Here is a 57,671-nt window from a genome sequence, read left to right as displayed (position 1 = left end):
TGTAATAGTAAATTTGACCAGCCTTACACCGGAAAATCAAAAATCGTGTTTAACAAATATTGAAGATAACGTGAAAATTCTAAAGTCGTATATGGAAGAAAACATTAGTATGAAAGAAAATATGCCAGAGATTCCCGAAACAGGAATGGCTGTCTTACAACAACAGTTTATATTGGCTCAAGCAATCGAAACATGGATTGCTTCACTGAAAGAAGGTTTTGAAAACCATTAATTAAAGTGCCAGCCTCTAATTAATAATGCGAAACAACTGAATATGTTAGTTATCAAAGAGCCAGACGCAAAGACCAGAGCCGATAATTTGTGAGAGATACCACTCACGATTATCGGCTCTTTTAATTTTATAAAACACATAAATTAGAGCGCGGCGCGTTAAGGATGCTGCGCCCTACGAAATTTGTAAAATGAGAAATTCAGGACATGACAAGTCATCTCCATATTGACAACACTCTAAATATGGTATTAAACTGCCGTAGATATTAAATGTACTACTATCAAAACACTAAATAAATATGGAGGGACGATATTTAAAACGCTTTGCAGACAGAGAAGAAATGGTTGTTGTGGACATCTATGAAGATGCCGGAAAATCAGGAAAATCTATCGAAGGTAGACCAGCTTTTAAACAAATGCTATCTGATATTGAAAATGGCTTACAGATAGAATACATATTAGTATTAATTGAGGCAATCAGAGAATTGGTCAGCAACGAGACATTTGCAAAGGAAGTCAAATCGAGAATAGGCACCTCAGATTGATACAACAACAATTGATTATCTTTGTGGATGCTAGACACTCGGTAGATTGGCATGTGGGGCGCTTTACTGAGATGTGCGAGAGGCTTCACGCATACACAGAACGGTGTGTTTTTAGTTTTGTTGACGCATATAAGAGCATAAGCGATAGATACCGGGCCATGTCGCATAATGAGATGATTGCCATAGCATCCCATTTTTCAAGAATTGCCCAAAAACATAACATTGCCCTTTTATCTTACAACAAACACACAGACTTGATTGAAATAATATGAGTGGAGATTATTATGGAACCAATTTTAAATGAATCAAGGCAAATCTACATTTCTAAAATAAATGCTGTACAGGACTATATTGAAAACCATCTGGATGACGAAGTCAGTATTCAGCAACTTGCAGAGGTGGCCTCCTTTTCTGAATATCATTTTCAAAGAATTTTTAAGCAAATCACAGGTGAAAGCTTATACAGCTTTGTTAAGAGACTTCGCTTGGAAAAAACAATTTTTCTTCTAAGAAGTAGTAATCTGCTTACGATACAGGATATTGCACTTGCAGTGGGCTTTTCGAATCAGGCATCCTTTGCAAAAGCATTAAAGGAAAGATATGGAATGAGCGCAAGTAAAATCCGAAAAATGGATGATTGGGAAATGAAGCATTTGATCAATGAACTTCGCACGAATGGAAAAGTATCAAAGAAAGAAATGTATTACAATATCCCTATAGAACTCGCAATACAATCAATTGAACCGATTAAAGTGCTGTATACCAGATATACAGGTGCGTATAAAGGTAATTCTGATTTGTTCATGAAGCTTTTTACCAAGCTATATAGCTTTGCGAGCAGAAAAAAATTGGTTAATCAGGAGACAAGATGGTTTGCTGTATATCATGATTATGGTGATTTAACGGAGGAAGAAAAACTTAGGGTGAGTGTATGCATGTCTATTGAAAATGATGTGGTAAGTCAAGGCCAGTTTGGTTGTATGGAGCTTGCGGGTGGGAAATATGCTATTGGCAGATTTTTGCTGGAAACTGATGAGTATCAAGGCGCTTGGGACTATATGGTTTCAAAATGGCTGCCGGAGAGCGGCTTTGTTCCCGATGACAGATTGTGTTTTGAGTATTATCCGCCACAGAACTATGAAAATGATAGCCTGAGGAGGATGGTTGAGATATTCATTCCCATAACTCCTCTATAGGAAGGGTGGATATCAGGTGAAGAAAATTGAATTTCAAGCAATAGGAGATTATGAGTTAATTTCAAAGAATGAAAAAGCAAGCAAGCTAATTAAGGTTACCATAAAAAGGGAATTAAAAAATGCTTTGCTAAAATTAGGGCATTTTAGCCATTGCGTTTTATTTACAAGGGAAGATAGTGAAATTTACTCTTACGTTTTAAAAATTATAGAAATCAAGGAAAGAATCGGAGAAATGTTTCTTGAAGCCGATGAAAAGCTTAAAGCTATTAAGGGTGACCTGATAGATATTAAACCCTACTTTCCTTGTGAAGAGATTGCAGAAGGTTATAAAAAGGAGAATCGCCAAGAAAATGAAGTTTTTACTTCATTCTTATTCAAAGGAAATCCAATTGGACAATATCTGTTTGTAAATAATTATGGGATGATTAGTTTCAAGAATCAGAAAATATAGCAGCAAGAGAAATAACTGAGTCAATAGAGAGAATACAAACAGGTGATTTTTTGAGAGTAATATGGTGGTTTCATAAGTTTGATGACCAAAGGTACCGTCGTCATTTAATGTGTAATCCGCCCTATGAAAATGCTCCGAGGTGTGGGGTGTTTGCCACAAGGTCGCCTGTAAGACCAAATCCCTTAGCGTCCACTATCGTAAAAGTCAAATCTACTGATCCTTATAATCAGTGTATATCAGTTTTAGGCTTTGATGGCTTTGAGCATTCAGTGATTTTGCAAGTTATGCCATACCAAGAGAAAGCTTTCAGTGAGATAAAAGTACCGGAATGGGTTGGACATTGGACAAATTATAAAGTGTTTCCTGATATTCCGGAAATAAATAACATCTCAGATAAAACCAAAAAGCTCACATGTGATAATGAAGTAGACTATTGTGAAGAACTTGAAAGCGAAGAATATTTCGAACATGAATATATGGGTTCTAATGAGATCATTGTTGAAAACGTATCTATTCACAACTTGAAAGATATTACTGTAAGGATTCCAAAGGAAAAAATAACCGTCATAACCGGGGTTAGTGGAAGCGGAAAGTCAAGTCTTGCTTTTGATACCATTTATCATGAAAGTCAAAAGCAGTTTATGGATTTGATTGCGTCAAATTCTCTCCTAGGAACTGATTTGAAAGATTCTATGGTTAAGAGAATTGCGGGTCTTCAACCGTCAATAGCAATTGAACAGAAAAATTTAGGGACAAATCCCAGATCAACCGTTGCTTCAGTAACGAGAATTGGAGAGTATTTACGGTTGCTATTTTCTACAATCGGGGAGAGGGTTTGCCCTAATTGTAAGGCAATTGTTGCGGAGAATAATGTATGCAATAACTGTGGCACGATTTTCTTTACACTTACGCCGGCATTGTTTAATTACAATCACCCTGAGTATATGTGTCCCGTTTGTAAAGGATTTGGCGAGGAGCTTCAAGTTGATATTGATTTGATTGTTACTAATTCGGAATTATCCATTTTAGACGGTGCATCTGTTTGGTGGGGAAACCTTAGAAAACATCGAGAGAAGCCGAATGCTAACTGGATGAAAGGAGCAGTATTGGCACTGGCGGCAGATATGAACGAAGACTTGGAAGTGCCGTTTAAAGATTTGTCAGAATCATTCAAGCAGCAGATATTCTATGGAAGCAATAGAAGAAAAGTGACTTTGAGGTATGAGAATACTAATGGAAGGAATGGTACAATATCAAGACCTGTCGAAGGCGTGGTCAACATACTGCAGCGACTATTGGTTGACAATAATGCACCAAAATCAATGGACCATATTGAACGATTTGTTGTAAATAAAAAATGCAGTAGGTGTAAAGGTGAGAGGTTGCTTGAGGAAGGTCGGCTAGTAAGGATTAGTAATACAAGGTATCCCGAAGCTACTATGATGAACATTACTGAGCTAAAAAAGTGGTGCCATTCTACCTACAGCAACTTGGATAAGATTAAAAGGGAAAAATGTAGAGTTATTTTAACCAAGATTATTAGCAGACTGAAAAAGCTTGAGCAAGTGGGACTTGGGTACATCAATCTGGATAGGAGCATTCCTTCATTGTCAGGAGGAGAAGCGCAAAGACTGAAAATAGCAACCCAACTTGGCTTAGGTCTCTCGAATATTCTATATATCATGGACGAGCCTTCCAAAGGATTGCATCCAAAGGATTTTCAATTTTTGATTGAAACCATCAAAGATTTGAAAAAGCAAAAAAATACAATCATTATAGTAGAACATAAAAAAGAGTTTATTCAGATGGCGGATTATCTGGTAGAAATCGGACCGGGGGCTGGACATTATGGTGGTCGGTTATTGCGTGCAGAATCGGTTGAAAATAATAAGCCCTGGGTTTTTAATAATTTTGATTATGTCATTAAGTGTGATGCCGTTGAAGTAGATGAAAAACTTATACTTAAAGGTGTTAGAACAAACAATTTGAAAAATGTTGATGTATCCTTACCTCTTACAAAATTCATTGGTGTTATAGGTGTGAGCGGATCAGGAAAGAGCAGTTTGATTTCAAAAACACTTTATCCTGCTATGATGAAGGAACTTGGTAAGAGCGCAGAAGCAATTGGACAATATGATAGTTTGATTGGAGTGAATCATATTTCTGGCATATACTATGTCAGTCAAAGGGCTATTGGAAAGAATTCAAGATCAACCCCTGGTACATATACCGGAGTATTCGATTTAATAAGAGATTATTATGCAAAAATAAGTGATGCCAAACAAGCAAAGCTTACGAAAGAACACTTTAGCTTTAATAGTGCAAAAGGACAGTGCGACGAGTGTAAAGGAGCTGGTGAAATAGCTATACCGATGCATTTTATGCCTGATATTTATATTACCTGCAATAAATGCAATGGAAAAAGATATCAAGAACCGGTACTGAAAATTGAATATAAGGGGCACTCCATTGCAGACTTGCTTGATATGGAAATTGGTGAAGTTAAAGAAATATTCAAAAATGAATCAAGCATATATAGAATACTGGATATGCTTTGCAAGGTGGGACTTTCATACATCAAATTAGGGCAAAGTGCTGCAACCTTATCCGGTGGTGAAGCTCAGAGGATCAAGCTTGCGAAAGAGCTTTGTGACGGCAAAGCAAAAGATACGATTTACATTCTGGATGAGCCTACTACGGGGCTTCATGATGATGATGTCGATAAGCTGTGCTATATTATTCGTGAACTTACCTCAAAAGGTGCGACAGTTGTTGTTATAGAACACAATCCGAGGATCATCAGTCAAGCCGATTATATCATCGAAATGGGTCCCAAAGGTGGAGACCTTGGGGGATATGTAGTGAGGGAAGGCTGGTTGATGACGTAGTCTATTCAGCACATTGCTTTTCCCGAAACTCATAAGGCAATTGCTTAGGACAATGATTATTAATAGTATTGCAACTGGTTGTATAGAGATAGCCATTATTCACCTCAAGCAAAGATTAGTGTTTTAAGGGTTGATAGATAAGATCCCTTTAGCATTCCTCTAAAGCACTCTACAATAGACCGTTGCGCCATCTGTTTTTTTCATGGGGGGTCTCCTTTATTGGATTATGCAGCAAGACTAAGGCAGGCGGGAGTACCTACGGAATTTCATTTGTGTAAGCCCATGCGGCAGGAGCATAAGAGGCTATGTTTTTTCTTTTCAAAGGGCTGTGTGAAACAAAAGTTTCGACACAGCCCCATCCAAGAGTGAGAGGGCATTATTCTTCCGGTTCTTCCACTAACTCCGTACTATCACGCAAAATCACGGTATTGAGCGGCTTTTCCGAAAGACCGAATAGGGCGGCAGCAACCTCGTGGAGGGATCCATGATCAGCATCGGGCCTCACGTAGTTTAAGCTCTTTTGCTTGATTTGGGGACCGCCGGCAGGTGTCAACCCGTCTTCATATTTCAGCACTAAGGTTGAAGTTAACGGCTTATCCATGATAGGCATCTCTTTTCCCTCCCCTCTTGATCCAGAGGCCGATGGATTCGGCATGGTTGTATATAATATGGATATGCTTGTACTATGGTTACTGTAGGGAAGCATCTTTGTCCAAACCGAATTTTTTTTGGCGCTATAGTCCTCACGCTTGTCTGGGGGCTCGGCATATCCTATAGCGGTATCTGAAAAGACATTCCGCAAAAGGATAGGACGCCGGTATGAGGATGGAAATTTGTAAGCTGCGAATTTAATAATATTTTTTGTGGCGCGGAAATATATTTCTTTGTAATGCTAGATCGTCTTTTTTGGGACGGTCTAACCCTTTTTCTTTTGACAAACACAAAGATTTGAAGGTTTCTCTAACCAAAAGAGACAGGCGGTAAAAGCATTTCCTTGAGATTGCTTGAGTTTTCTCAAAGTCTTTAGAATTTATTTATAAGCCACTTAAATAACGGCGTTTTGGAGCAGAACATCATCCTTGTTTATAACTTCGTCGGGGCGCTGGATTAATCACCGCCTTTAATGCAAGGCTTGATTGGAGTATCCTTGGTATGTGATGAAATTCATTGGCTATGATGAGTTGCCGGAAAGGTTCGGCTTTAAGGAGATTGCACTCAAGTCGCCAGAGCAGTAAAACAGTCAAACCATGAATTTATAGCACACCAGGACAGTCATAAGGCTGCCTGGTGTGCTGAACAAGCAAATATCCTAGGCTTTTTTACAAATGACGCCTAGCGCAGGTGAAGCTTCATTGAATTTCTCACCGCGTAGATTTGATAGTACTGCCTCTACCTGAAACCCATTTTCTTCGAGTTCTGAACGGATGGACTCTGGGGAAAAGAAAGACTGATAGATATGATATGCCTTTACACCGGAATCACATACAACTACAGAGTCGCACAGTGTGGGCATATCCGGATAAATAATCGTTTTCTCCAGAACAAAGTGTTTATGGGGTCTCCAGAATCCCGCCCCGGACGCATACCATTTGGAGGCTGTGCCATTTGTCCTATTCTGAAAAGCAGTCATACTGGAAACATCAAAAGCAAAATATCCGTTCGGCTTAAGGGCATTGCGGATGTTGCTAAGTAATATTTTCCTGTTTTCTGGGCTAAGAACGCCGTAGTCCTGTGAAATCATCAAAGCTGCGTCAAATTGGTTTGAGCCAAACGGATTCAGGTAACTTGCCAGAATATAATTTGCATGTTTATCGTGATTTTGATTTCTGGCATAACAGATTGAGCTTTCCGACCTATCTATTCCGGTCAGGTAAAAGCCCTTTTGAACAAGCCGCGAACAGTAAAGCCCAGGGCCGCATCCAAGGTCTACAATCGAGTCTCCGCTTTTAAGAACCATTGTCCGAGCTAAAAATTCACAGATTTCTTGAATTTTTTCCGGCATATAGCTTGCGGCATCGGTATCGGTTGAAAGGTGTGCCTCAAGCATCATTTTTGAAATATGAGGATCGTTCCAAAGCTCCTCGCCTGGCTCATACGGTGCCGGGCACCGGTCGGCGTTTATTAAATCATCTAAAGTAAGCATAATATTTTCCTTTCTAAATTAATTTGATAGCAGACTGAAAAGGGGGATACTGTTTTATAACGGTATCCCCTGAAAGTCAAAAAGGGATACCGCCGAAAGATGAACGGACACAGCAAAAAACGCCTTAGAAAAAGGCACCTTAAGTCTGTATCCGCTCAATCTTTCTTTTCCGGTTGGCGCAGATTACTGCCCCGACCGGACGGTATCCCTCCAATAATCAATTTCAGTCTACTATCTCTTTCATCATAGATTGCAGAGCTTTTAATGTCAACAACTGAAGACAAGGAGGAGAAGCCCATGAAAAAAACGGAAAACACGCAAGCCGCCGCACCGGAAAGTACGGCGCAGGTCCCTATGAAAGTGGATGTTTAGATCGGCTCCATCCGTCCGGAGGGCAGCGTAAAAGCCTTTGCTATCCGCAAAGTCAAGGTGGTGGACAGCAGCAAGGGGCTGTTCGTGGCCATGCCCAGCTATACAAAAAGGATATCGCAGAGCTGGAAACGGCGCTGTCCAGCATAACCACAGCCTACCTGCGAAACGAGGACATTGTGACCGGCGTGGAGGAAAACCTGCAATACTTAAACCCGCCGGTGCGCAATGTCTTTGCCAGGTTTCTGACCCAGGTGAGGCTCATTGACCCCGATTTGGACGCGGCACGTTGAGAGTATAGTTCTGATGGCGAATTGTGGTCAGAAGGACATATAAGGCATGCCAACCACTATATGTAGTGGTTTTGGAGCAAAAATTGGACAAAAACAGGCCGAAAAAGTGCATTTTTCGGCCCGATTTTTTAGGGGTTTTTATAGATGACATCGGGCTTTTTTATAAATATGGGGGTGTTGAACACGCGTTCGGATTCATAATTATTGACTTATATTTCTCAAATGGCATATAATTTATATGCTGAATAAATTTAAAACGATTAATTATGAGGTGGCTAGTTAAAATGATCATATAATCTTATTCAATTTTCAGGATTTACAGTAGTATCGTTAAGTTCGGAACTATCTCTACCGCGGAGATGTGTTATTTGAGCTAGTTTAAACTACTATAAATTTTGGATAAGATTATATTTGTATCATATTAGAGTACGACTCAGTACGGCCAAACTATTTTCATTTAAAATAGTTGTTTAATGCTAAATATGATACTTATAACCTTTCCGAAACATTATAGTTAGGGAAGGTTTTGTTTATATAAATTATGAAAGGGTGATTACGATATGTATCGACAGAAAGCAAATAATCTGGCAACTATATTGCCGCTTGTTTCTGCTGATTTAGTTGAGGGAAAGGCGGATATGGATATAAAGAATATCGGAACGATTGTAAATTTATAAGGAGAATTGATTATGAAAGTAAACGTATATACATTAAATTCATTTGCTAAAACGAAAGAAGGTGGAAATGCAGCAGGTGTTGTGACTAATGCAGATTCATTATCGGAAAAGGAAATGAGAAAAATTGCTGCAATTCTAGGAATTAGCGAAACCGCTTTTATATTGCGATCAAACGTAGCAGACTTTAACGTGAGATTCTTTACGCCAAATGAAGAGGTTGATTTATGCGGTCATGCAACGATTGCAACCTTCTATACAATGGCAAGTCTGGGATTGTTAAAACCAGGTACGTATAAACAGGAGACCAAAGCCGGAATCTTGGGAATTGAAATTAAAGAAGATAACTCCATTATGATGAATCAGCCGGTTCCTGTGTTTTCGGAAATCATAGATAAAGATGAACTTGCCGATTCATTAAATATCAAAGCTTCGCAAATGCCGGAAGATTTGTCGGTCCAAGTCGTATCAACAGGACTTCGGGATATTATGGTTCCCGTAAAAAGCATTAAGATTTTAAATGCAATAAAACCGGATATGGAAAAAATTAAAAAAATTAGCCAAAAATACAATGCAGTTGGGTATCATGTTTTTGCCTTAGAATCCTTACATGGTGCTTACGCTAATTGCAGAAACTTTGCTCCGTTATATGATATCCCAGAAGAATCGGCAACAGGAACCTCAAATGGTGCACTTGGCTGCTACCTGTATCACTATGGAAAAATCAATAACGAGCAGGCATCGAACATTGTATTTGAACAAGGTTATTCCATGAAAAAGCCATCTGAAATCCTAGTATCGTTAACAGTAAAGGAAAATGAAATTCTCGAAGTCAAGGTTGGGGGGAATGCAATGAATTTAGCTTTATCAGAAGTTGAAATATAGAAATAGAGCAAATGGGATATAATTACATTCGATTTTATAAGGGCTGGAAAGTTATTGTGTGATCTGTAAAGTAAGCTCAACTGACAAAACAGAAATCGGAATAGACAAAAAGTTCAAAATTAAAAAGGGCAGTCATGAATCCTTATGTAATCCTGTTTTGCAAGCAAAGTTACTTAATAAAGAAAAGACAGACTTAAATGTGATAGTCGGGCTATGTGTTGGTCATGACTCAATATTTATTAAGTACTCAGAGGCACCTGTGACAACGCTTATTACTAAGGATCGTGTACTTGCTCATAATCCTGCAGGAGCATTATATACAAGTGGATTTTACTATACGAGATTGTTTGAGGAAAACGATAGCGAATAAAAGAACATAGCCCCTTAATTCAGGGGGATGTGAAGGTTATTGAATTGGCAGTCGGACCAGGCATTATGTCGTCCCAGATAGCTTTAGCCAGTGAATCATTAGAAATAACCGACTTTTCTCCTGCAATGCTAGAGCAGGCAAATTTCTTTTTCAGAGTAGAGTAGAAAAAGCGATTTGTCTGGACTGGTAGACCAGCTAATCGCTTGTATCGTTATGTACAATAAAAAGATGTCATCCAAAAAGTTATGACCGGAAGTACAATCAGATTAATTAAGTGAAGATGAGACTGCCGACAAATATGACTTTGTCAGCGCTTTTTTATCATCACGCCTTATGAAAATAATTCCCCAAGGGACCATATGGAAATATAAATGAAGAAGAAGCAGAAGCAGAACTGGTTCGAGGGTATTCCGTGAATGCCTGGAGGGTGAATATTACGGTCCCAGAGAACTGCTTTAATGGCTCTATGAAACTGAAATATTCATACAGTCGGTTTGATGCTTACTTCCTTGCGATTTATTCTCATCGGTTATAGCTGGAACCCTCCATAATAAAAGCAGTTCAAAACAAACCCTACACATTAACACCAGACTTTGTTCTGGTGTTATTCTTTTTATACAAAGAAAAGAATAAGGAGGGTTTGATTAGCGTGGAAACAACAATCAAGGTAAATCAATTGAGTAAGTCCATGCCACTGTTAAAGCAGTCGATAATGTCGACATTTCCGTCTGCCGTGGTGAGGTATTCGAAAATAGCAAGAATGATTAAAACAAGTTCTGCTTGCTTTGGTATACTATTTATGGAGAGGAGGGGCATTATGAGAAGTCTCAAAACTGTTATTTCGGCAATTGCTTATATTGAGAACCATCTAAATGTGAACCTTGATTTGGATATTGTTGCAAAGGCGGTTCATTATTCAAAATATCATCTGCACCGCATGTTTTCGGATGCAGTTGGTTTGACCATACATGATTATGTGCAGCGCAGGCAAATAACCGAAGCCGCAAAACTGCTGGTTTTTTCAGAAAAGTCAATATTGGATATTGCGCTATTGGCCGGATATGAAAGCCAACAGGCATTTACAACGATCTTCAAGGCATTGTATAAACAATCTCCTAATCAATTTAGAGAAAACGAGGAGTTTTATCCGTTGCAATTAGAATTTATATTTAACGAAAAAACTGACATCCGGGATAAAACAGATAACCATATTGGCAGGGAAATACTATTTTCCACGGAGGAAGATATACCTCTCTGGATGGACTTGGTTCGGCTTGTAATTGATGGTTTCCCCAATCTTATTGAGCATGAGCACATCAAAATACTGAAACAGTATATTTCCGAAAAGCGCGCGTTGATGATGAAAGAGAACAATCTTGCCATTGGAATTATGCTGATTTCTTATCAAACGGGGAGCATTGATTTTTTAGGGGTTCATCCACTTTATAGAAAACAAGGGATTGCAAAGCTATTTTTGCACAAAGCAACAACAGAGCTTTTGAAAAACAAGGAAATCAGTATAACTACATTTCGCGAGGGTGACAAAGCGGATACCGGATATCGGAAGGCGCTGAAGGAACTGGGATTCGCGGAGGCGGAGCTGCTGACTGAATTCGGATATCCAACTCAGAGAATGGTCTTGCCCAAGGAGGATTCGCATGAATAAGGCACAGCAGATCAGCGGGCGCACACAAACTGCGCCTGCCCAGATAAACGAAAAAACGAAGAGAGACGCGGAAGCGCCTCCTGCTTTCCCCGATGAAATCGCCCACCTGGCTGACATTTCAGCCAAAATAGAAGATGCTCTGCAGCAGGCGATAGATTCAGTTGAGGGATATGATAAAGAGTATAGGGATTCCAAGCGCTACATGGTGCAGCATAAGGGCGAAATTGACCCGCACGAGATGTTCCAAAATGAGCTCGCTTTACGGCAAATCGATCATCAAGGGGTTATTGCGGTAGAGACCCGGGACAAGCTGGCTAAACTTAAGGAATCCCCTTACTTTGCTCGGATCGACTTCCGCGAGGAAGCCAAGAAAGAACCCGCCATCTTTTATGTTGGCAGATTCGCTTTCAGCCATGACAGCGAGCTCCTGATCTCCGACTGGCGCTCCCCGGTTGCAAGCATGTTCTACGACTGCGAGGTTGGGCCGGCGGGATATGACGCGCCGATTGGCAGGATCAATGGAGATTTGACCCGGAAGCGTCAATTTAAAATTAAGAACGGCGAGATGGAATATACGTTGGAAAGCTCGGTCAACATCCAAGACGACATTCTGCAGCGCGAATTGAGTCATACCTCGGAAGAAAAGATGAAATCCATCATTACAACCATCCAGAAGGAGCAGAACCAGATTATCCGAAACGAGAAGGCCGGGACGCTTATCATTCAAGGGGTCGCGGGCTCAGGCAAGACATCCATTGCGCTGCACAGAATCGCTTACCTCCTCTACCGCTTCAAGGATAGATTAGCGGCCAAGAATGTGACCATCCTTTCGCCCAACAAGGTATTCGGGGACTATATTTCCAGTGTTCTGCCTGAATTGGGAGAAGAGCCGATCTATGGGATGAGCTTCGCGGACATCGCGGAGGTTCAACTTGAAGGCATCATCGATTTCGAGCCCGACAAGGACCCGCTCGAAACAAACGATTCGAAATGGGCCAAGCGGGTGCGCCTCAAATCCACACTCGATTTTGTTGAGCTGGTGGATAAATACCTAGAGGAGATGTCAAATAGCATTTTCGAGCCTAGGGATTACACTTTTGGCCGCTTCACGGCCAAGTGCGAATGGACAAAACAACGCTTTGATGCCTATAGCAAGCATCCAGTAAAGCGGCGGCTTCAGATGATTGCGGATGATATCTTTGATCGCTTCGAGACGGAGAATTACAGGGAAGATACTTTACCAAGGGTAAAAGTCATCTTCAAAAGCCTGACCTCGATGCTCAAGGTAAAGAACACGCTGGAGCTCTATAAGGATTTTTATAAACAGATGAACATGCCCGATATGTTTGTGATGCCAGCAAAGAAAACACTGGAATGGGCGGACGTTTTTCCATTCATGTATTTCCAGGCCGCTTTCGAGGGTTTGCAGGAAAGCCAAGTGATCCGGCATCTGGTCATCGACGAAATGCAGGATTACACGCCGATTCAATATGCGGTGATGAACATCCTCTTCAAATGCCAAAAGACTATTCTGGGAGATTTCGGGCAATTCATCAACCCGAACCACCTGCACAACTTCGAAGATCTGCGCGCGCTTTATGGGGGCGCAGAGGTGGTGGAGCTGAATAAGAGTTACCGCTCTACCTACGAGATCATCACCTTTGCCAAGCGAATCCGGAATGTCGCGGCTCTGGAAGCCGTCGAGCGCCACGGGGATGAACCGGCGCTCATCCAATGCCGCAATAAAGAGGAAGAGCTGGCCCGGATAAAGGAGATGATTGAGGCTTTTGAAGAAGGCGACAAGGTGACATTGGGCATTATCGTGAAAACCAACAGCGAAGCTAAAGCCCTTTACGATCGACTTTCTCAGGATTATGAGGTGCAGTTGATTTCACTCGAAAGCTCCGCGTTTATAAACGGGATATCCATCACCTCCATCCAAATGTCGAAGGGACTGGAATTTGACGAGGTCATCATTCCTGCGGCCAACAGCAAGACTTACACCAGCGACTATGACCGCAGCCTTCTTTACATTGCCTGCACGCGGGCGATGCATCGGCTGGCGTTGACCTGCTCCGGCGAGCTGACCCGGCTGATCGACGGAGATACTGAGGAGGTGCGGCGGGGTGCATAACGAGTTGCGGCGGCATCCTTTATTCGGAGGACTGGCCATGAATAAAGCTACATTTCTTTCTGGTATTTATTCAGATAGTAAATGTTTGAGAAAACAATAAACAGATAGGCGGCCACAAAGGTTAGGATCATAGACATATCCACCTGCATTAAAGCAAAGGCCAGCATCAGTGCTGCAAATACCATCAGCATCAAGTCATAAGATTTTGCTTTTGCTTTATTGCTTATGGCTATATTCCGTTCGTCGTTTGCCTCTACTTCAATTTGCTTTGCGGCTTGCGGTTCCTTCTTTAGTGCGGCGTTTTTCAGTATTTCGCCTAAGTTTTGCCCAAATAAGCCAGTTCCGATCCCTACACAAAGATATGGTAATACACGCACCATACCCTGTGCGTCCGGTATTGATTTTATCAGTACAAGGCCTGTTATAAAAATTATAAAGCCAATTACTGAAAACACTGCATACTTATCGAATTTACTTTTGTTCATTGTTTGCCTCCTCCTCGTAGATGAAAATGTCTTCAATACTCATGTTGAAATAACGGGCAATTTTAAAGGCTAAGAGAATTGAGGGATTGTATCTACCGTTTTCCAAGGAGCCGATGGTTTGCCTGGATACCTCCAAAGCTGCTGCCAGCTCTTCCTGTTTGATTCCGTGTAATTTGCGTATTTCCTCGAGCCTGTTTTTCAAATGACCACCTCTTATACTCATTATGGAAAGTAAGCTTTCCGTAGACATAAAATAGCATAGAAACGCACTTATGTCAAGTAAACTTTCCATGACGAGGGATACTTTGAACAGTAGAGTGGGAATTCGCCGTTCAGCTTTTCACGCAGGAGGAAGCGGACAGATTCCCATTCCCTGAATCCTGTGTGAGTGCCCCAGCTTTATGACCTGGGGTACGACACACTATACTGAAAAAAGGAAGAGTGTTTGTTTTTTTACATAGGAGTGAGAACCGGGGGACAGGCTTTAACAGAGGATGAACGAGAACAACTCCTTATCCTTACGGAGAAATTGTGCGCAAATTTGGAAGCGGCAGAGGATTCTCATGGAGGGGGGATGCACCGCGGACATGGCTCAGGGCATCATGGTTCGTGCCGGAAAAAAGGTATGCACCAAGGTCATGGGCACCACAAACATCAACATCATCATTGTTATCCCGCCGAAGGTGAGTAAGCGGAGGGTTTAGAATGATAGCCATGAAACTGAAAAGACAGTAATAGAAAGAGTTCGCCGTTGCAACCCACATTTAGCAAAAGAAAAGTACGTTGAAGCTTTCCAACTGATCGTGGAGAATGTACCCTGCTGCCTTGTAACTGATGTGAGCGGATTCTCTATAGTGATACTTATGACCTTTCCGAACTTTATTGTTTGGGAAGGTTTTTGTTTTGTATGATTCCTACAGCTAAAATCAGCCAACGAGCCGAAAAGGATTGATAATTATCGTTCGATATAATATGATTATCGTGCGAGGTGATTAGAATTATGAACGATATAGACAATCAAGGTCATCGAAAATCGAACAATATAATTACAGCCACGGAGCTTAAAAGCAATCTCGGGACATATTTGGATTATGTAATCGATAATAATGAAGTGGTAATTACCAAAAACGGTAAAAAAGCGGTGAGGCTCACACCTTACCTCACAGATAGCGATCGCTATTTTCTCATGAAGGAGAAGGCTTTGGACTACCAGTACGGAGGAAAAAAGGTCTCCTATGAGGAATTTAGGGAAATCTACGAAAAAAGCGATATGCGCATGGAATTCATCAACGGTGAAATTGTGCTGTTAAGCTCGCCAAGCATTATCCATCAAGAAATCTCGGGAAACTTATATGTTGGATGCAAGGAGTATCTCAAAGGGAAAGGATGTAAGGTATTTTATGCCCCTTTCGATGTACATTTCCGGAAAGAAGGTTTCAAAGACCCTGATGTAATGCAGCCCGACCTGCTTGTTGCTTGTGATGTGGCTGAGACCACCGATGAAAAAGGCCGATATATGGGCACGCCGGTTTTGGTTGTTGAGATCTTATCGCCAAGCACCAGGTCTAAAGATATGGTGGATAAGCTGAATACCTATATGATTTCCGGGGTCAGGGAGTTTTGGATTGTTGATCCTGATCAGGAGATTATAGTGGTTTACGGGTTTAAGGACCTGGATATTGATCATTTTCGGACCTACAGGAAACAGGAAACAGTTCGGTCGTATTGGTTTCCTGATTTAGAAGTTTCAGGGACTCTGATTTTCCCTTAAATCCTCATGGGAGGTACACGGGAAATACAATAAGTATGATATTTCTGTCAGAAGCAGTAGAGTAGAAGGCAATAAAGAAAGATTTAAAACAGAATAGGAGGAAGACCAAATATATGAAATTTTTTTTTGGAAAACTCCAATATAATTCACCGGTAACCCTGACGTTTGCTTTAGTTTCCTTGGTTATATTGCTGTTAGGACAGATAACAGACGGACTGTCTACAAATTTGCTTTTTAGTGCATACCGATCATCTTGGACAGATCCATTGACTTACTTCAGATTGTTGGGTCATGTTCTTGGCCATGTGAATTGGAGCCATTACTCCAGCAATATGGTTCTATTTCTGGTATTGGGCCCTATTCTTGAAGAAAAATATAAATCACAATCCTTCTTAATAATGATTGCCATCACTGCCTTTGTCTCTGGATTATTGCATGTTGTTTTATTTCCCAATACTGTACTACTGGGGGCAAGTGGTATCGTATTTATGATGATCGTCTTATCATCAGTAGCCGGCATGAAGGATGGGAAAATCCCACTCACCCTGATATTGGTCATAATTGTCTATCTTGGAGGAGAGATATTAAGTATTGGCTCCAAAGATGGAATAGCTCATATAGCTCATATTTTAGGAGGAATCTGCGGTGCAGGCTTTGGCCTTGTAGGCAGACGTCCATGAGTGTCAACGCACGAACTAAAATCCAAGCAGCTGGCTCGCAACGTGTGAAGGCAGTCAGCCTCGTGTGCGCAGTATGCTGTTGTGGTTTGCCGATGAGACCGGTATGAGAAATATGCTTATAGGTAATTTCCAGGATTAAAAGGGTAATACGACTGAAATTCCAGAATTCGTGTGGCTTTTTATTGAATATTATTACATGACCACGAATACTCACATGTTTTATAAATACAGCAACGTCGAATGGCTAAAAAATTATAACATCAACAAATAAAGGCCGGCACACATAAGCCCCCCTTTTTAGGGAAGACTTAGTTTTTTATGTGTATAAAATTAATTTCTATCATATGTCGTTTTTGATGGTTTCCAGATATTTACCTGCAGGGCGCAAGGGATTGGGTCCGTGTTCTGAAAAAAGCTGGGACACAAAATATTGGAGTAAAAATTTAGCAGTATTAAGTTTTTATCAAAAATGACGATATATAATAAAAGGATATATGTGAGAATAGGGGGGATTATTATGGCAATTAATCCAGTATCAACTTCGACACAAAGTGGGATCACCAACGCAGTAAAAGTTATTGATAGTTGATTCATTGTTAATTAATGAGCGATTAATTCCAGGACCGGAAGGTAATCCAGATGTAATAACCTTCCCGATCCAAATGTGTTAGCTACAGAGATACTAGAAAACTGCGAAACCGCAATGGACAGCTTAAGGGAGATACTATTGGCATTGGGTAGTGATGAATAGAAAGAATCGCAAATGATATCTCTTTTGTCTTTGTATTGGAATAGTGGGATGAGCTTTCCCCTTCAAGGTGGTATGTTGCTTTTGACTAAGGAGATCAATATAATATGTATGGAACGTAAAAACACGATCCGGTAGGTAGTCCGGATGCATTAGTTGTCTTGCTAATGTCAGTAACCTTCCCCCTCGGGATGTCCATCGTTCTCTAATTATTAATTAGAGGGGGGATCAAGATGAAATTGACAATCTATCATAATGGGCAATTTTGGATTGGTGTCATTGAAGAATGTCTAGATTCTAAGCTAATTGCGATGAGGTTTGTTTTCGGTACGGAACCCCATGACGCAGACGTACTTGATTTTTTAGATCGCACAATATTGAGGTTATTAATAAACCCTCCTAAGGCAGTAACGGTCAAAACAGTTGTCGAACGTGCCGTAAATCCTAAACGTTTAGCTAGAATCGCAGCAAAGGAAATCAACACTCATGGTATCTCTACAAAAGCTCAAGAAGCGCTTAGAGTCCAATTGGAAGAGAACAAGCAAGAACGGCAGATCACCAGTCGCCAGATGAAAGAAGCGGCTCAAGCCAAGAAGCGTGAAATTGCTATTCGAAAAGCGAAGCAGAAACACAGAGGAAAATAAGGATGCCAACCTTCCCGGGTAATCCCGGGTCTTTTTTCGCGCTCTTTGAATTTTTTCGTCCTATAAAGGGATGGTTATGTCCATAGTACCATCGTTTAAGGTTTTGTATTCCCGCACCGTCTTCAACATTCACATTACAAGTTGTACGTTTACGAGATCGGCCAGGTCTACTGTGGAAAAACTCATCTTCCTATAGTCCTCTATCAATCGAAAACGATGGAGGACTTTTAATATTGATTTGTTTCCAAGATTTTTACAAGAGTTTTGCAAAACCTTTCAATAGTTTCTTGCTCAATAGTCAGGGGAGGGTAGAGGCGGAGAAACTTTTAAAGAGCACAAAGGCGCTCGGAACAACGTTGCACGGAAGCCCTTGTGTCATTTTTTTTGACAGCCCGACCAGATCGAGAATTCCCTGTTGAACGTTTCCTTTTCCGCATATAAGCATAATGTGCTGCTCAAATTGAAATATGAGCAGCACATTATGCTTATAGTCGCGTTCTAAAAACGTGAATAACATCTTACTACGCTCAGATTAGGATTCCGTCGCAGTGATCGATCTCATGCTGAATGATCTGCGCAGCAAGGCCCGTAAAGTTCTGCTTCTGCTGCTTGAAGTTCCGGTCGAAGAACTCTACCTCAATGGACTGATAACGGGTAGTTTTTCGTACGCCCTCCAGTGACAGGCAGCCCTCCTCAGTTTCATACGGGCTGGCACGCTTTGTGATGACCGGATTGATCATGGGTATGTTCAGCGGCCCGATGCTGAACGCGATGATGCGCTTATTGACACCGATCATGTTAGCCGCCATGCCAACACACCGATCCGCATTTGCTCGTAACGTATCCAGGAGGTCATCTAACACCGGCATATCCGCCTTGGTTGCCGGAACCGATTTTTGGCTTAAAATAATGATATCTTTACAAATTGGCCTGATCATACTAACTCTCCTTGAGTGCTTTATTTATATGAATTCTGATTATGGTACTTAAGTAGATACTGCATTAACTTTATTAAGATAATTACTTTGCAACTTGAGGACAGAAGAAGAATTAAGGCAATGGACGCACTCGGAAATGAGTGCGTTTTTGATATGCTTGATGGGTACATATGCCAATGGATTATATTATTGGCATTCATTCCCGTTAAATTTATTAAGCAACTTAATAAACTTTTCAAGTTCAGAATTCTCCCACTTTGAAATGCGTTTATAGAATGTGGATTCTTTTTCTATTAAAGCATCCATCGTCTGTTGACGTCCAAGTTCAGTTAAAGATAAAAGTACTCCTCGACGATCATCAGGAGATGTTTCACTTTTAACATAACCCAAGCGCTTGAGTTGATTGACAAGGCGGCTGACAGAGCTACGATCCATCGCAGTTGATTCAGCTAAAACTGTAGCATTTGTTGGGCCAAATGAAAAGAGCCATCGAATAATGAGAAAAGCTGCAGGCTGTAATGTTGAATCGAAACGTGCTGCAGTTCTGACATTGAGTGCATGTGATGCACTGATAAGTGCATTTAGCTGTTCGCCGAGCTTCAGTTCTAACTGTTCTCTTGTAGTATTTTTAGTATATTCCTCCATAGTTCACCTCAATTCAACGTGTTTGCAACAATATAGTTGACATATATCAAATATATTATATACTTGATATATGTCAACTATATAAATTTGTCTCTAACATGTCAAGTATATAAATAGCAGCATTAACCCAATCTGGAGTGTAGCCATCTAATATGAAATACCAATAATGATACTAATTTATAGGAGGATTAATACAATGATTTATCCAATTGTAGTAATAACAGGTGCTACTAGTGGCCTTGGACAACTTGTGGCAATCGAATTAGCAAAGCGAGGTGCTCATCTTGTACTGACAGCTAGAAGCAAGGAGAGGGCTGAAACTACCAAAAGAATGTTAAAAGATATTGAGCCAAAGACAGAGTTAGACTTTTTTTTCGGAGACCTGTCATTAATGGAAGATGTCAGGCGGATTGGAAAAGAGATTAAAGCAGCATATCCAAAGATTGATGCACTGGTTAATAATGCAGGACTGCATGCTTTTGAGCAACGAATAACCTCAGAAGGCTTTGCAGAAATGATAGCAGTGAACTATTTGGCACCATGGCTATTGACACATACATTACAGCAATCGTTAATGAAGTCAGGAAACGCTAGGATTGTCAACGTTGCTTCTGAAGCATCGCGCAACCATGGTGAACTTAAGCTTCCAGAGGATCTGACAGATACATCTGCTTTTACTACTAGAGGTTCCTCTGCGCTTTACGGGAAAACCAAACTTCTTAATATTATGTTTACTGGAGAACTGGCACTTCAATTATCTGGAACTGGAGTCACTGTTAATGCACTAAATCCAGGGTTTAATGTGACTGGTCTCGGGCGTGAGCTCTGGTTTTCTTCTGCGCTTGAACGCATTTTGAAATATTTGCATATTGGAGATCCCCGTAAAGGAGCTGACATTATTACTCGTTTAATTTTAGGGTCGCAATATCAAGGAGTGACTGGTGGCTATTTTAACGTTGGAACCGGCAAGTCTATTATTCCTGCATACCCTGGCGGAGATATTACTATGCAAAATAAACTTTGGAATGAAACTAAAGAATTGTTGCAACGTAGAGGTTTTGTAGAACGAATAAATATATATAAGGAAGAGTAAATTTTCGGCCTAATCTTTATTGCGATATAGTTCTGATGTGTGATTATTTCATCAGTCTCAAATTGGAGTACCCTGAACAAATTGATTGGTAGCATTTTAGTTGGTTTTGAATGAGTATTAAAGCATCTGCAAAATAAAGCAGGTGCTTTTTTCTCTTTAGACAGTTTTACAGCATATTATATTTTCCATTAAACTCATACAGGAAACGCTAATAAACATTACAGCTTTAGTTTGTCTCAAATTGGGAAAAAACATATTGACAAGAATAAAAACCTAGTGGTAATATTTACTTGCTAATGAAATTGATAATCATACTCAATTACTTTACATAACTGTTTTCATTAAAAGGCCCCTAGCCGTCTGCAAAAGAATCAACGTGGACAGTATTTCAGGCAATTGGGACGATTGGAAGGAGACAAGAGAATGGAAAAAGAGTTCACTTGCTGGAATAACATTGTCACTTAGAAAGGTATAGGCGCCTGCAGGGCGGCTTTCTAGTATTGGAGTGCAGATAAGGAGTCGTGGCATGAGTTTAAGTAAAAAAATTATTATCCCCGTGGTTCTCGTAATGGCTGTAGCGGTTTTTCTTTTGGGATACAGCATTCATGGGAGCATCAATGAAAACCTTTCCGGGTTTTATCAGGAGAATTTAAACAAAAAAGCAGATGCTTTTCAGTCAGAAACAGACATGATGAAAGCAAAGGCCTTGAATGCAGCAGGCTGGTTTGAAAGTTCCGCCAATCTGCTCCAGGCCTATCAGGTGGGCGACCGCAAGACGGCTATTGAACTCGGACGATTGGCAATGGAGTCTTTCGGAGTGGACTATTTTCTGATTACGGACTTAGAAGGCAAGGTTTTTGTCAGGGCCCATGAACCGGAGAAATTCGGGGACAGTATTGCCGGTCAAATCGATATTCAGAAAGCCCTTCGGGGAGAAAAAAGTGTTGGGATCGAAGAAGGAAAAGAAGCCGGGCTTTCTATCCGCGCGGGTTCTCCTCTTAGAAATGCCAATGGTGACATTATCGGAGTTATTTCTACAGGCTATTCATTTGGCAGCGAAGCCTTTGTCGACAGGTTTAAGAAATTGTTTGATTCGGAAATTACTGTTTTCATTGGCGAGGAGAGGGTAATGACTACATTTCTGGATGAAGAAGGGGAGCGGATTATTGGAACTAAACTGCAAAACCAGCAAATAACCGAGGATGTGTTAAAGAAAGGACAAATATATTATGGTCAATCCAATATTAGTGGCACCGAATACAGCGCTGTTTACTCGCCCATTGTTGATGTAGACAATAAAATTGTCGGTATGATGTTCATCGGAGATGATACCGGACTGATCAACAGCCTGATTGGGGAAACAACAAAAAGAATAGGGCTGGTTTCTGTAGTCTTAGCTGTCTTTCTTATTCTTGCCATGGCTTTGATTGTCAGGAGATTGGTCATCAAGCCCCTTGGTGGGGTATTGGCTATTCTGAAAGGGGCAGCCGAAGGGAAAGGAGATCTTACCATAAGAGTTCAGGAGCAATCTAAAGACGAACTTGGTGAATTGGGCAAGTACTTTAACCTATTTGTAGAAGAAATGCAAGGATTGGTTAAGAGTGTTGGGAACTCGACAGGCCAAGTAAGCGCTTTTTCAGAGCAGATGGCGGCTAATGCTGATGAAACCAGTAAGGCTGCTGAAGAGATTGCCATAACCATCTCTAGTTTGGCCGAAGGTGCCAATACCCAGGCTTTGTCCGTAAAACAAGGAACAGATATGATTGAAGCAATCAATAAGGCAATAACAGCGATAAAAAATAGTACGGGACATCTGGCTAAGGTCAGCGGGGAAACCCATAAAACAATGGAAACAGGATTCCGGGCCATTGCTACCCAATTTGATGCCATGGAAAAAAATAAAAAGGCTTCAACGGGCGTGGTCAATAAAATTAATGCTTTGGCCAATAAATCGGATGAAATCGGACAGATCGTCAATGTTATCAACGATATTGCCTCTCGAACCAATCTGTTGGCCTTGAATGCGGCCATTGAGGCGGCCAGAGCAGGGGAGCAGGGAAAGGGTTTCTCAGTCGTCGCCGAAGAAGTGCGCAAACTGGCGGAAAAGTCTACGGTTGCTACCCGGGAAATTGCCGGTCTGATCCAGGAAATCTTGAAAGGGATTTTTGAAACCGAGGAGGAGGTACTGCTGGCAAGCGAAGCCGTGAGCGCTCAGGAATCAGCAGTCAATGAAACACAAGATTCCCTTCGTGATATCCAAGGAGCCGTCGAGCAGGTTATGACGGAAACGGGCAGTATCTCCTTCGCTGCGCTTGGGCTTGGCCGGGAGGTCAAAAACATGGTAGAGACTATGAATAGCATTGCTGAAGTAGCGGAAGAGAGCGCTGCTTCTACCCAAGAAGCTTCAGCAGCTACGGAAGAGCAAACCTCCTCGATGGAAGAAATGGCCGTTAACGCTCGGCAGATGAATGATGCAGCGAAAGATCTTCAAAATATGGTGAAGAAATTTATCATCGTCGGTTATGAGTAGAACCCTCCAGAATAACACCAGACTTTGCTCTGGTGTTATTCTTTTTATACAAAGAAAAGATTAAGAAGGGTTCGATAGCGTGGAAACAACAATCAAGGTAAATCAATTGAGTAAGTCCTATGCCACTGTTAAAGCAGTCAATAATGTCGACATTTCCGTCTGCCGTGTTCGGTTTGCTTCCACTATCTTGCCAGGTGGGAGCAGTTTGATAGCGCCACATCGTTTGCCATCATTCGGGGCGGTCATTTGGATGCTACAGTCCTCGGAGCATAACAAGTCGATGAAGAAGGAAATTTAGCAAATTGGATGATTCCAGGTAAAATGGTTCATGGGATGGGTGGAGCAATGGACCTGGTAGTTGGTGCACGACACGTTATTGTTGCCATGGAGCACACCACAAAAAATGGCGGCTTTAAATCCAAATTCGTCACCAGTGACGAATTTGACCTACACCTAGGCGCTCATCCTTCTTGGGATCCCGGAAGAGGAGCGGGATGATATAAAATAGAAATATCAGAGAAGATCATAAAAGGGACCGAGGCAGTAGCTTAGCCGCGGTTTTTTTAGGTATATCAGAAAGTATAAGTTTTTGGGATACCATCGGGAGCCCCTTTACTTGCTAATCTATATAGCAGCCATTCTTGTCCTCAATTGGACTGCGATTCCAATTTTAATCCCCATATGTAAACAAGATGAGAGGTGATTTTCCTCTCATCTTGTTTTGCTTATGCATGCTTTATTGAAGGTCGAATAATTACAGGTTGACAACCTTAGAACTGGGTGAGTTCATGTCCGATTTGCGCATAACATGATTTACAACTTTAACGACAGTGGCAGGTGAACTGGTCAGTTTGACCACTCGGAACTCTCTGGATTTTTCACCGTATAACACGTTTAGAATATCCAAGACCTTTCCTTTGGCGGCAAAGAATGTTGCCTCATCACTAGCACCACGCAGTTCTGGTGCCCATAACTGCTCAATTTCCTGACCTAACTTTGATAGTTCAGAATGGAAATGCCAATACATAAGAACCTCCTTAATTCGCTCATGTTTTACTCATTCTATTTAGAAAACTTGGCTGGCGCCCACGAAGACATTGTCTTCGCACGCATTAGCCCTTCTTGCAGACACTGTCTTCGCACGTGTTAACTCATCAGAGCGAAGACACGTCTTCGCACGGGTTAGCTTATCGTAAAAGCCTCCAGGCGCAGGCGGCTGCCATAGTTGCACTTATGCGCCGGCCATGGATGGCGAGAAGGGGCCTTCAGAAAGTATATACATTAAAGTTATACTTTCTGGGTAGTACAAAAAAGTGTTAAACCTAAATTATCGGTTTGTAAAGTGTTCGTAAAACTAAACACACACGATGTTATTATATGTTATCGGAAGGTTTTTGTGAAATATTGCCAGCCTGAATCCGAAAAATTCCATTTTTCCGGTATAGGAAAGTCCATGGCCATTCCCCTTTAATTTATTGATTGTTCCACTAAAGCTAGAACCGTAGTTGCCTTTAACAGCATTCTATTAGGTGCCAGTTGTATGACTTCTTCTCCTGAATTAAGTAAGCAAATCCATAGTCATTATATTGGTCCTGAAATCCAAAATGCTTACGCATAAATTCGCTTGAAGCCGCCACATCGGCAACTGTCAAAGAAATAGCTAATGAGTTGATCTTCACAGTTTAAAATTACCATTGACCAAACTAATTATTAATGCTAATATCGCTTATATAAATGAGATTAATTATCATTTTCAAGCATTAATATATTTATGCTATATTCTGTAAGAAAAGGGCCTTGGTTAATAGTTAACTATCAGGGATAGACAAAAAAAGAAGTGGAAGCGCTTAATAAATAGTTGAGTAATTAGAATCCTTATAAAGAGAGAGCTTTTTAAAATGATCAAAATACATATGCTTAATAAAGATATCGAACTGAAGGTTCCCGTTTAAAATCGGAAGAGGGGGAAGTGTAATGGAAACTTCAATACTGGAGGACCAGGAAGTATTTGAACAGCTGAAAGGAATGAGTGATTGGCTTAACAAAAAACCATGCTATGATGGTTATTTGATTCGCTTATTGGACCTTATTGGCTCTACCATGGTGGGAGTTAAACCAGCTGAATTGCTAAATATTCCTATTAACGAAGGCGGAACAAAAAACTTGGCTTTAGAAGAATTAAGAGTCTACTTTTTGCGAGATAAAAACATCAAGTTTAGAGAAATAAAAAAACAAAATGGAAGAGTACAAGTTTTGTTTTATCATTCTACTTCCCTAGATAATGCACTTTGCAGCAAAGTAAGTTTAAGATTTCTTCGAGGTTTGGGCTATCCAGAACAATACTCTGTAGAAGGCTATGTTGATTTTTTAGTTACAAGGTTAAATAGAAAGGATTTTCCTCATGAAATAGGCCTATTTCTAGGCTATCCATTTAAAGACGTACTGGGATATATGGGCCATCCTTCATTGAAACTGGTGAAGATAAATGGGTGGAAAATATACGGTAATGACAAGTTGTCTAATAAGAGGTACGAGAGTTTTTTGCAAGCGCGGAAAAAAGTAAGAGAACTTATTTCCCCGATGGTTAACTAGCATTAAACCACCCGAAGGGAAAAAGGGAAAGGTCTGTAATGCTCCTGAATAAAAGGAGTAATTTTTAGATCGAACACTGAGAATGTTTATCATTAATGCTTAAGCTTGACTGGGTAGAGTATGACATTCGGGTTTCCATAGATTAAGGAGGGACATTATGCAAATCAGCAGAAGAGAATTTCTAAAATGGTCCGTTGCAGCAGCAGTAGCCCTAGGTATAGAAGTCAGTCTTGGTAGTGTTAGCAATGTTCTTGCAGCTGAAACAGATCCACCGATTATTTGGCTTCAAGGATCAGGGTGCTCAGGTTGTACAGTATCGACGTTAAATGTTACTAATCCCACTACTATTGACAATGTTCTCTTAAATAAAATCAGCATGAAGTATAACAGCACCCTAATGACCGCTTCTGGTGACCTAGCAATGCAAACCTTAGACCAAAGTGCAACTCAATACAATGGCCAGTTTATTCTAGTGGTTGAAGGTGCAGTACCAACCGGTGCCAATGGAAACTATTGTGTCATTGGAGAAGTTGATGGAACTCACTTAACCATGGAACAAGCTGTCTTAAAGTATGGACCAATGGCAAAATATGTGGTTGCAGCAGGAACTTGTGCTTCCTTTGGAGGGGTTTCGGCTGCAGGAGCCAATGCAACGGGTTGTCTAACCGCCAGCTCTTTACTTAGTGGAAAGACTGTAAACCCTGTGGTTAATCTACCTGGATGCCCGGTTCATCCAACGGTTCTTATTCAAACACTTTTAGATTTAATTCTCATTGGCATTCCTTCACTTGATAGGTCTAACCGACCAAGTAACTATTTTGGAACAAAGATCCATAGTATGTGTCCGCGAAAAGGAACCACTGTTGTAAAACAACTGGGGCAATATGGTTGTTATAAAAACGTAGGCTGTAAAGGACCTGGTACTCAAAATGTATGCCCTTCAATGAAATGGAATAATGGACAAGCATGGTGCATTGGGGTTAACTATCCTTGTATAGGGTGTGCGAATCCTGATTTCCCAGCGAATCCTCTATGTAAGGTATAATGAGTAATTTATTAAGGGAAGGGATGAAATAAATTGAGTACAATAGTATTAGATCCGATTACTCGACTCGAAGGACATTTGAAAGTTTCAGTAACCCTTGATGCCAATAATATTGTAACCGCTGCTCAAGCAACGGGTAATTTATATAGGGATTTTGAAAATATGCTGATCGGAAGGGGTCCGAAGGATGCATCGTTTCTAACCCAACGAATTTGTGGAGTTTGCCCAGTTTCTCACGCTATTGCTTCCGCAAAGGCTACTGAACAAGCCGCAGGGTTTACGCCAAGTCTTCAGAGCTTATTATTAAGAAACTTGATTCAGGGTGCTAACTTCATCTCTAGTAATGTTTTGCACTTTTACCAACTAGCATTAATGGACTATGTTCAAGGCCCACAAATGCACCCGTGGACGCCTGGATATACGCAGGATTTCAGATTTAATGCGACCGATAGTCAAGCCTTGATTAATAACTATGTAGCAGCATTATCCATAAGAAGACAAGCACATGAAATGGGAGCCATCTTTGGCGGAAAGCTTCCCCATGTCGGCAACGTAGTTCCTGGTGGAGTTACCGCAATCCCGTCCGCGACAGACATTACAAACTTCCGCAATTATTTAAATACTATTACTACGTTCATCCAAACTACGTATGCAACTGACGTCAACAAATTAGCGTCAACATATAGCGACTATTATACGGTAGGCAAAGGGTATGGCAATTTGATATCCTTTGGGGTCTTTGATACAAATACGTCTGGAAATAAGCTATATCCGGCAGGAACGGTAACTAACGGCACGATCGGGAGCTTTACACAGACAAATATCAAAGAATATGTAGGGCATTCTTGGTATTCTTCACCATCCGGTTATAATCCGGCATCCGAGACTACGACTCCAAGCTTTGGTAAAGCAGGTGCTTACACTTGGTTAAAGGCCCCAAGATATAATGGAGCCGCTTATGAAGCGGGTAGCATAGCAAGAACATGGCTCACGGGAGAGTATCGTCGCGATGTTTCTGTCATGGACAGGCACTTAGCGCGCTACACAGAAACGAATAAAATTGCGGTTAATATGCAAACATGGTTGAATCAAGTGGTTGTCGGTCAAAATCAGTTTACTAATTTAGGAACTCCTGCTTCTGGCTCTGGAATAGGGTTAACTGAGGCACCCAGAGGAGCACTCGGTCACTGGTTATCGGTTGCAAGTTCTAAAATTACGAAATACCAAATCGTTACTCCAACTTGCTGGAACGCTTCGCCGATGGATGATGCCGGCATTGTAGGGCCGATGGAAAAGGCTTTAATTGGAACTAAGGTCGCAAATTCTGCTCAACCGGTGGAGCTTTTAAGAATCGTTCACTCCTTCGATCCCTGCACAGGTTGTTCCGTTCATGTGATGTCTCCAGAGGGACTGGAAATGTCTAACTTTGTGGTACAACCCCTAGGAGTTTAGTGATGAAGGACACTGTCATCATAGGAATTGGTAACATTCTTCTGCAGGATGATGGTGTGGGAGTTCATGTCATAACACAACTTGAAAATGAAACGCTTCCATCGACGATTGAGTTAGTCGATGGAGGTACTTCCACCCTAGATACACTGGGCTACTTTCTGGACTATAGAAAGATAATTGTGGTCGATTGTTTGAGAGCAGGTTTAGAACCGGGTACTATCTACAAAATAAAACCGGAAGACATTAAGAATTATCAAAAAGAAAACCTTTCTATTCATGATGTTCAGATCTTGGATGTTGTGAAAATGGCAAATATGATGGGTCAATATCCTGAGGTTGTTATCTTTGGAATAGAACCGAAAACAATCTCGGTTAATTTAGAAATGACGGACCTGATGTATGCTAAAATACCTGAAGTGATTGCGAATATTAAGAAAGAGCTACTCTTAGATGTCAAAGTAGTCTTAGGTGAAACTAATGCATGAAGTTTCGATTATCCAAAGCGTAATTGAAATAGTCACCAAGCAAGCCCTTGATAATAAGCTAACAAAAATAAATAATGTAACTTTAAGAATAGGAGAGCTATCCGGTGTCATGCCTGAATCCTTAGAGTTTGCTTTCGACAGTTGTATCAAAGGTACGATGCTGGAAGAGTCCACATTGAACATAGAAATCGTAAGCGCACTTGGTGAGTGTAAAGAGTGTAATCTGGAATTCCCGATAGAACATTTTAATAAGCTATGTCCCAGTTGCAACAAGTTCTGTACTAACATTAGTTGTGGGTATGAGCTTTATATCAATACCATTGAAGGAGACTAAACGATGAGTGAGATTAAGGTAGTTGCCAACATCCTCCATACAAATGAGGAGATAACCTCTCAAAATAAACGATTGCTCAATGAAAAAGGGATCTATGTTATTAACATGATGAGTTCTCCAGGTTCTGGTAAGACATCGCTGCTGGAAAAGATCATTTCAAAACTTAAAGATAGAATTAGAATTGCCGTTATTGAAGGGGACTTGTACACAACTAAGGACGCCGAAAGAATCGAGGCACAAGGGGTCCCAGTGGTTCAGATCAACACAGGGGGAGCTTGTCACTTGGATGGAAAGATGATCAAAGGTGCCTTAGATTCGTTAAACCTGGATAATGTGGATTTGCTTGTGATAGAAAATGTCGGCAATTTAGTCTGCCCAGCAGCTTTTGAACTAGGTGAAGACATAAAGATCACAGTATTAAGTACCACGGAAGGGAATGACAAACCCTTGAAATATCCGCGAATGTTTGAGAACAGTGGGGCAATTATTTTAAATAAAATGGATTTATTGGAACTGACTAATTTCGATAAAGCTGAGTTCTACAAAGACATTAACTCGCTTAATGCCTTAGCGACTATTTTCGAGACATCCTGTGTTAAAGACCAAGATCAGGGTATCGATGAATTATGCTCATGGTTAAGTCAGCAAGTGAACATTAATAGTCAATTTAATAAAGCATGTATCTGATTAATATACTTTTATGGACTCAAAAAAGGAGAGATTAGTGTGTGTCTTGCTGTTCCAGGAAGAGTTTTGAGCATTGAGGAGAAGATGGGGATTATCGAAGTTGGAAGTATCAAAAGAAAGGTCTTTTTGCATCTTGTACCGGAGGTATCCGTCGATGATTATGTACTTATACATGCAGGGTGTGCTATTCAAATGATTGACGAAGTAGAGGCGAAAATTACACTTGATATATTAAAGGAGTTAGCAGAAAGTGAAGTTTGTCGATGAATTTAGATCGAGCGACTATTCCAAACTATTATTAGAAACCCTGCAAAATTCTTCTCGGGATAAGATTAATATCATGGAAGTCTGTGGCACACATACTATGGCAATCTTTAGGTATGGTATTAGAGACGTTCTTCCGGGGAATGTGAAGCTAATATCCGGACCGGGCTGTCCCGTTTGCGTTACTCCTCAGAGCTATATCGATACCGCCTTAGACCTTTCAAGTCGAGAGGATGTTATTATAGCAACCTTTGGGGATATGATGAAAGTTCCGGGTAGAAAAAGCTCGCTCCTTAAGAAAAAGGCGGAAGGATCAGATATTAGATTAGTGTATTCCCCTATGGACTGCCTCACCCTTGCTGCGGACAATCCTTCTAAACAGATTATTTTTTTGGCAGTAGGCTTTGAAACGACCGCGCCAATGACTGCGGTAACGGCTATCGAGGCAAGAAATAACAGCTTAAGTAATCTTTTTTTCTTTACAGCACATAAAATTGTGCCCCCTGTAATGGAAGCACTGGTTACTGATAAAGAGTTGAACTTGGACGGTTTTTTATTGCCGGGGCATGTTAGTGCGATTATTGGAAGCAAAGCTTACGAATTTCTAAGCGAGGATTTTAAGATTCCGGGAGTAGTGACTGGCTTTGAACCTGTAGACATACTTCAAGGTTTAAGTACTTTAATAAGTTTAATAAGCAAAAAGGACTATAGTATTGCTAATGACTATAAACGAATTGTAAGAACTTCCGGCAATTCTGAAGCTAAAGAGTACATGAACAAAGCCTTTAATGTTGTTGACTCTAATTGGCGAGGAATTGGTAAGGTTCCGAAAAGCGGCTTGGAGTTTAATCGTGATTTTGAAGAGTTTGATGCCCTTAAGCATTTTGAAATTAGTTATGAAGAGTATGATGGCAGCTCGGGATGTCGATGTGGCGAGATACTGAAAGGGAAGATAAATCCAACTCAATGTCCCCTTTTTAAGCAAGCTTGTACCCCGGAAAATCCCATTGGATCTTGCATGGTATCGTCAGAAGGCACTTGTGCAGCTTATTTTAGATATTACAAATAACCCGGGAAAATGGAGGAGAAAATGAGTACCATAACACTAAGTCACGGAAGTGGCGGTACCCAAACCAACCAATTAATTAACGATGTATTCTTTAAATACTTCAGTAACGATATATTAAACCAGATGAACGATGCAGCTCACTTAGCGATAGACTTTAAGAAACTAGCGTTTACCACAGATTCTTTTGTGGTGAATCCGCTTTTCTTTAAGGGAGGAAATATCGGTAAACTGGCTGTTTGTGGAACGGTCAATGATTTAGCCGTAAGCGGAGCAAAACCACTTTATTTAACATGCGCCTTTATTATTGAAGAGGGCTTTGCTATGGATGACTTAAAGATTATTGTGAAGACGATGGCAGAAGAGGCGGAGAATTCTGGGGTAAAAATTGTGGCCGGAGATACAAAGGTTGTTGAAAAGGGCAACGTCGATGGGGTCTATATCAATACTTCAGGAATTGGGGTCATTTATGAAAATGTCAATATAAATTGTGCCAATGCTAAGCTTGGAGATGTAATCATAGTCAATGGCACTATAGGAGACCACGGAATGACGATATTATGTGAAAGAAACAACTTCGGCTTTGAGGGAGATTTGAGCAGTGATTGTGCCTCTTTGAATACACTAGTCGATTGCATGTTAGAGGTCTACGACGGAATTCATGTGATCCGGGACGCTACAAGAGGGGGAATAGCAGCGGTTCTCAATGAAATCAGTGACTTTAGCAATGTAACCATAGCTATTGAAGAAAATCTCCTTCCAATTAAAGAGGAAGTGAAAGGTGCTGCGGAAATGTTAGGCTTTGACCCATTATATATTGCCAATGAAGGAAAGCTCTGTGCCTTCGTACCAGAAGCTCAGGCGGAGCAAGTGCTTTTTGCCATGAGAACACACCCATTAGGTACGAATGCCTCAATCATCGGTAGAGTAACTGATGAATTGGGTAAAAAAGTGTATTTGAATACCGTTGTTGGAGGAAAGAGACTCGTGGATATGCCATCAGGAATTCTACTTCCTAGGATATGCTAAGTGAATAAAACGGTAAATGGCATTAAGGCACATTCAAAAAATAACAAGTCAGTGTGCCAGTCTATGCAAAACATTCTAAAGCCCTCCGCCTTGGTTTAGGTTGAGGGCTTTACACATAATTGGACGAAGGGTTTAGTTGGTTTTATCTAAAATAAGGATGTGAATTATGAATATTAAGAGATATTTCATTGTGGTTGAAGGGATCGTACAGGGAGTAGGATTCCGTCCTTTTGTCTATAATCTTGCGAATTCCTTTGATTTAAAAGGATACATTCATAATAATTCTGACGGGGTTCACATTGATGTTGAGGGTTATAAAGAAACTATTGACAAATTTCTGCAAAGAATAGAACACAATCCACCTCCACTTGCCCGAATAGAAAAAATATCGGTAAGAGAAGAAACAGTCTTAAACTATTCCATTTTTGAAATTATAGAAAGTAAAAAAACATTTGATAAGATAACCTTAATATCACCAGATATAGCTATTTGTAAGGATTGTGAGGAAGACATTAAAAGCAAAACAAATAGGAGAAGCGGCTATGCTTTTACCAATTGTACAAATTGTGGCCCAAGGTTTTCGATAATCAAAGCACTCCCGTATGACAGAGAAAAAACCACTATGAATGAATTTAAAATGTGCAAGGAATGTGAAAGAGACTATTCAGATCCTACAAACAGACGATTCCATGCACAACCTAATGCCTGTCAAGATTGCGGTCCAGAGCTTTGGGTTGAAGATAATAAAGGCAATAGATTAGAGATAAAGAATCCTATTAGGTTTGTTCAAAACAAGATTGGGGAAGGAAGAATATTTGCTATAAAAGGTTTAGGCGGCTATCACCTGGTCTGTGATGGATGGAATGAAGCGGCTATCCACAAATTGAGGACTAGGAAAAGAAGACCCTTTAAACCTCTTGCTGTAATGATGAAAAATGTCGAAACTATAAAAAAGCATTGCAAAGTAACTAAACTTGAAGAAGAATTACTTACAGGAATCCGCAAGCCTATCGTTATTTTAGATCAAAAGCAAAACTATGATTTAGCAAGAAATATTGCGCCTAATCAGAAAACTCTAGGTGTAATGCTACCATACACCCCGCTTCACAGTTTATTGTTTTCATATGAACTTGAAGCTCTGATTATGACAAGTGCCAATGCGAATGGGCTTCCCATTGAATATACAGACTCCGCTGCTAGAAAGAGTCTGTCTGAGATTGTAGACTATTTTTTAATTCATAATAGGGAAATTTATCAACCAATTGACGACTCGGTCTTAAGGGTGGTGGAGGAAAAACAAACGATCATAAGAAGGGCCAGGGGCTTTGCACCAGAGCCATTTAAGGCATCAAATATGAGGGATATCTTAGCATGTGGTCCAACTATGAAAAATACTTTTTGTATCAGTAAAGACGAGTTTTTGTTTTTGAGCCAGTTTAATGGGGACCTAGAGAATTTAGAGACCTTTGAGCACTATAAAAACAATATTGAGCGTTATAAAGAGTTGTTTTCTTTTTCCCCAAAATTTATCGCTCATGATATGCATCCGGAATATCTGTCAACTAAGTACGCGCTAGACTATAATTTGCCTAAAATAGCTGTGCAGCACCACCATGCTCACATAGTTAGCTGCATGTTCGAAAATAATCTAGAACGAAAGGTTATTGGAGTTTGTTTTGACGGAACGGGCTATGGGACTGACGGCAAGCTTTGGGGTGGGGAATTTATGGTCTGTGATAGAAAAGAATTTACCAGAGTAGGGCACCTTGATTATGTTAAAATGCCTGGAGGAGAAAAGGCCATCAAAGAACCCTGGAGAATGGGGGTTTCTTATCTGTATAAAGCCTTAGGGACTAATAAAGAAGCTTGTGGTGGGTTATTTGAACTATATGGTGAAGCCGCCAAAAATCTTATTACTATGATAGATTCTAATATTAATTGTCCTCAAACCTCAAGTGTGGGGAGACTCTTTGATGCAGTATCAAATATTATTGGAATCACGGATAAAGTGACTTATGAAGGTCAGGCAGCCATTGAACTTGAAGCGGTATCAGACATTGAAATTAAAGAAGCATATTCTTATAACATCATAAAACGGGATATTTATATCATAGAACCTTATGAAATGATCAAAGAAGTTATCCTAGATAAACTTGATGGGGTATCTAGTAAAATCATGGCTTCGAAATTCCAAAATACTATTGTGAATTTAAGTGTAAGTATGTGCACTTACCTTAGAAGAGACACAGGTATCAATGAAGTTGCCTTGAGTGGGGGTGTATTTCAAAATTCCTATTTACTAAAGAAAATCTCTGAAAATCTGAAGAAAGAAGGCTTTGGAGTTTATACTCATACCCACTTACCGTCTAACGACAGTGGTTTAGCCATTGGACAGATAATTATCGCTAATACAATTGTAGGAAATGATTAAAGACCCGCAGCTTGAGCTGGACTTCGCTGTCTGGTGGATACAGCCAGAAAGCTTTCGCCGGAACAAATAGACTGGTCGGGCATGATCTCCAGTTCTATTAGTTCGGATTGAAGTTCTTCGCATATCTCCCTTATCAACTCCTTTAAGCGAACTTCAATTCAGGCGCAGGCGACTGCCATAGTTGCACTTATGCGCCGGCCATGGATGGCCAAGTGCCCCTGTAGCCATGGATGGCGAGAAGGGGTCTTCAGAAAGTATATACATTAAAGTTATAATTCACAATAAATGGGATAGGAACTTTTTGTTTCCTATCCCATTTAACTTTATTAAACTATACTTAAAAAAATGATATTTTATTCTATTCCGGTATGTTTGAGTTTAAACTTACCAACATTCTTATAAGCGCTTCCTTCCGTAAAGGACTTTCGGAGCTGGGTACGGGCCTTGTGTAAGCGCCATTTTACGAGTTCGATAGATATATTCAGAATTTCAGCTACCTCTTTGGTGGAGCAACCATTAACTTCCCTAAGCACATAGACTTCTCGAAGTTGAGTCGGAAGTTCAGAAATTGCTTCGAAGAGTATATCCCGCATTGCGGTTTTTTGACATTTTTGATCTGGGTCTTGACTCATATCACTTTTTTCTGGTAATTCATTTGAAGGGTTTTCTTTACGAACACAGGTTTTACGCTGATAATCAATGGTAGTATTAACTGCAATACGATATAACCAAGTTGAAATCTTTGATTGTCCGTTGAAGGATTGTTTGGATTTAAAAGCTTTCAAAAAGGTTTCCTGTGCTAAGTCTTGAGCAAGATGATAATCTCCTGTCATACCAAAAATTAAGTTGATAATTTTGGACTCGTTTTCTGAGATTAAGTTTTCAAACGAAAATTCACTATTTATTTCATCTGGACCATAAATATTTTCACGGATTTGCATTAATATTCCCCCATATTTTTCATTATCATATTTTTGACGATAAAAATATACAAAAGATAGTTATTTGTGCTATCTAAAATAACATATCCTACGTTTAAAATAGATAATAAATAAAGGACGTGTTATATATGGAGAATACTGTAAGATTTCAAAATTAACTGCTTTTAGAGCTTTTTCAAAAATGAATCGAGCATGTTCCTCCAGGTGTCATTGTTCATCACTCTGCCAATTGTATGTTACAAAAGAAATTCTAAGTCGATCCGCAGAAAGTGGTGAAAAAGTTTCTAAGGAAATCCCGAAGGACATCTTGGATTTGTTTGTAAACTAAACTCGCATTATTTTGTTCATAGTTTAAACTGGTTATTCTTATTTAAGTAAATATTTTCAAGGCCTAAATAAGAGATTAATCAATAAGGGAGCCCATCACTCAGTGTGACAAGCCCCCTTAAATCAAGAGATTTATTTAATTAAATGAGCAAATAATGCTTTATTACTTTCTACACAATTACCGCAACCCGTACCAACTTTCGTAACAGTCTGTACCTCTTCAAATGAACGAGTACCATCTTTAATCGCATTTACTATATCTTGAACCCTAACTTTCATACATCCACAGACTATTTGATTTTCATTAATCTTTTTATTTAATAATACTTCATCGACAAGTTTTTTATTACCTGCAACACAATTACCACAACCCGTTCCGACTTTGGTAGCAACTTGTACCTCTTCAAACGAATTCGCACCCTTATTGATGGCATTCATTATATCTTTTTCCGTAACATTCATACATCCACAGATTACTTTGGGCTGTTCTTTGGCTTTAAAAAGAGATAGTATTGAATTTAACATTTTGACCCCTCACTTATAGTTTATTTGCATTTTCTTCTAATCACAGGTTAATAAAGAGTAATTCTTTGAAGGTTCCCTTTACTTTCGATCAGCTTTTTGTCCGTAAATTAGTCTATCAAACGAAATCGGTCCCGCACCCTCTATAACTAAGAAGAGAGCAATCATAAATAGGGCAAAAATAAATTCTATGCCGTGCTTAGCGCCTTCCACAAAGAAACCATTTACCCAGTGGACTTTAAGCATTGCAACTAGACTTATAATGGCAAGTCCAAATGCCGCAGGACGGGTTAATAATCCCAGAATAACTGCAATACCACCGAGAAACTCGATTGATATTGTAAGACCCGCTAATGATGGGGGAATATTTAATGTTTGAGAAAAGAAACCGATAGTTCCTGCCCAACCATAACCACCAAACCAACCAAGTAGCTTTTGCGCTCCATGGGCAAAAAAGATGATTCCCAAGGCAAGACGTAGGATTAATAGACTATTGGTTTGTGAAACTGAAAACACCTTTTTTATTAGATTGTTCATTTATTTTCTTCCTTTCCGTTTTTAATTAAGTTTGTTGGCGCGCTAACCAAACTACATACATTAAGACGGAAAATCTTTAGTAGGGATAGTAAATAAAATATAGAAATTAAATCCATCTACTTCTTCTTTGACTAATGGCGGTTAACAACGGAAGGTAATAACTTAGAATAGAGATTTAATAAACTTCACATTGCAACTAAAACCTGAAAGTGCAGTTAAACCCGAAAATTAATCAGGTTTAACTGCACTTTGCTATTGAGACAATTTGCAAATTGGGGACTCGACAGTTGATTTCCATAGAAGCCAAGTTTAAATGTATTTTCCGGTTATAGACCTATTACATTCCTTCAACCCCATCAGGTTCCCGCTATAAAGAATCTCGCCACCTCGGTTTCCACCGTCCGGTCCCATGTCGATAATCCAGTCGGCTCTCCTGATTATATCGAGATTATGCTCAATTACAACTACGGTGTTTCCTTTTTTTACAAGCCTGTCAATAATCGATAGAATATTAGTTATGTCTGACATATGAAGCCCTGTTGTGGGTTCGTCCATAATATAGATGTTGCCTTTTTTGTTTAATTCCTTGGCAAGCTTCAATCGTTGGCACTCGCCACCTGAGAGAGTGTTCAGCGGTTGCCCCAAGGTCATATATTGAAGCCCCACATCAATGATACTTTTCAGTTTTTTCATGATCTCCTTATGCTCAAAAAACTCATTTGCTTCTGTTATGCTCATTTCCATAATGTTGACAATGTTCTTGCCCTTGTATTGATAACCTAAAACGTCCTTTTTATAGCGCTTTCCTCCACAATCTTCGCAAACAGTTTTCATGGAATCCATAAATGAGAGGTCAGTTTCAATAAATCCCGTTCCGCCACAATTAGTGCAACCACCCTCGGAGTTATAGCTGAATAGCCCAGCGCTCACCTTATTTTCATCTGCAAATATCTGGCGAATCAAATCCATGATTCCTGTATAGGTGGCTGAATTAGACCGAATGTTAGCACTGACAGCGCTTTGGTCAATCACCACTGCTTCAGTATATTCTTTTATAAAAACCTCATTGACTATGGTACTTTTACCCGAACCGGCGACACCCGTGACTACCGTAAACAAACCTTTAGGTATCTGCAGGCTCACGTTTTTTAGATTGTGGATACTGCTTTTCTTAGTTTCATAAAATTCATGGCTAATCCTTGGATTCTCGTTAAGTTCAAGCCTTTTTCCTAGAAACTTTCCTGTTAATGTATCTGCCTGTTTCAAATCCTCAAAACTGCCCTCGAACACGATATTTCCGCCCTGTGAGCCTGCCTTTGGGCCGACATCCACAATATGGTCGGCTATTCTCATAACATCGGGGTCATGTTCAACAACGATAACGGTATTTCCCTTATCTCTGATTTTGAGCAGCAACTCGTTTAGCCTATGAACATCTCTGGAATGAAGCCCTATGCTTGGTTCATCGAAAATATACATAACGTCCGTTAAACTGCTTGACAAGTGTTTGACCATTTTGACACGCTGCGATTCTCCGCCCGACAAAGTCGATGTTTCCCTAGTCAGGCTCAGATAATCCAGTCCGATATGAATTAAGTTCTCTAGTCGTTCAACGATGCTTTGCACAATTGGAGCAAAGGTTTTATCCTCTATTTTTTTAAGTACCTCAACTAATTCGTCAATTTGCATAGCGGTCATATCATAAATGTTATATCCCTGTATTTTCGAGGATAGAGCTATTTCGTTATACCTTTTTCCATTGCAATCAGAACATTTTTGGATGGAAGTAAAGGCTTCAATCTTTTTCTGATTAGCCTGGGACTTTTCCCGATCTGTTTTGATGTTTTGGCGAGTGAACCTTTCTATAAGTCCCTCATAGGTGGAATTCATTTCCCCATCCATGATGTTTATCAAAACCTTTTCGGGTTTTGCGTAAACTAATTTATCATACTCTTCTTTAGTATAGTCCTTGATCTTCTTGTCATTGTTAAAGAAGCCGTGATTGGCATACATTTTCCATTGCCAAGTGCCTACCCCGAAACCCGGAAGTAAAATTGCGCCATCGTTTAATGATTTTTCTGTATTTAATGCCTTATCTATATCCAAGGTCATGATTTGTCCGAGTCCTTCACAGGTTTGACACATGCCATGTGGGTCATTGAAGGAGAAGTTAAAGGATAGACCAATATTTGGCTCACCCAATCTGGAAAAAAGCAACCTCAATAAGGAGTTAATGTCTGTGATTGTACCCAGTGTAGAGCGTGAATTCCCCCCAAGGCGTTTTTGGTCAACGACAATGGCGGTTGATAAGCTAGAGATCGAATCAACGTCTGGTCGTCCATACTTCGGAAGAAAGGTACGCACAAAATTACTGAATGTCTCATTTAACTCTCTACCTGCTTCTTGTGCTATCGTATCAAATACAATCGATGATTTTCCAGAACCCGAAACTCCAGCAAAAATGGTCAGCTTCCTTTTGGGTATTTTCAAACTGACATTTTTCAGATTGTTTTCTCTAGCACCAAGTATTTCAATAAATTCGGTTTCCATCAGTATTCCTCCATCGTAAAGATATTGCCAATAGCACCAACATCCTTCAGAACGCTGGTGCTCAATTTTCATATTCATTTATAAGCGGTGGACTATACTGTAACTCATTTTTACCCTGACTTCAAGTTTTACAGTGTCAAATGATCAGTAGTATAGCGCCATGAAAAGTCATTCGTTATTATCACGAAAATAGGAGGCGGTTTCAGTGGAAGAAAATACGAAACTGGCCAAGCGAAAAGCTTATCTTTTTCCGATCATCATTATGATCGTGATGGGGCGTCATCATCTTTATGCCAGCTAGTTCTTTTAAAAGGTTTATTTAACAAATATTTTTTCAAAACAAAGTATTGACCTGAAGTTAACTCTATCCTTTAAGATAAGTAATCGGTAGAGATAATCATGATTTTGAATCACTGAGTGATGAGGAGTGATGGCCGTTGCCATTGAAAGACTGGATTGATCAGATAAAACAAGGAGGTAAAGAAGATGAAAAGGTTTTTGGTTTTTTCTATTTCACTTTTATTGGTCCTCTCACTTGTGGCTTGTCAACGCAACGAAACCTCCACAAATGATAGTTTGTCCTCGCACACTGCCGCGGTTAATGAAAATCAAACAATAAAAAGCGAGTCGGTTGGAAGTCAGGTGACAGAAAGTATACCGGATGAAACCAAGCTCCCTACGAACACGATTAAAACGGTAGGCACATCAGAAAATACGGTTTCACAAAACTCAGTTACAGGCAATAAAGCTGATGGCAGCAAGACTGATGCTAACAAGCCCGTGGATAATAATCCGACTCAAGCACCAAGCGGAACAGCACAGGAAGACAAAGCCTCTTCCCCAAGTTCACCTTCCATTTCTCATGAAGAAGAACCTGCAAAAGATGTTCGAATCCGGCTGACTTTTAATAATAGGAAAATTATCGTGAAAATGAATGATAACCCCACAAGTAGGGATTTGGTTAAAAAACTTCCTCTAAAATTGAGTTTTAAGGATTATTCAGGCACGGAAAAAATCAGTTATCTCCCCCAGAAACTTTCTACTGAAGGTTCTCCATCAGGCTACGATCCTTCGGTTGGAGAGCTGGCATATTATGCTCCCTGGGGCAACATATGCTTTTACTACCATGATTTCGGTTATTCAACAGGAGTGGTTCCATTGGGCAGCATTGAGTCCGGTATGGAATCTCTTACAAGCATTGATGGAGATTTCACAGTTGCGATAGAAAAGTATTAGGCAGAGTAATTAGAATCTGTAAAAAATACATTATGATAAGGACTCGCCATTTGGGATGATCGAGCAAAAAATATGCAGCGGACATCGAGAACTGGTTGCGGAGGCTGGAAATTATGATTAGAAACATACTGAATCTTGTGATGACACTAGGCCTCTTGGTTGTCATGGATTATCGCTTTACTGACAATGCTATCCATGAAATACTCGGCTTGTTCATTATACTGCCATTTGTTACCCGGCGCTTCATACGAAACACGAAAAGAATTCCGGGACTTCATGCGATTGACGAAAGAACCATTTGTCAGCAAGACCATCGACGTTCGTGATTGGAACGTTGCCCGCCGATCGGGAAGACGTTGGCGGCACAAACCGACCGTAAACGAAAAACCGCCACGCGTCAAATAGGGCAATCAATCGAACACCGTTGCGGTTTCTTTTTTTGTGGCGTGACAAAGCGCTTGTACGGAACATTTAGCTTGTGTCGTTTGTGGACGACAAAAAGACGGAAGTAAACCAAACTATCAATAAAGGTCATCTTATGTATCAAGATAGCCGCTAATGCCATAACCATAAATACTGCTACCATAGTCCAATACGGAACGTAAAACAATTAATCACCCCTAACTACTATTTTTAACAGAACGATTCTTTGTTTTCTAAATTTAACTTTCTAACACCAAGTGCATGATTTTCCCAAAGTAAGTCTTTAACCATCTCCGCCTGAGTTTCTTTACACTCGATAATTAATACAACTTCCGTCGCCTTTAACTTTTTCTGTCTATCATCATATTTCTTAGTGGTTATAACTTTATTATTAGACCTAAACTAAAACCCGCAAACAAACCGATTAATCCCCATAAAATTGGACCCCATGCTAGTATAAAGCCGTAGATTCCTCCAAAGAGACAAAATAGAGTTGCAAGGATCATAGGTAAATCCAACAAACTTAACCCATCAGAAGAATGCAAAGTATCAAATAGCTTTCTGTCTTCCCCTTTTTTATCCAAAGATACACCAAGAATGTTTTCTTTGGCGATTCCTTTCATTTGAATTGCTGTAATAGCCAACTCTAAATAATTTGAATGGTCAAATGTTGAGACAATATACATACGTTCACCGCTTCCATCCATTTTCCCAACGGGCATTCTAAAGTTTTTATTTTCATAATTCTTCTTTAGAAATTTAGTTTGTTCCCAATCAAACACCTTGTTATTAGATGTAGTATTTTGATAGGCATCATAGATTGCAGAGAGATAGACACTAGGAAGATTTAAGAACCATTGTGGATTAATAATTGATTTAGCGTAGTCAAACTGTCCCATTAAAGTGTAATGGAAAGCTGGAAGGAATTTGGACTGCTGGATAATCACTATAAACCAAATAATCATAAACAAAGCCGCAGGAATCTGATGAATTAAGACCTGTCCAAGTCCTGGCATCAAGGCCGACCACATAGCCGCATTCCATGGTGTTCGCTTATCTAAATAATTAATTTCAATCGCACTGATGTTAAACATTTTAACTTCGGCATCTTCTCTAGTTGCTAAGATATATTGATGATTTAGGTCGATTGTAGTTCGATAGGCATCCCAAACGGCGAAAATATACGTTGGAATATATAGAAGTACCCAATTAATATCAAGAACGTCTTTTGCCATTTGAAATCTGCCTGTAAAGGAATATAGCATCGCCAGATTTATATGTGCATTCGTATTAACGAAAAGTTCCCAAATAAACAAAAGGTATCCCCTTAGATATTTTGATAACAATAAGTGACCTAAGCCGGGAAATGCCAAAGACCACCAAGCGATTACGATAGGGCTTCTTAAATGAAGTTGTGTCGTACCAAGTGTACTGACATATGCTATGTAACGTCGTACAGATGAATTTGATGCGGGACGATCCACTCGAATACCTCCGACATTTTTTTTAGTATGCCCTAATTTTCAAGATAACCATTCTAAATTCAACATGCGACCAACGGCATTTATTCAAAATAAATAGAACCGCATTTCTGCGGCCTATTGGCATGGCGCCCACGATCAAAAGGGGGTTACAACTATGACGAATCAAGACTTGATTATCAATCAACCACACTTCATTCGTTTTGTCCGGGTATTGAAGGAAATCGAAGTCAATGACGCAAGCCGCAGATTGTCGGTAAGTCGCCGAACTTATATAAACCCCTCAGTCGCTGGGCGCAGGTCTTTTCTGACGCCGATTGAGGGGGTTTCTTATGACTGTCATTTCAGTAATTTCAGCTTGTCCTCAATAGGGATAATTACATCTTCATAACGTTTGATCTTTACATTGAGACGGTGAGGGTGTTTTGTATATCGTGCTGGGAGCGGAGCAAGCTGTAAACATACTAATAATTTGTGATATACTATGGGATGTATAAAGCTTAATGGAGGTTAATATGAATCACGAACAGGAACAATTTTTAAGTTTTATTTTAGAAAGAGTAAAAGATGACAAGGTAGAGGAAGCAAAAGAATTACTTGTTGAAAACTTTAAGAAGCTGACAGAAGGCAATTTTACACAGGATGATATTATGCTGTTTTTCCCTAAAATGATTGCTTTGCTAAAGCCAGAAAAGTTGGAGGAAGTACAAACCGTTGTTATGCAGTTTGCTGAAAATTTTAGTCATTTGCTGCCTAACAGCAAACTCGGATAATTACCAAAAGTCAGCTGGTTTATTATGTTTCTAGATAAGCAAAAAAGACTAGCTTCAAACTCAATAGCTTATAATTAAAAGGGGGTGTCGCAAAACTATTAAAAAGTAATTTGCGACACCCCCTGCTTTGATTTTAAAAAATCGTCCTTCGCTATCAGCTTCAAGCGGCATCTTTTTTGTCGTCAAGGCACGGCACGTGGAGACGATTACTGAGCCTCAAATACCCATACTTTCCTGGTCTTGCATTGAAAATCCTTCTCTTTTAACATCACTCATTTTTAATGAATCATCTTTTATTTCAACATTCTTAAGCTTTTTGACTGCCCCATATGCTTCTTTTAAGGAAAGCTTATCTCCTCTCCCAGAAATAACCCATAAGGTTTTATACCCCCTGGGTATTGTCAGAAGCTTTTCTTCACCTTTGCCATCCGTAAAATAGACTAACAAATTAACCTTATGCCTATTAGCATATTCAAAAACCGGGGTAAATTTGGTGCCTCCTCTGATATTACTTCTATCTTTTAGATCCTTTACTGATTTGACGTTATACACACGTCTGATTTCACTGTCACATTCGATAATCGTAATTTCATGATTATAATTTTTAACGATAGCCAGGACTTCTTGGATGGCTTGATTAAATTCCTGATCACTAATGCTGCCACTGATATCCAAGGCAACAACGATTTTGGCTTTATGACTTCTAAGTTGACCTCTTATATCTAATCGCTCGGGTTGCCTACGATTTCTTCTGGATATCGTCTTCTTTTTATTGCTTTCAACCGTTCCCATCAGCCTCTTAAGATATAAATTCCAAGGCAATTCACCCTTGCTGTTTTTAAGGGATGAGATCATGCTTTCTAAATAATTTGGAATGCTGCCTTTTTGAGCATTATCAATAAACTTCTCCGTAAATTCTTGAAGGGTTTTTTCATCGATATCACTGGAGTCTGCCCAAAGGTCATGGGCTTTTTCAGGATTATACTCGGTTTCTATTGTTTCGTCCTGATCAGGATCAGCGGCAGCATCGTTAGCAGCCCCGGCTTTATCGTTGCTATCATCAGCGTCATCTGTATCACTTTCATCGGCTGCATCCTCATCCGCTTCCAGCAAGTCCAGGGCGGTTTGGATCTCTTCCGCATAATATTCAAAGGGTTTAAAGGGCAGGAGGTTTAACGAATAATTTAAATTCACCCATTCTAAGGTAACAGAATAGGGGGGGAGATGATCTAAATAGGTATTGACGACGATATTCATGGCCAGATTGATGGCTAATGTGCTGTAGCCACCCTTAAATTCTTTGGCTCTGATTAAATGCCTAGATAATATATGGAGTATTTCGTGTTTAATGGTACTTTCCATTTGTTTGATATTAAGATTTAAAAAAATGATGGGATTAAAATAGATAATATACTTAGCCCCTTTAAAATTCACAGCAGTAGGACTGCTGATGTCAAATCGTATTTCGCGGGACATTTGCATCAAAAAATAGCCATAGAAATTATCTTTGTCTTCCATAAGACTTAAGTTGACTTTATCTACAAGGCTAAAAAACTCTTCTTTAAACTCTTTGGGTATATTTACCTTGGAATTTTCATCTTTGCGCTTTGCTTTTAAGAAATTATTAATGATAATATCCGCTTTTTCATAGAGCTCTTTAACTTGGTTATCAAAAAAACTATCCATAGATTATCACCTTATTAAACGATAAGATTCAAAATATGATTCGATAAACGCTTCATTTTCTATGGCATGTTTGTATACTTCAGGATAACTGTTTTTAATATCTTTCATGATTCCTATCTTTAAATCTACAGGATGTATTTTTAAAAACTCAATCAGCCTGTCCATATAAAAACTTGAATCATCACTATTGTTTAATAGATTTGATTCTAAGTTTTTGAGAATATTCTTTGCGGATAGATAAAGTCTGGTATGGCTTTCGTTTTTCACTCTTTCTATGATCGATTCAGGAAGAGAATTTCCTAAAAAAACATCTTTATAAGATATGAGCGAACGATAATCTGATTCAACAAAGCTCACAAACTCTTCTGCTATTAATCTCCCGACATTCCCCTTGATAACATTTAAAAACACGGATCTAGGTATGGAATCTTTTTTATCCTTATAAATTTTATAACTGCTGGAAATTCGCTCATAGCTTCTGGGCGTTGCGCTAAGATCATCTTCGTTGATCTTATGCAAATAATCGGGGAAAGTAGAGATAAACTCGACAACCTTTTGCTCAATTCCGGCCTCTATTGCCCAATCGATCCACTGATTATAATCTGGCTCCATAGATAACCAGACAAATCGATTTTCTTGGGCGGCATCCATATCGACAACCTGGTAATCAAAATCTGAACCATATTTACTGGAAGGATTCATAGCGGCTAAGATTTTTACACCTTCAGGTAATTTATAGCCATTGATTTCCCGATTTAAAATTAAATTCATAAGTTCCTGTTGGACTGTATGTTCACAGCGATTAATCTCGTCGATAAATAAAAGAACGGTTTTTCCTTGAGATATTTCTTCATCAATTTCCCTTAGCTTATGATGGACGGCATATACCGTCGCTTTCTTTTCAACTTGATCTTCTTTATCATTAACTCCTGCATAAGACTCTATCGTTGGCAGACCACCGATTTCACCTTCTTTAAGGAGATTTCCATTAATCACAATTAAACTCCAATGATTTTCTTGAGCAATTTCCTTGGCTAAAGCTGTTTTTCCGATTCCGCTTTCCCCAACGATTAAAGGTACTTCTCCAGTCGATAGTACTAAGTCAACACTTTTTAATGTGTCTGTAAAATTCATGATGTCTCACTCCTATAGCATCTTCAGCTTTTCATCGACAGCTATTTTTTTTGCCTTTTTACTTCCATATTTATAAATAAACATGATCTTGTCGGTTGGCATAATGTCGCTATTTTTATCTATATTACTACAATTTAAATAATCTCTCACATATTTTTCTTCAACATCTTCATTTGATAATGATTCCTTTAACGTTTGTTCTAATTCATCTTTAGATATTTCTTTCATAACATATTTAATCACTAAAATATTTACTTTCAAAAATTCTAAAATTTTATTTTTATCTAAATCATTTATAAAGGTAATAGCCCGCTCATTATTCTTGATAGCTATAAGCTCTGCATTATGTGTAGGAGAATTTATATATTTCAAGGCATCATAAGTGATTTTTACAGCCTCTTCTTGTACACGTTCGCAAGGGTCTTTGATAAATTTTATTGAATCGTTATTTTTTCGTACAGCTAATAATTGCAAGTCTTCACTTGGATTCTTCACATATTTAATAGCCCAGCCAGCTTGATTGATCGCTAATTTTATTATCTTCTCGTTGGGATTTTTAAGATACTCTAAGTTAACCCATCCATCATTTATAGCTTTGATCATCATATCTTCAGTAGGGTTATTTATAAATTGAATCGCTCGCCCATTATTGTCTATAGCAAATTCTTGCATCTCTTGAGTTGGATTTTCTATATATTTTAATGTAAGTCCATTGTTTTTAACAGCCAATAACTTTATCTCATCGGTAGGATTAGTTATATAGGCTATGGCATAAGGATTATTCTTGATCATTTCAATCAGCTTTGACTTTTCCATAGTGTTACTTTCCTTCTTTGATTATTTTTAGTATTACTTAGTGTAATAGATACTCTTCAAGTTAATCTAAATAAGATGATTATAACACTGGATAAAAAAAGGGTCTATAAATGCAGGCATTCTGCGGCCAACCTATATGTAACACTTCACTGTTTCAGAAGCAACTAATTTACGCACCGTTGATTTGGAGAAGACTAATCGTCCCATCAAAATTGTTACTAAGGTCACTATCCATTTTCCTAATTTCAAATTGTTATAGCATGTAATCTAAAAAATACTTCTTAATATATTGATATACGCATAAACTATGCGTATAATATAATTGAAAGGAGGAGAACATAGTGACGGTTCGGGAAGTCCTAAAGATTCTGAAGCAGGAAGGTTGGATAGAGAAAGAAACTAAGGGCTCACATATCCAGCTGATACACCCATCAAAATCAGGAAAGGTAACATTACCGACCCACAAGGGCGACATTCCGATAGGTACACTTAACAGCATATGGAAGCAGGCGGAGTTGAAATAAACCCGCACCCTGCTCTTAAATAAATAATCTTTTAGAGGTGATTAGCTTGCGTAAATTAACATATTTTGCTATTTTTGAACCGTCTACCCATGGGGCATTTGGAGTATATTTTCCAGATCTACCGGGCTGTATTTCAATGGGCGATGATTTTCAGCACGCTCAGACTATGGCAAAAGAAGCTTTGGGGCTACATCTTTGGGGTATGGAGAAAGACGGGGACATAATTCCAACTCCTACTCAGCCGCCATTTGAGGACACTCCTGTAGGATCTATAATTGCTCCTATTACCGTGTTTCCAGAAATCGTAAAGAATGAGATGGATAATCGGTCCGTAAAGACAAATATAACGTTACCGGCGTGGCTAAAGGAGCTTGCTGAAAAACAAGGAGTGAACTTTTCACAGATTACCCAGGCAGCCATTAAGGAGTACCTTGGAGTGGATAGACCTTAAAATGCTTGTCAAAAACAACGATCAAAGCAAAAGCCAATAACACTAATGATATTTCCTTTTGCGGTATATTTCCCGCCCTTTAATATTAAAATAGCAACATCAGGATCAGCAGTTGCAATTTGGCAGTACCTGGCGATCGCCACATAAGCTAAAATGATGCTTGATATAAAGAGCATAAGATCATCTATGTCTCCTGTGATCCAGGGACGTTGGCACGGGATCTGGGGATGCTGCAGAGCGGGGGATACCGAGTGGTTGAGGTGTAGCCGGTGGATATATTTCCGTGGACGATGCATGTGGAAGCCGCAGTCCTGTTGCAACGCGTGGAACGCTGACGTTGCAAAACTTAATGGGATTTCGGAAAATATATGCTTTGACGTGAGTGAATTCCCTCACGTCTTTTCTTTTTGGTAGAATATTAATGGGTGTCTCATTTTAAATAGATGTGAAGGAAAATGAAGAATGTAAGGGTTATACCCGCTGCATTAGACAAGAAAAAGCTGAAAACGCTTGTTATAATCCCTACAAGTTCAGTATCCATGCCGAATGACAACCCAAATAATAAAGGTGGAATATCTAAATGGCGTACTTTTAGTGTCAGATGAGTTGATTACACCTATGGAACAAATAATGAAATCATTTAAATTTGGGCAGCTAAGCAAAGGCGAAACAGAAAAATACTTATCAATGCGGAATACTGATTTTGATAAAAACTATGAATGGCCACAGGAAATAATAGAAGTTGAAAAGGTCTTCCCGGATGCTTTAACTGTCGCAAGGCAACAATGGGCAGGGGATATATCGGACGAAAGGTTAGACCGTATATTAAGGAATAGGGAAGTTCTATCAGACCAAGACGCCCTAAATATTGCGGTAGCGTTATATTTTCTAAAGAATCCACGTTTCAAGGAAATGGCATTTTATTTCTGCAGGAACTACTCCTATGCGCCCGTTTGGTATAAGATCTATGGGCTGCTTGCAGAAATAAAAGATGAAGAAGTTGAGAATTTCTTTATAGAATACCTTATTGAGGACGATAAAGAGCATCCAGAGATAAAGAAAATTATAGATAGATACTTTTTAGATTGACAGTCTTGCTTCGATAAATTGTAATGAAAGCATGAATGTCAAAAGTCGCCAAACAACGGTTTTTTTATTTCCCCGTTGGGCGACACAAGCTCCATTTTATAGATGTCTTTTCAAATAAATCATATCCACTAACTGTTGTCCATTTTCATACATAGGGTGGTCGTAATTGTCTACAAAAAAGTTTTTAACAATGTGTGATTTTGCAAATCCGCATTTCTCGTAGAAATGAAGTATCATAGGGCTATCGCCTGTTCCAACATATAACTCGTTACCAGATTTTTTGTAGTAATCAGCAATAAATGAGATTAGATGTTGTCCATATCCTTTCCGTTGATATTCAGGAACGGTAACAATATTCTTAATTTCATAAACGCCGGATTGCTCTTGTGTAACAATGCAAATCGCCTTAACATCATCATCACACAAGGCGAACATATCACCACGATACAAATATTTTTCTATCATGCTTACCTGTTCATCTGCAATAAGTAGCAATTCCATGTACTTTGTTTTATCGCTATCAATAATTTTCACAATTTCCATTCGATATTTCCCCTTTCCTTTCCTCTGTTATCTTTACAAATCCATTATACCGTTTTCCATTTCAAATAGGGGAACACACATCGTTGTAAAAAAATAGATGTGCCACTTTGTAAAGTGGCACATCTACTCATAAAATTTGCATACTCCGTATAATGCGTTGAATGCTTTTGGGGGTTAAAAAGTATTTCTCTGACAGTTCAAAAACAGTCGTGCCGTTTTTGTAACTATTGTATATTTCAAAATTTCTTTCTTTGAAATATGCTTTCGTATCTGTCTTTTCTCCCCACTTACATTTTTTTGATTTTATTTTTGGAATGTATATAACTTGCCCGTCAACATATTCTTGGATTTTTTCAATCAATCCCTCGGGCAGAATTTCCAAAGCGTGAACATAGCCCATTGTGCCCTCCTAAAAATTATTCTTTAGGATAGCAAAGGCTATTGATATTCTGTTTGAGTGATATGCAATAGCCCTTGCTATGCACAATGTTTCCTGCTTTTCCTTATAGTTCATCCCCCCAATCTTTTATATTATAACTTAAACAAATTTTATTTTTAAGTAACTTTTGCAAAGAATTGAACATTGCTCCACGGTATATTGCGTCCATTGAGAATAGTGGACAGCATCCGAGCTTGCAAATCTTTTATGAGCTTGTTACGTTTTTAGATGTGTCAGTAGATCAGTTTTTCTTTGCAGATAGTAACATATACAAGTCTACTCAGCGTAGGCAGCTCGAAAGCCTTGGGGTACTAGCATTTTTGGTTTGAGGCTAGAAGTCCTCATCATTTGATTACAGAGCATAAGGAAGAAGTTATATATAGAAAAAAGAGAGACAAGGCACTTAAACAGGCTAATTTCAGTTCAAGCTACTATGCTAACGTGAAAAGTAAATACAGAGATAACAATCCCAGAGGGGTGCGGCATCTTTTTTGCCCACTCAAGGCATACAGAATCGGTCTGCTTGCTTGAACGTGTATAAAGCGTTTGGGGCATATTTATAGTAGCTGGGAATTACATGACCCTGGAGAATATAAAAACAGATGACATATCCTCTTATTACAGGGATAGCAACTTGAGAGTTTTTTACGTAAAAGGTTACAGGGGAAAGGTTATTCCCGAATGACTGAACTTGTGATACTCTAATAATTGTTAGTAGGAATGGAGATTAGCACCTCTGGCAAAGATTGAACAGATTAAAAGTTAACCAAGAAGAAATATATTATCAAATTTGGCATTTGTAGTTATAATAATTGCATGATTTGTTGTTATTAATACTGGTTGTGCCTGCCGCAATTCTTAACCGGCCATTATTTAATTCCTCACAGTAAATATGCCATTATTTACATTGGTACGGATAATCTCAATACCTTGTAGTCCAAGTATTATTGTCGTAAAATCAAAGACGTTATTACTATTCGATATACCCTCTTAATTTGTTTTTTATTGGCGTAAAAATTGTGGATGCAGGATGGACACGGAGCAATGTTATGAGGGGTATCCGCATGAGGGGAGAGGGAAGTCAGATGAAAGGGATGAAGAAAACCCTGGGGGTACTGGCTTGCATCTGCTGCACCAGTCTACTGTGGCTGACGGCCTGCGGGGGAAAGACCGACACAAACGGTCTGCAGACGGGAGAAAGCCCGGCCGGCATATCGGCAGGAATGAATGCCGATGCGGGAAGCGGACAAGGGGACAAAGCGGAGGCTGCAGAGGAAGGCTATATATTTAAGGACAGCGATTCAACCCGGCTGACAGAGGAAAATGTCCGTAACCTGGATTACCGCTTGCTATATCTTGCCAGAAATGAAATTTTCGCCAGACATGGCTATATCTTTAAGGATGAGGGATTGCAAAAGTATTTCGGAGCTAAAAGCTGGTATGCGAAAAATGCAGCTTTCAATAATGAAATCTCGGACATTGAAAAAGACAATGTGGACTTGATTGAAAGATATGAAGCAGTACGGAAGGAACCGGCAAAAAGCCAGGGACTGCCCCTGGGGAAATATGCCCGCTTTGACCTGGATGGGGATGGGAAGCCGGAAGAAATCCGGTACAGCCTGTCGGAAGGAAGCGATTTCACCCTGACCATTAACGGTGCCGCCGTCCATGGCAGCGGTACGAATGTGGAAGAGGGTTTTTCCATTGTCGACCTGGACATTATGGACGGCGTAAAGGAAATTGTGGTTCAGGAGTATGGCCCCAGTGAAGATTATAGAACTACCTTTTATGCCTATGGGGGCGGGAAGATCATCGAGATGGGCCAGGTTCAGGGCCTGTGCGGAACTTACAGCCGCTTGCCCGGAGACGGGAAAGTAATGGCCCAGACGCGTTTTCAGATACTTCAAACATGGTTTTATGACGATGAATACCGCATCAATGAGCAGCATGTGCTGGAACACGTGGCAAAACCGCTTTATCTGTCAACCTTCAAGGAACAATACGTAACAGTCAAAAAAGCGCTGACCCTCTACACAGCTCCGAGCAGTCAAGAGGTGGCGGTTCGTGTGGTACCCGGAGATAAATTGCTGCTGGTGGGCAGTGATGACAAGGAATGGTGTTATGCAACTACCGCGAACGGCGTAAAAGGATGGTTTTCTGTCGAAGGATTCCAACAGGTACGGGAACTGGGTATTCCGGCCGGTGAGGTTTTCGACGGGCTATACTTTACAGACTAAGGCCATAATCGAACTAAAATATTTTAAAAAGTCTTCGGTTCATAAATAAAATTAGTGCCAGGCCATGGTAGTGGTATATAAAACAACTTTAAATCATTTTGAAAAACGGTGGATCGCTAATCCACCGTTTTTTGTGTTCAAATATTTGTATAAGGCGGATGAATCCGGTATTGTCTTTCACACGGGTGCATTTAAGGATGTGTACAAACAAGTTGTGAAAAATCCAAAGGTTCAGCTTTGCTTCAATGACTTTAAAAGGAACATCCAGGTTCGTGTCAGAGGAGAGCTTGAGATAGTAAATGATAATGCATTGAAGGAAGAAATATCTGAGCACCCGTCACGTAAATTTCTGAAACCATGGAAGGAAAGCGGCAGCTTGCAGGATTTTTATAATTCTTTTATCGTATTCAGACTAAAAAACGGGAAAGCTTTGACATGGACAATCGAAACCAATTCGGCTCCGAAGACGGATATTCAGCTTTAAGGTAAAAAGGAAATTTTAATGGCGAGAAGGGAATCCTTATAAAAACAGAAATATCCGAGATTATGCAACTTTAAATTAACTGCTGGTTTTAGCGAATATGGAAAGCTATAACGCAATTTTAATCGATCATGGCAAATCTCAACCAGAGAGACTTCAGCTTCCAACAACCGGTATGTTCTGCCAGGAAACAACCCGTGTTGCAAACAACAATATGATGTCTGGGGAACATCACCCAAACATCCAGTAGTGTAAAGACAAATGGATACTTCACCGCAAGGGGCTACCAGCTTCAAGCGGCATCTTTTTTGTATCCTCAAGGCACGTGGAGTGCGTGGTTGTGCTATATCGGGGTTAAGCGAAGGCCTTGGTATGAGCGGGTTTGAGAAGGGGTATAGTCTTTTTATAGTTAGAAGCGTACAGGGAAATATATTGCATTTGTATTGCCAGATCGTAAGGTCTGGCTTTTATTGTTTTTACTTGGATTATTTGATTGACCTGTCTATGGCTTTATAGTTTATAGTTATAAATAAAAAAATTATTAGAAAATCGTCAGGAGGTCAATATGAAGAAAATTAATATCAATAATAATCTTTTCCTTTTATTATGCGGCCAGCTCATTTCGCAGATTGGAGATAAATTCTATTCACTTGCACTTGCCTACTGGGTTCTTCAGACTACGCACTCCCCATCGCTGATGGGCATTGTGTTGTTTTTCTCCATGGCACCCGCGATCATGACCGGCTTTTTTTCCGGGGGTATTATTGACTTTTTTAACAGAAAAACACTCATGGTTAATACGGACATTATCAGGGGACTTGTTGTTTCCGCGGTGGCTGTTTCATATTATGCAGGTGCATTGAATATGCTTATAATCATAGCTGCCCAGGTAATACTTTCCATATGTTCTGCGTTTTTCGATCCTACAGTTCAGGCGATTATTCCGCAGATAGTAGAGAAAGACGAGCTGAGCAAGGCCAATGCGAAAAGCCAGTTTATTGGCGGTATTGCGCTTGTCGCAGGGCCGTTACTGGGCGGTATTTGTGCAGTCTGGTTAGGGTATGGTTTTATCTTTTCATTTAATGCCTTATCTTTTTTTATTGCAGCGCTTCTTGCAACCTTACTTGTTATTAAACCTCTTACGAGAGCGGAGCATTTAAAGAAAAGAATCAGAGAAAATATTTTTGACGGCTATAAATACATTTTCAAAAACAGGAGTATAATCTTGATCGTGTCTGTTATTGCTATTTTACACTTTTTCGTGGGTTCCGTTCAGGTAATCATGCCTGTATTTGCTGTGACTTTGAAGGGAAACGGGGCACAAAACTTGGGATATATTGAATCCTTTTATGGGACAGGTGTTATTTTAACAGGTTTTTTACTGAGCTTGACGAGTATAAACAACAAGGAAAAGGAATTCATGTACGGAGGCATCTGCTTTATCGGTCTGGTCTATGCGTTATTCGGCATTTTAAGCAATTTGGGTATTCGTGATGTATTTCCATATTTCCTCATATTTTTTTCAATGAGCTCCGCAGTTGTTGTCATTAGCACTTGCTATCGTGCCATTCTGCAGAAAAATGTTGAGTATGCAATGGCAGGAAGGGTCTTCGGCATAATAGGCTCAGTAGGTAATTTTACTTACCCCGTTGCGATGCTTATATTTGGTGTATTGTTAGATTGGTTCAAGTATGGACAATTGTTGATGTTCTGTGGAATTATAACTATAACTCTGGGTCTTGTTTTATTCATGCTTAATAGACAGAGTACTGGTGTTTCTGTTTAATTAGATAAACTGGCTGTTGACCTGGAAAAAAGTTATAGAATATACTTAAATAAAGAAATGATGAGGTGTTTATGGTAATATCCGTGAGCAAAATTGCAGCCAGATTTGGGATTTCCAGGAGTGCGTTATTATATTATGACTCAATTAACCTTCTCAAACCTTCCGCTAGGAATGAGGTAGGGTACCGGTTGTATAGTGATGCAGATATGGAACGATTGAAAAAAATAATGCTTTTCAGGGAAGCTGGAGTGCCGTTAGCTGAAATTGCAAATCTTTTAAATGCAGAAGATTTGGAGGTTACTGCACTACTTTTGAAGAGACTCGGAGAACTGAACAAAGAAATAGAAGTGGTAAAAAAACAACAAGATGTAATTATTAAATTATTAGAAAACAGTATTTTATATAAAAATTTAAAGCGTATTGATGAAAGCACATGGCTTACAATATTGAATTCGGCAGGTATAAATAGAGAAACGTCGGACGAATGGCATTCCGAATTTGAAAAGCATTCGCCCTTGCAACATCATTATTTTCTTGAGTTACTCGGATTTGATGAAGAGGAAGTAAACAATCAAATAGAGTATTATGGAAGATTGAACAAAAAATAGGTTTTAAAAAATATAGCTTTTGCATCGTTATAGAGCACCGTGGTCACAGCAAAATGACTATATTTAATATAGCTCTATTGGCGTGACAGGGCACGCTGAGAGTATAGTTCTGATGACGAAATGTGGCTTGAAGGGCAAATAGGGTTGGTTATCCTTTTCATTATCTCAGCTACATATTCGAGAAGCTTCCAAATATAAATTCGAAAGATAAAACCGCATTAGACGATCGACTGCCGTGGTCAAAAACTATTCCTGCGTACTGTAGGTCAAAAAAATTGAGTAAATTATTAATCCTCACCGGAGCAAGGTGGGGATTATTTGGAATACTGCCATTAATGGAGCAGAACAGTAAAATAAAAAAGTAAGATTCGATGCGCTGGTATATGCTGGCGCTTAGTTTGTCTTGCCACAAGTTAGGCGAGAAGTGGCGGCCGCCGTTCTTTTTATTGCTCCACCTAAACTCGCGGCGTAACGGGAGTGGAGGGTGTTTTGTAATTTTAATGATGTTTCTTTTGCTGTTACAATCTAAAAATGATCGCCGAAAAGTAATCAAGAGAACCTTTATGAAGCGGCTATTTATAAGCATTTAGTCAACTGGTAAAATGGATCAATTTAATATTATTTTCCCTGGACTAGGTGCTTTGCGTAAATTTTTAGTGTTTCCATCGTTTCGCAATTTGGGCAGACATTAAATTCTTCTTTAGAATTCGCATTATCATACTCCTGCTCGCATTTCGGGCATATAGGGCATTTCTGATCTTCACTCATTACACATTCCCACTTTCTTATTTCTTTAATAACTGCTCATGTATATCCTGAATCATGTTTTATAATAGGAAGTTCTTTGTACCTCTAAATATAGTATGCATCAATAAATGATTCACCCACAACAATGTAAATCCCTTCCGGTCCCATGTCGATAATCCAGTCGGCTCTCCTGATTATATCGAGATTATGCTCAATTACAACTACGGTGTTTACCCGTTTACGGGTGAGTCAGTAGAAAAGAACAAAAAAAAAATAGCCCCAAAACCCCTTTAGAGGTAGTTCGGGGCGGAGTGCGATTGGCGGAACTTTCAGTAAGCCTTTAGGCTCAGCCTGTACCCCGCTCTTATAGGGCTAGAGCAAACCACCCGCTGAGCGGGTGGAAGTGATTGACTCGGCAATTTCCTCAGCCCTTTACCCACTTTGCCACCACAAACCCAGGATTTCCTTCTCTTTTCTCCTCGAGAGAAAGGGCCTCAGCTGTTGTTTGAACATTTGGAGGGAAGAAAAGACATTCTCCAATTTCGGCAGGTACACCGATTTGCCAGGAACCTATTTCCTCTTTGGTATAAAGAGCAGCGCGGGCAAAGACAGAAGTGGGCTTGTTACGAGCTGTCTCCCCATAGTATTCACTCCAGGCAGTCATACCAGCGATGAGTCCGATCATCATACAGCCTCCGGGCTTTAACCGACTAAAAAGTTTTCTCAAGACGTTTTCCGGTTCAGGTACGAATTCAAAGGCGGTCATGGAAAAAATCCCATCATAGGTTTCAAGTTGATCCAGAATTTCTGTAATATCAGCATGCCACCAGTAAACAGGCTTAGCTTTTGCGGTGTTTACCTCAATCGCCGCTAGTTTCTTTTTGGCCAGAGCCATCATTTCACCGGAAATATCGACAGCAGTGACCTCATATCCCTCTTGCACAAGCCAGCTCGTATATTGTCCAGTACCACATCCGATCTCAAGAACCTTGGGACCCGGTGCCTTAAACATGGACTGGGCCAGGTGGCGTTCAACTTGATCAGAGACTGATCCAAGCTCAGTATCATACCAGGAATCATAATGTGTAGCAACGTGGTCAAAAAGTGCTTCGTTCATTTCATTCACCCTCGTGTTCCTATTTCCAATTTTTTATATGTAACTTTCTACTTTTTGCTTTTTAATTCCTTCTTCACCTTTCCTTGAAGTTCGATAATCTTGGCAAGAATTTGATTAAAGCAGGTTATTAGGTCACAGTTACGCCCTCAAGCAACATTTGTTCAGAAACCGTAGCAAGGATAGAGCGGAAGAGGGCAAAAGCCCTGTTATTCGGGTTCATCATCTGAACTCCCGGGTTGTTGCCAATATTGGTCTTCTGTCGTCATAGGTAGAGAGTGTGGGAGTCTTTGGATCGCTATGCCTTAGGTAAATCTTGCACCAAGGCCAGGTTATCCGTCTCTCTGAGTAGCATTGTGGCCGCTGTAGAGCGCAACTTGTGGAACGGTATTTGTCAAATTAGTTGTCGCTAAACTCCAAAATTATATATAAGTTAAGAGGACTGTTTTTCCTCAATGATTT

57 protein-coding genes and 5 pseudogenes (1 of these 62 running past the window's edge) are annotated in these 57,671 nt (G+C 39.7%); 43 read left to right on the top strand and 19 right to left on the bottom strand.

Annotated elements, in window-relative coordinates; genetic code table 11:
- The 6 genes from M8E35_RS21010 to M8E35_RS20985 all read left to right on the top strand — a co-directional run.
- Positions 1-232: the 3' end of a PadR family transcriptional regulator gene (locus M8E35_RS21010; protein WP_252472089.1), read on the top strand. It extends 302 nt beyond the left edge of the window; 232 of the gene's 534 nt are visible here — the last part of the coding sequence; the start codon falls outside the window, past its left edge; it ends in the stop codon at positions 230-232.
- Between the two features lie 298 nt (positions 233-530).
- A complete protein-coding gene (locus M8E35_RS21005) occupies positions 531-776 on the top strand; it encodes a recombinase family protein (RefSeq protein ID WP_373887471.1) in 246 nt (81 codons plus the stop codon).
- A 23-nt stretch (positions 777-799) separates the two neighbouring features.
- Entirely contained in the window at positions 800-1,048 is a 249-nt protein-coding gene (locus tag M8E35_RS21000) for a DUF1848 family protein (RefSeq protein WP_309446492.1), read from the top strand.
- A 12-nt stretch (positions 1,049-1,060) separates the two neighbouring features.
- On the top strand, positions 1,061-1,972 hold the full coding sequence (locus M8E35_RS20995; RefSeq protein ID WP_252472086.1) for an AraC family transcriptional regulator: 912 nt from the start codon (positions 1,061-1,063) through the stop codon (positions 1,970-1,972).
- Positions 1,973-1,988: 16 nt separating this feature from the next.
- Positions 1,989-2,423 carry a hypothetical protein gene (locus M8E35_RS20990; RefSeq protein ID WP_252472084.1) on the top strand — a complete coding sequence of 145 codons (435 nt, stop codon included), beginning with the start codon at positions 1,989-1,991 and terminating at the stop codon, positions 2,421-2,423.
- On the top strand, positions 2,420-5,311 hold the full coding sequence (locus tag M8E35_RS20985; RefSeq protein ID WP_309446491.1) for a TrmO family methyltransferase domain-containing protein: 2,892 nt from the start codon (positions 2,420-2,422) through the stop codon (positions 5,309-5,311). Before M8E35_RS20990 ends, M8E35_RS20985 begins: the two co-directional genes overlap by 4 nt.
- A 376-nt stretch (positions 5,312-5,687) precedes the next feature.
- On the opposite strand, the gene M8E35_RS20980 is transcribed toward M8E35_RS20985, so the two are convergent.
- Together M8E35_RS20980 and M8E35_RS20975 are read right to left on the bottom strand one after the other, a co-directional pair.
- Complete coding sequence (locus M8E35_RS20980; protein WP_252472128.1) at positions 5,688-5,921, bottom strand: DUF1659 domain-containing protein; 234 nt, start codon at positions 5,919-5,921, stop codon at positions 5,688-5,690.
- A gap of 699 nt (positions 5,922-6,620) precedes the next feature.
- Positions 6,621-7,454 carry a class I SAM-dependent methyltransferase gene (locus M8E35_RS20975; RefSeq protein ID WP_252472080.1) on the bottom strand — a complete coding sequence of 278 codons (834 nt, stop codon included), beginning with the start codon at positions 7,452-7,454 and terminating at the stop codon, positions 6,621-6,623.
- Between the two features lie 297 nt (positions 7,455-7,751).
- Between M8E35_RS20975 and M8E35_RS27025 the strand changes: the two are divergent.
- The 7 genes and pseudogenes from M8E35_RS27025 to M8E35_RS20945 form a co-directional block, all read left to right on the top strand.
- A pseudogene (locus M8E35_RS27025) lies at positions 7,752-7,928 on the top strand (SpoVG family protein); the annotation flags it as partial.
- Positions 7,919-8,110, top strand: a pseudogene (locus M8E35_RS20965) (hypothetical protein); the annotation flags it as partial. The pseudogenes M8E35_RS27025 and M8E35_RS20965, both read left to right, overlap by 10 nt.
- 695 nt (positions 8,111-8,805) lie before the next feature.
- Positions 8,806-9,675 carry a PhzF family phenazine biosynthesis protein gene (locus M8E35_RS20960; protein WP_252472078.1) on the top strand — a complete coding sequence of 290 codons (870 nt, stop codon included), beginning with the start codon at positions 8,806-8,808 and terminating at the stop codon, positions 9,673-9,675.
- 40 nt (positions 9,676-9,715) lie between these two features.
- A pseudogene (locus M8E35_RS20955) lies at positions 9,716-10,045 on the top strand (DUF1847 domain-containing protein); the annotation flags it as partial.
- Positions 10,046-10,074: 29 nt separating this feature from the next.
- Positions 10,075-10,209, top strand: a complete 135-nt coding sequence (locus tag M8E35_RS26585; RefSeq protein ID WP_289710956.1) for a class I SAM-dependent methyltransferase — start codon at positions 10,075-10,077, stop codon at positions 10,207-10,209.
- A gap of 653 nt (positions 10,210-10,862) precedes the next feature.
- Positions 10,863-11,711, top strand: a complete 849-nt coding sequence (locus M8E35_RS20950) for a GNAT family N-acetyltransferase (protein WP_252472076.1) — start codon at positions 10,863-10,865, stop codon at positions 11,709-11,711.
- The gene (locus M8E35_RS20945) at positions 11,704-13,845 is read left to right on the top strand and encodes a HelD family protein (protein ID WP_252472074.1); all 2,142 of its coding nucleotides are present in this window, start codon (positions 11,704-11,706) and stop codon (positions 13,843-13,845) included. The genes M8E35_RS20950 and M8E35_RS20945 overlap by 8 nt, the downstream gene beginning before the upstream one ends.
- Positions 13,846-13,892: 47 nt before the next feature.
- Here the strand turns inward: M8E35_RS20945 and M8E35_RS20940 are convergent, their stop codons facing one another.
- Positions 13,893-14,330 carry a hypothetical protein gene (locus M8E35_RS20940; protein ID WP_252472062.1) on the bottom strand — a complete coding sequence of 146 codons (438 nt, stop codon included), beginning with the start codon at positions 14,328-14,330 and terminating at the stop codon, positions 13,893-13,895.
- Positions 14,317-14,532, bottom strand: a complete 216-nt coding sequence (locus tag M8E35_RS20935) for a helix-turn-helix transcriptional regulator (RefSeq protein ID WP_229250165.1) — start codon at positions 14,530-14,532, stop codon at positions 14,317-14,319. The genes M8E35_RS20940 and M8E35_RS20935 overlap by 14 nt, the downstream gene beginning before the upstream one ends.
- Positions 14,533-14,775: 243 nt before the next feature.
- Here M8E35_RS20935 and M8E35_RS20930 point away from each other — a divergent pair, with 243 nt between their 5' ends.
- From M8E35_RS20930 to M8E35_RS20915, 4 genes are all read left to right on the top strand, one after another.
- Positions 14,776-15,021 carry a hypothetical protein gene (locus tag M8E35_RS20930; protein WP_252472058.1) on the top strand — a complete coding sequence of 82 codons (246 nt, stop codon included), beginning with the start codon at positions 14,776-14,778 and terminating at the stop codon, positions 15,019-15,021.
- Positions 15,022-15,330: 309 nt separating this feature from the next.
- Positions 15,331-16,101, top strand: a complete 771-nt coding sequence (locus M8E35_RS20925; protein ID WP_252472056.1) for a type II toxin-antitoxin system Phd/YefM family antitoxin — start codon at positions 15,331-15,333, stop codon at positions 16,099-16,101.
- Positions 16,102-16,214: 113 nt separating this feature from the next.
- A complete protein-coding gene (locus M8E35_RS20920) occupies positions 16,215-16,781 on the top strand; it encodes a rhomboid family intramembrane serine protease (protein ID WP_252472054.1) in 567 nt (188 codons plus the stop codon).
- 981 nt (positions 16,782-17,762) lie between these two features.
- Positions 17,763-18,173: a YjdF family protein gene (locus M8E35_RS20915; RefSeq protein ID WP_252472052.1), complete on the top strand. Its 411-nt coding sequence runs from the start codon at positions 17,763-17,765 to the stop codon at positions 18,171-18,173.
- Between the two features lie 527 nt (positions 18,174-18,700).
- Here the strand turns inward: M8E35_RS20915 and M8E35_RS20910 are convergent.
- Both M8E35_RS20910 and M8E35_RS20905 read right to left on the bottom strand, forming a co-directional pair.
- Complete coding sequence (locus M8E35_RS20910) at positions 18,701-19,111, bottom strand: peptide deformylase (RefSeq protein ID WP_252472050.1); 411 nt, start codon at positions 19,109-19,111, stop codon at positions 18,701-18,703.
- A gap of 186 nt (positions 19,112-19,297) precedes the next feature.
- Positions 19,298-19,756 (bottom strand): MarR family winged helix-turn-helix transcriptional regulator, encoded by a 459-nt coding sequence (locus tag M8E35_RS20905; protein ID WP_252472048.1) that lies wholly within the window; start codon positions 19,754-19,756, stop codon positions 19,298-19,300.
- A gap of 196 nt (positions 19,757-19,952) precedes the next feature.
- On the opposite strand from M8E35_RS20905, the gene M8E35_RS20900 reads away from it, so the two are divergent.
- The 3 genes and pseudogenes from M8E35_RS20900 to ctfB form a co-directional block, all read left to right on the top strand.
- Entirely contained in the window at positions 19,953-20,849 is an 897-nt protein-coding gene (locus tag M8E35_RS20900) for an SDR family NAD(P)-dependent oxidoreductase (RefSeq protein ID WP_252472046.1), read from the top strand.
- Positions 20,850-21,375: 526 nt separating this feature from the next.
- Positions 21,376-23,379 carry a methyl-accepting chemotaxis protein gene (locus M8E35_RS20895; RefSeq protein WP_252472044.1) on the top strand — a complete coding sequence of 668 codons (2,004 nt, stop codon included), beginning with the start codon at positions 21,376-21,378 and terminating at the stop codon, positions 23,377-23,379.
- Between the two features lie 204 nt (positions 23,380-23,583).
- A pseudogene (gene ctfB / locus M8E35_RS20890) lies at positions 23,584-23,781 on the top strand (butyrate--acetoacetate CoA-transferase subunit B); the annotation flags it as partial.
- Between the two features lie 352 nt (positions 23,782-24,133).
- Here ctfB and M8E35_RS20885 read toward each other — a convergent pair.
- A complete protein-coding gene (locus M8E35_RS20885; RefSeq protein WP_252472042.1) occupies positions 24,134-24,406 on the bottom strand; it encodes a hypothetical protein in 273 nt (90 codons plus the stop codon).
- A 947-nt stretch (positions 24,407-25,353) separates the two neighbouring features.
- Here M8E35_RS20885 and M8E35_RS20880 point away from each other — a divergent pair.
- From M8E35_RS20880 to hypF, 10 genes are all read left to right on the top strand, one after another.
- Positions 25,354-25,971, top strand: a complete 618-nt coding sequence (locus M8E35_RS20880; RefSeq protein ID WP_252472040.1) for a DUF3793 family protein — start codon at positions 25,354-25,356, stop codon at positions 25,969-25,971.
- 157 nt (positions 25,972-26,128) lie between these two features.
- Positions 26,129-27,016: a hydrogenase small subunit gene (locus M8E35_RS20875; RefSeq protein WP_252472039.1), complete on the top strand. Its 888-nt coding sequence runs from the start codon at positions 26,129-26,131 to the stop codon at positions 27,014-27,016.
- Between the two features lie 33 nt (positions 27,017-27,049).
- Positions 27,050-28,468 (top strand): nickel-dependent hydrogenase large subunit, encoded by a 1,419-nt coding sequence (locus M8E35_RS20870; protein ID WP_252472037.1) that lies wholly within the window; start codon positions 27,050-27,052, stop codon positions 28,466-28,468.
- Between the two features lie 2 nt (positions 28,469-28,470).
- On the top strand, positions 28,471-28,953 hold the full coding sequence (locus M8E35_RS20865; RefSeq protein ID WP_252472035.1) for a HyaD/HybD family hydrogenase maturation endopeptidase: 483 nt from the start codon (positions 28,471-28,473) through the stop codon (positions 28,951-28,953).
- Positions 28,946-29,287 carry a hydrogenase maturation nickel metallochaperone HypA gene (hypA, locus tag M8E35_RS20860; RefSeq protein ID WP_252472033.1) on the top strand — a complete coding sequence of 114 codons (342 nt, stop codon included), beginning with the start codon at positions 28,946-28,948 and terminating at the stop codon, positions 29,285-29,287. Before M8E35_RS20865 ends, hypA begins: the two co-directional genes overlap by 8 nt.
- Before the next feature lie 3 nt (positions 29,288-29,290).
- Positions 29,291-29,974, top strand: a complete 684-nt coding sequence (gene hypB, locus M8E35_RS20855) for a hydrogenase nickel incorporation protein HypB (RefSeq protein ID WP_252472031.1) — start codon at positions 29,291-29,293, stop codon at positions 29,972-29,974.
- Between the two features lie 39 nt (positions 29,975-30,013).
- Positions 30,014-30,241: a HypC/HybG/HupF family hydrogenase formation chaperone gene (locus tag M8E35_RS20850; protein ID WP_252472029.1), complete on the top strand. Its 228-nt coding sequence runs from the start codon at positions 30,014-30,016 to the stop codon at positions 30,239-30,241.
- Positions 30,225-31,307 carry a hydrogenase formation protein HypD gene (gene hypD / locus M8E35_RS20845; protein WP_252472027.1) on the top strand — a complete coding sequence of 361 codons (1,083 nt, stop codon included), beginning with the start codon at positions 30,225-30,227 and terminating at the stop codon, positions 31,305-31,307. The genes M8E35_RS20850 and hypD overlap by 17 nt, the downstream gene beginning before the upstream one ends.
- 9 nt (positions 31,308-31,316) lie before the next feature.
- Positions 31,317-32,333 carry a hydrogenase expression/formation protein HypE gene (hypE, locus tag M8E35_RS20840; protein ID WP_252472025.1) on the top strand — a complete coding sequence of 339 codons (1,017 nt, stop codon included), beginning with the start codon at positions 31,317-31,319 and terminating at the stop codon, positions 32,331-32,333.
- A 166-nt stretch (positions 32,334-32,499) separates the two neighbouring features.
- Positions 32,500-34,764, top strand: coding sequence for a carbamoyltransferase HypF (gene hypF / locus M8E35_RS20835; protein ID WP_252472023.1), 2,265 nt, complete (start codon positions 32,500-32,502; stop codon positions 34,762-34,764).
- 353 nt (positions 34,765-35,117) lie between these two features.
- Here hypF and M8E35_RS20830 read toward each other — a convergent pair whose 3' ends face one another.
- From M8E35_RS20830 to M8E35_RS20815, 4 genes are all read right to left on the bottom strand, one after another.
- Entirely contained in the window at positions 35,118-35,705 is a 588-nt protein-coding gene (locus tag M8E35_RS20830) for an RNA polymerase sigma factor (RefSeq protein ID WP_252472021.1), read from the bottom strand.
- Between the two features lie 459 nt (positions 35,706-36,164).
- The gene (locus M8E35_RS20825; protein WP_252472019.1) at positions 36,165-36,557 is read right to left on the bottom strand and encodes a (2Fe-2S)-binding protein; all 393 of its coding nucleotides are present in this window, start codon (positions 36,555-36,557) and stop codon (positions 36,165-36,167) included.
- Between the two features lie 78 nt (positions 36,558-36,635).
- Positions 36,636-37,091, bottom strand: coding sequence for a DoxX family protein (locus M8E35_RS20820; RefSeq protein ID WP_252472017.1), 456 nt, complete (start codon positions 37,089-37,091; stop codon positions 36,636-36,638).
- A 309-nt stretch (positions 37,092-37,400) separates the two neighbouring features.
- Positions 37,401-39,641, bottom strand: a complete 2,241-nt coding sequence (locus M8E35_RS20815) for an ATP-binding cassette domain-containing protein (RefSeq protein ID WP_252472015.1) — start codon at positions 39,639-39,641, stop codon at positions 37,401-37,403.
- Positions 39,642-40,127: 486 nt separating this feature from the next.
- On the opposite strand from M8E35_RS20815, the gene M8E35_RS20810 reads away from it, so the two are divergent.
- On the top strand, positions 40,128-40,877 hold the full coding sequence (locus M8E35_RS20810; protein ID WP_252472003.1) for a cyclophilin-like fold protein: 750 nt from the start codon (positions 40,128-40,130) through the stop codon (positions 40,875-40,877).
- Positions 40,878-40,990: 113 nt separating this feature from the next.
- Positions 40,991-41,203 carry a hypothetical protein gene (locus M8E35_RS20805; protein ID WP_252472001.1) on the top strand — a complete coding sequence of 71 codons (213 nt, stop codon included), beginning with the start codon at positions 40,991-40,993 and terminating at the stop codon, positions 41,201-41,203.
- Positions 41,204-41,677: 474 nt separating this feature from the next.
- Here M8E35_RS20805 and M8E35_RS20800 read toward each other — a convergent pair whose 3' ends face one another.
- Positions 41,678-42,784, bottom strand: coding sequence for a hypothetical protein (locus M8E35_RS20800; protein WP_252471999.1), 1,107 nt, complete (start codon positions 42,782-42,784; stop codon positions 41,678-41,680).
- Positions 42,785-42,938: 154 nt separating this feature from the next.
- Here M8E35_RS20800 and M8E35_RS20795 point away from each other — a divergent pair, with 154 nt between their 5' ends.
- A complete protein-coding gene (locus M8E35_RS20795) occupies positions 42,939-43,172 on the top strand; it encodes a hypothetical protein (protein WP_252471997.1) in 234 nt (77 codons plus the stop codon).
- A gap of 124 nt (positions 43,173-43,296) precedes the next feature.
- Complete coding sequence (locus tag M8E35_RS20790; protein WP_252471995.1) at positions 43,297-43,554, top strand: hypothetical protein; 258 nt, start codon at positions 43,297-43,299, stop codon at positions 43,552-43,554.
- A gap of 216 nt (positions 43,555-43,770) precedes the next feature.
- Here M8E35_RS20790 and M8E35_RS20785 read toward each other — a convergent pair whose 3' ends face one another.
- From M8E35_RS20785 to M8E35_RS20775, 3 genes are read right to left on the bottom strand one after another with little or no spacing between them, the layout of a single operon-like run.
- Positions 43,771-45,240, bottom strand: a complete 1,470-nt coding sequence (locus M8E35_RS20785) for a vWA domain-containing protein (RefSeq protein WP_252471993.1) — start codon at positions 45,238-45,240, stop codon at positions 43,771-43,773.
- Between the two features lie 6 nt (positions 45,241-45,246).
- Positions 45,247-46,374 (bottom strand): ATP-binding protein, encoded by a 1,128-nt coding sequence (locus tag M8E35_RS20780; RefSeq protein ID WP_252471991.1) that lies wholly within the window; start codon positions 46,372-46,374, stop codon positions 45,247-45,249.
- Positions 46,375-46,386: 12 nt separating this feature from the next.
- The gene (locus tag M8E35_RS20775; RefSeq protein WP_252471989.1) at positions 46,387-47,190 is read right to left on the bottom strand and encodes a hypothetical protein; all 804 of its coding nucleotides are present in this window, start codon (positions 47,188-47,190) and stop codon (positions 46,387-46,389) included.
- A gap of 341 nt (positions 47,191-47,531) precedes the next feature.
- On the opposite strand from M8E35_RS20775, the gene M8E35_RS20770 reads away from it, so the two are divergent.
- Entirely contained in the window at positions 47,532-47,714 is a 183-nt protein-coding gene (locus tag M8E35_RS20770; RefSeq protein WP_252471988.1) for a type II toxin-antitoxin system HicA family toxin, read from the top strand.
- A gap of 46 nt (positions 47,715-47,760) precedes the next feature.
- Complete coding sequence (locus M8E35_RS20765; protein WP_252471986.1) at positions 47,761-48,165, top strand: type II toxin-antitoxin system HicB family antitoxin; 405 nt, start codon at positions 47,761-47,763, stop codon at positions 48,163-48,165.
- Between the two features lie 8 nt (positions 48,166-48,173).
- Here the strand turns inward: M8E35_RS20765 and M8E35_RS20760 are convergent, their stop codons facing one another.
- A complete protein-coding gene (locus M8E35_RS20760; protein WP_252471984.1) occupies positions 48,174-48,341 on the bottom strand; it encodes a hypothetical protein in 168 nt (55 codons plus the stop codon).
- On the opposite strand from M8E35_RS20760, the pseudogene M8E35_RS26770 reads away from it, so the two are divergent.
- Positions 48,333-48,500: pseudogene (locus M8E35_RS26770) on the top strand (23S rRNA (uracil(1939)-C(5))-methyltransferase RlmD); the annotation flags it as partial. The gene M8E35_RS20760 and the pseudogene M8E35_RS26770 overlap by 9 nt on opposite strands.
- Positions 48,501-48,759: 259 nt before the next feature.
- Entirely contained in the window at positions 48,760-49,254 is a 495-nt protein-coding gene (locus tag M8E35_RS20755) for a hypothetical protein (protein WP_252471982.1), read from the top strand.
- A 96-nt stretch (positions 49,255-49,350) separates the two neighbouring features.
- On the opposite strand, the gene M8E35_RS20750 is transcribed toward M8E35_RS20755, so the two are convergent.
- Both M8E35_RS20750 and M8E35_RS20745 read right to left on the bottom strand, forming a co-directional pair.
- Positions 49,351-49,797, bottom strand: coding sequence for a GNAT family N-acetyltransferase (locus M8E35_RS20750; protein WP_252471980.1), 447 nt, complete (start codon positions 49,795-49,797; stop codon positions 49,351-49,353).
- 127 nt (positions 49,798-49,924) lie between these two features.
- Positions 49,925-50,197: a CD3324 family protein gene (locus tag M8E35_RS20745; protein WP_252471978.1), complete on the bottom strand. Its 273-nt coding sequence runs from the start codon at positions 50,195-50,197 to the stop codon at positions 49,925-49,927.
- A 176-nt stretch (positions 50,198-50,373) separates the two neighbouring features.
- On the opposite strand from M8E35_RS20745, the gene M8E35_RS20740 reads away from it, so the two are divergent.
- The 5 genes from M8E35_RS20740 (at position 50,374) to M8E35_RS20715 (ending at position 55,348) form a co-directional block, all read left to right on the top strand.
- Positions 50,374-50,565 carry a helix-turn-helix domain-containing protein gene (locus tag M8E35_RS20740; protein ID WP_373887470.1) on the top strand — a complete coding sequence of 64 codons (192 nt, stop codon included), beginning with the start codon at positions 50,374-50,376 and terminating at the stop codon, positions 50,563-50,565.
- A 756-nt stretch (positions 50,566-51,321) separates the two neighbouring features.
- A complete protein-coding gene (locus tag M8E35_RS20735; RefSeq protein WP_252471976.1) occupies positions 51,322-52,473 on the top strand; it encodes a YARHG domain-containing protein in 1,152 nt (383 codons plus the stop codon).
- A 70-nt stretch (positions 52,474-52,543) separates the two neighbouring features.
- Positions 52,544-52,957, top strand: coding sequence for a pyridoxamine 5'-phosphate oxidase family protein (locus tag M8E35_RS20730; protein WP_252471965.1), 414 nt, complete (start codon positions 52,544-52,546; stop codon positions 52,955-52,957).
- A 562-nt stretch (positions 52,958-53,519) separates the two neighbouring features.
- Positions 53,520-54,740, top strand: coding sequence for an MFS transporter (locus tag M8E35_RS20720; protein WP_252471963.1), 1,221 nt, complete (start codon positions 53,520-53,522; stop codon positions 54,738-54,740).
- Between the two features lie 71 nt (positions 54,741-54,811).
- Complete coding sequence (locus M8E35_RS20715) at positions 54,812-55,348, top strand: MerR family transcriptional regulator (protein WP_252471961.1); 537 nt, start codon at positions 54,812-54,814, stop codon at positions 55,346-55,348.
- 1,171 nt (positions 55,349-56,519) lie between these two features.
- Here the strand turns inward: M8E35_RS20715 and M8E35_RS20710 are convergent.
- The gene (locus M8E35_RS20710) at positions 56,520-57,212 is read right to left on the bottom strand and encodes a class I SAM-dependent methyltransferase (protein ID WP_252471959.1); all 693 of its coding nucleotides are present in this window, start codon (positions 57,210-57,212) and stop codon (positions 56,520-56,522) included.
- Between the last annotated feature and the right edge of the window lie 459 nt (positions 57,213-57,671).

The organism is Desulfosporosinus nitroreducens (genome assembly GCF_023897015.1).
Classification (GTDB): domain Bacteria; phylum Bacillota; class Desulfitobacteriia; order Desulfitobacteriales; family Desulfitobacteriaceae; genus Desulfosporosinus; species Desulfosporosinus nitroreducens.
Note: the sequence above shows the minus strand (reverse complement) of the source record. Positions and strands in the feature narration are given on the sequence as shown.

What these genes read in the sequence shown, in the direction of transcription:
- M8E35_RS21005 (WP_373887471.1), top strand. Translation starts at nt 531, where the DNA reads ATGGAGGGACGATATTTAAAACGCTTTGCAGACAGAGAAGAAATGGTT.
- M8E35_RS20995 (WP_252472086.1), top strand. Translation starts at nt 1,061, where the DNA reads ATGGAACCAATTTTAAATGAATCAAGGCAAATCTACATTTCTAAAATA.
- M8E35_RS20980 (WP_252472128.1), bottom strand. Translation starts at nt 5,921, where the DNA reads ATGCCTATCATGGATAAGCCGTTAACTTCAACCTTAGTGCTGAAATAT.
- M8E35_RS20975 (WP_252472080.1), bottom strand. Translation starts at nt 7,454, where the DNA reads ATGCTTACTTTAGATGATTTAATAAACGCCGACCGGTGCCCGGCACCG.
- M8E35_RS20960 (WP_252472078.1), top strand. Translation starts at nt 8,806, where the DNA reads ATGAAAGTAAACGTATATACATTAAATTCATTTGCTAAAACGAAAGAA.
- M8E35_RS20950 (WP_252472076.1), top strand. Translation starts at nt 10,863, where the DNA reads ATGAGAAGTCTCAAAACTGTTATTTCGGCAATTGCTTATATTGAGAAC.
- M8E35_RS20945 (WP_252472074.1), top strand. Translation starts at nt 11,704, where the DNA reads ATGAATAAGGCACAGCAGATCAGCGGGCGCACACAAACTGCGCCTGCC.
- M8E35_RS20940 (WP_252472062.1), bottom strand. Translation starts at nt 14,330, where the DNA reads ATGAACAAAAGTAAATTCGATAAGTATGCAGTGTTTTCAGTAATTGGC.
- M8E35_RS20925 (WP_252472056.1), top strand. Translation starts at nt 15,331, where the DNA reads ATGAACGATATAGACAATCAAGGTCATCGAAAATCGAACAATATAATT.
- M8E35_RS20920 (WP_252472054.1), top strand. Translation starts at nt 16,215, where the DNA reads ATGAAATTTTTTTTTGGAAAACTCCAATATAATTCACCGGTAACCCTG.
- M8E35_RS20915 (WP_252472052.1), top strand. Translation starts at nt 17,763, where the DNA reads ATGAAATTGACAATCTATCATAATGGGCAATTTTGGATTGGTGTCATT.
- M8E35_RS20910 (WP_252472050.1), bottom strand. Translation starts at nt 19,111, where the DNA reads ATGATCAGGCCAATTTGTAAAGATATCATTATTTTAAGCCAAAAATCG.
- M8E35_RS20905 (WP_252472048.1), bottom strand. Translation starts at nt 19,756, where the DNA reads ATGGAGGAATATACTAAAAATACTACAAGAGAACAGTTAGAACTGAAG.
- M8E35_RS20900 (WP_252472046.1), top strand. Translation starts at nt 19,953, where the DNA reads ATGATTTATCCAATTGTAGTAATAACAGGTGCTACTAGTGGCCTTGGA.
- M8E35_RS20895 (WP_252472044.1), top strand. Translation starts at nt 21,376, where the DNA reads ATGAGTTTAAGTAAAAAAATTATTATCCCCGTGGTTCTCGTAATGGCT.
- M8E35_RS20885 (WP_252472042.1), bottom strand. Translation starts at nt 24,406, where the DNA reads ATGTATTGGCATTTCCATTCTGAACTATCAAAGTTAGGTCAGGAAATT.
- M8E35_RS20880 (WP_252472040.1), top strand. Translation starts at nt 25,354, where the DNA reads ATGGAAACTTCAATACTGGAGGACCAGGAAGTATTTGAACAGCTGAAA.
- M8E35_RS20875 (WP_252472039.1), top strand. Translation starts at nt 26,129, where the DNA reads ATGCAAATCAGCAGAAGAGAATTTCTAAAATGGTCCGTTGCAGCAGCA.
- M8E35_RS20865 (WP_252472035.1), top strand. Translation starts at nt 28,471, where the DNA reads ATGAAGGACACTGTCATCATAGGAATTGGTAACATTCTTCTGCAGGAT.
- hypA (WP_252472033.1), top strand. Translation starts at nt 28,946, where the DNA reads ATGCATGAAGTTTCGATTATCCAAAGCGTAATTGAAATAGTCACCAAG.
- hypB (WP_252472031.1), top strand. Translation starts at nt 29,291, where the DNA reads ATGAGTGAGATTAAGGTAGTTGCCAACATCCTCCATACAAATGAGGAG.
- hypE (WP_252472025.1), top strand. Translation starts at nt 31,317, where the DNA reads ATGGAGGAGAAAATGAGTACCATAACACTAAGTCACGGAAGTGGCGGT.
- hypF (WP_252472023.1), top strand. Translation starts at nt 32,500, where the DNA reads ATGAATATTAAGAGATATTTCATTGTGGTTGAAGGGATCGTACAGGGA.
- M8E35_RS20830 (WP_252472021.1), bottom strand. Translation starts at nt 35,705, where the DNA reads ATGCAAATCCGTGAAAATATTTATGGTCCAGATGAAATAAATAGTGAA.
- M8E35_RS20825 (WP_252472019.1), bottom strand. Translation starts at nt 36,557, where the DNA reads ATGTTAAATTCAATACTATCTCTTTTTAAAGCCAAAGAACAGCCCAAA.
- M8E35_RS20820 (WP_252472017.1), bottom strand. Translation starts at nt 37,091, where the DNA reads ATGAACAATCTAATAAAAAAGGTGTTTTCAGTTTCACAAACCAATAGT.
- M8E35_RS20815 (WP_252472015.1), bottom strand. Translation starts at nt 39,641, where the DNA reads ATGGAAACCGAATTTATTGAAATACTTGGTGCTAGAGAAAACAATCTG.
- M8E35_RS20810 (WP_252472003.1), top strand. Translation starts at nt 40,128, where the DNA reads ATGAAAAGGTTTTTGGTTTTTTCTATTTCACTTTTATTGGTCCTCTCA.
- M8E35_RS20805 (WP_252472001.1), top strand. Translation starts at nt 40,991, where the DNA reads ATGATTAGAAACATACTGAATCTTGTGATGACACTAGGCCTCTTGGTT.
- M8E35_RS20795 (WP_252471997.1), top strand. Translation starts at nt 42,939, where the DNA reads ATGACGAATCAAGACTTGATTATCAATCAACCACACTTCATTCGTTTT.
- M8E35_RS20790 (WP_252471995.1), top strand. Translation starts at nt 43,297, where the DNA reads ATGAATCACGAACAGGAACAATTTTTAAGTTTTATTTTAGAAAGAGTA.
- M8E35_RS20785 (WP_252471993.1), bottom strand. Translation starts at nt 45,240, where the DNA reads ATGGATAGTTTTTTTGATAACCAAGTTAAAGAGCTCTATGAAAAAGCG.
- M8E35_RS20780 (WP_252471991.1), bottom strand. Translation starts at nt 46,374, where the DNA reads ATGAATTTTACAGACACATTAAAAAGTGTTGACTTAGTACTATCGACT.
- M8E35_RS20775 (WP_252471989.1), bottom strand. Translation starts at nt 47,190, where the DNA reads ATGGAAAAGTCAAAGCTGATTGAAATGATCAAGAATAATCCTTATGCC.
- M8E35_RS20760 (WP_252471984.1), bottom strand. Translation starts at nt 48,341, where the DNA reads ATGCTCTTTATATCAAGCATCATTTTAGCTTATGTGGCGATCGCCAGG.
- M8E35_RS20750 (WP_252471980.1), bottom strand. Translation starts at nt 49,797, where the DNA reads ATGGAAATTGTGAAAATTATTGATAGCGATAAAACAAAGTACATGGAA.
- M8E35_RS20745 (WP_252471978.1), bottom strand. Translation starts at nt 50,197, where the DNA reads ATGGGCTATGTTCACGCTTTGGAAATTCTGCCCGAGGGATTGATTGAA.
- M8E35_RS20735 (WP_252471976.1), top strand. Translation starts at nt 51,322, where the DNA reads ATGAAAGGGATGAAGAAAACCCTGGGGGTACTGGCTTGCATCTGCTGC.
- M8E35_RS20720 (WP_252471963.1), top strand. Translation starts at nt 53,520, where the DNA reads ATGAAGAAAATTAATATCAATAATAATCTTTTCCTTTTATTATGCGGC.
- M8E35_RS20715 (WP_252471961.1), top strand. Translation starts at nt 54,812, where the DNA reads ATGGTAATATCCGTGAGCAAAATTGCAGCCAGATTTGGGATTTCCAGG.
- M8E35_RS20710 (WP_252471959.1), bottom strand. Translation starts at nt 57,212, where the DNA reads ATGAACGAAGCACTTTTTGACCACGTTGCTACACATTATGATTCCTGG.